This window comes from Nitrospirota bacterium (assembly GCA_016180645.1).
Lineage (GTDB): Bacteria > JACPQY01 > JACPQY01 > JACPQY01 > JACPQY01 > JACPAV01.
On sequence record JACPAV010000005.1, the window covers coordinates 57672 to 115342 of the forward strand.

49 protein-coding genes (2 of these 49 cut by a window edge) are annotated in these 57671 nt (G+C 61.7%); 12 read left to right on the top strand and 37 right to left on the bottom strand.

Features of this window, described 5'->3' with window-relative positions; genetic code table 11:
- From HYT87_04405 to HYT87_04465, 13 genes are all read right to left on the bottom strand, one after another.
- Nucleotides 1-607, bottom strand: partial view of a 30S ribosomal protein S1 gene (locus HYT87_04405; GenBank protein MBI2058992.1) — the 5' portion only. 1064 nt of this gene lie to the left of the window's left edge; 607 of the gene's 1671 nt are visible here — the first part of the coding sequence; it begins with the start codon at nt 605-607; its stop codon lies beyond the left edge, outside the window.
- A complete protein-coding gene (locus tag HYT87_04410; GenBank protein ID MBI2058993.1) occupies nt 604-1332 on the bottom strand; it encodes a (d)CMP kinase in 729 nt (242 codons plus the stop codon). Before HYT87_04410 ends, HYT87_04405 begins: the two co-directional genes overlap by 4 nt.
- A complete protein-coding gene (aroA, locus tag HYT87_04415) occupies nt 1329-2633 on the bottom strand; it encodes a 3-phosphoshikimate 1-carboxyvinyltransferase (protein MBI2058994.1) in 1305 nt (434 codons plus the stop codon). The genes HYT87_04410 and aroA overlap by 4 nt, the downstream gene beginning before the upstream one ends.
- A complete protein-coding gene (locus tag HYT87_04420; protein MBI2058995.1) occupies nt 2620-3483 on the bottom strand; it encodes a prephenate dehydrogenase/arogenate dehydrogenase family protein in 864 nt (287 codons plus the stop codon). The genes aroA and HYT87_04420 overlap by 14 nt, the downstream gene beginning before the upstream one ends.
- 51 nt (nt 3484-3534) lie before the next feature.
- Nucleotides 3535-4914: a histidinol-phosphate transaminase gene (gene hisC / locus HYT87_04425; GenBank protein MBI2058996.1), complete on the bottom strand. Its 1380-nt coding sequence runs from the start codon at nt 4912-4914 to the stop codon at nt 3535-3537.
- An 11-nt stretch (nt 4915-4925) separates the two neighbouring features.
- Entirely contained in the window at nt 4926-6035 is a 1110-nt protein-coding gene (locus HYT87_04430; GenBank protein ID MBI2058997.1) for a chemotaxis response regulator protein-glutamate methylesterase, read from the bottom strand.
- Between the two features lie 80 nt (nt 6036-6115).
- Nucleotides 6116-6967, bottom strand: a complete 852-nt coding sequence (locus HYT87_04435) for a protein-glutamate O-methyltransferase CheR (protein MBI2058998.1) — start codon at nt 6965-6967, stop codon at nt 6116-6118.
- Nucleotides 6964-8964: a HEAT repeat domain-containing protein gene (locus HYT87_04440; protein MBI2058999.1), complete on the bottom strand. Its 2001-nt coding sequence runs from the start codon at nt 8962-8964 to the stop codon at nt 6964-6966. Before HYT87_04440 ends, HYT87_04435 begins: the two co-directional genes overlap by 4 nt.
- Before the next feature lie 31 nt (nt 8965-8995).
- Entirely contained in the window at nt 8996-10108 is a 1113-nt protein-coding gene (locus tag HYT87_04445; protein MBI2059000.1) for an adenylyltransferase/cytidyltransferase family protein, read from the bottom strand.
- Nucleotides 10109-10253: 145 nt separating this feature from the next.
- On the bottom strand, nt 10254-11339 hold the full coding sequence (locus HYT87_04450) for a deoxyhypusine synthase family protein (GenBank protein ID MBI2059001.1): 1086 nt from the start codon (nt 11337-11339) through the stop codon (nt 10254-10256).
- Nucleotides 11339-11893, bottom strand: coding sequence for an arginine decarboxylase, pyruvoyl-dependent (locus HYT87_04455; GenBank protein MBI2059002.1), 555 nt, complete (start codon nt 11891-11893; stop codon nt 11339-11341). Before HYT87_04455 ends, HYT87_04450 begins: the two co-directional genes overlap by 1 nt.
- A gap of 13 nt (nt 11894-11906) precedes the next feature.
- The gene (locus HYT87_04460; protein MBI2059003.1) at nt 11907-12953 is read right to left on the bottom strand and encodes a succinylglutamate desuccinylase/aspartoacylase family protein; all 1047 of its coding nucleotides are present in this window, start codon (nt 12951-12953) and stop codon (nt 11907-11909) included.
- Complete coding sequence (locus tag HYT87_04465; GenBank protein ID MBI2059004.1) at nt 12916-13818, bottom strand: RimK family alpha-L-glutamate ligase; 903 nt, start codon at nt 13816-13818, stop codon at nt 12916-12918. Before HYT87_04465 ends, HYT87_04460 begins: the two co-directional genes overlap by 38 nt.
- Before the next feature lie 189 nt (nt 13819-14007).
- Between HYT87_04465 and selD the strand changes: the two genes are divergently transcribed.
- From selD to HYT87_04480, 3 genes are all read left to right on the top strand, one after another.
- Nucleotides 14008-15039, top strand: coding sequence for a selenide, water dikinase SelD (gene selD / locus HYT87_04470; protein ID MBI2059005.1), 1032 nt, complete (start codon nt 14008-14010; stop codon nt 15037-15039).
- A gap of 1 nt (nt 15040) precedes the next feature.
- Nucleotides 15041-15754 carry a hypothetical protein gene (locus HYT87_04475; GenBank protein ID MBI2059006.1) on the top strand — a complete coding sequence of 238 codons (714 nt, stop codon included), beginning with the start codon at nt 15041-15043 and terminating at the stop codon, nt 15752-15754.
- A 254-nt stretch (nt 15755-16008) separates the two neighbouring features.
- The gene (locus HYT87_04480) at nt 16009-16230 is read left to right on the top strand and encodes a glutaredoxin family protein (protein ID MBI2059007.1); all 222 of its coding nucleotides are present in this window, start codon (nt 16009-16011) and stop codon (nt 16228-16230) included.
- Nucleotides 16231-16533: 303 nt separating this feature from the next.
- Here HYT87_04480 and HYT87_04485 read toward each other — a convergent pair whose 3' ends face one another.
- From HYT87_04485 to rdgB, 10 genes are all read right to left on the bottom strand, one after another.
- The gene (locus HYT87_04485) at nt 16534-17079 is read right to left on the bottom strand and encodes a CDP-alcohol phosphatidyltransferase family protein (protein MBI2059008.1); all 546 of its coding nucleotides are present in this window, start codon (nt 17077-17079) and stop codon (nt 16534-16536) included.
- Entirely contained in the window at nt 17072-18358 is a 1287-nt protein-coding gene (gene hflX / locus HYT87_04490) for a GTPase HflX (GenBank protein ID MBI2059009.1), read from the bottom strand. The genes HYT87_04485 and hflX overlap by 8 nt, the downstream gene beginning before the upstream one ends.
- Entirely contained in the window at nt 18333-21935 is a 3603-nt protein-coding gene (locus HYT87_04495; GenBank protein MBI2059010.1) for a DNA polymerase III subunit alpha, read from the bottom strand. The genes hflX and HYT87_04495 overlap by 26 nt, the downstream gene beginning before the upstream one ends.
- Before the next feature lie 82 nt (nt 21936-22017).
- On the bottom strand, nt 22018-23256 hold the full coding sequence (locus HYT87_04500) for an aspartate kinase (GenBank protein MBI2059011.1): 1239 nt from the start codon (nt 23254-23256) through the stop codon (nt 22018-22020).
- Between the two features lie 51 nt (nt 23257-23307).
- Nucleotides 23308-23775 carry a tRNA (adenosine(37)-N6)-threonylcarbamoyltransferase complex ATPase subunit type 1 TsaE gene (gene tsaE, locus HYT87_04505; GenBank protein MBI2059012.1) on the bottom strand — a complete coding sequence of 156 codons (468 nt, stop codon included), beginning with the start codon at nt 23773-23775 and terminating at the stop codon, nt 23308-23310.
- Nucleotides 23762-25339: an NAD(P)H-hydrate dehydratase gene (locus tag HYT87_04510; protein ID MBI2059013.1), complete on the bottom strand. Its 1578-nt coding sequence runs from the start codon at nt 25337-25339 to the stop codon at nt 23762-23764. The genes tsaE and HYT87_04510 overlap by 14 nt, the downstream gene beginning before the upstream one ends.
- A gap of 52 nt (nt 25340-25391) precedes the next feature.
- Nucleotides 25392-25775, bottom strand: a complete 384-nt coding sequence (gene acpS, locus HYT87_04515; protein ID MBI2059014.1) for a holo-ACP synthase — start codon at nt 25773-25775, stop codon at nt 25392-25394.
- 112 nt (nt 25776-25887) lie between these two features.
- A complete protein-coding gene (locus tag HYT87_04520; GenBank protein MBI2059015.1) occupies nt 25888-26613 on the bottom strand; it encodes a pyridoxine 5'-phosphate synthase in 726 nt (241 codons plus the stop codon).
- An 18-nt stretch (nt 26614-26631) separates the two neighbouring features.
- A complete protein-coding gene (locus HYT87_04525; GenBank protein MBI2059016.1) occupies nt 26632-27993 on the bottom strand; it encodes a phosphoglucosamine mutase in 1362 nt (453 codons plus the stop codon).
- A gap of 2 nt (nt 27994-27995) precedes the next feature.
- Complete coding sequence (gene rdgB / locus HYT87_04530) at nt 27996-28604, bottom strand: RdgB/HAM1 family non-canonical purine NTP pyrophosphatase (GenBank protein ID MBI2059017.1); 609 nt, start codon at nt 28602-28604, stop codon at nt 27996-27998.
- Nucleotides 28605-28707: 103 nt separating this feature from the next.
- Between rdgB and HYT87_04535 the strand changes: the two genes are divergently transcribed.
- Nucleotides 28708-29550: a site-2 protease family protein gene (locus tag HYT87_04535; GenBank protein ID MBI2059018.1), complete on the top strand. Its 843-nt coding sequence runs from the start codon at nt 28708-28710 to the stop codon at nt 29548-29550.
- A 172-nt stretch (nt 29551-29722) separates the two neighbouring features.
- Here the strand turns inward: HYT87_04535 and HYT87_04540 are convergent, their stop codons facing one another.
- The 5 genes from HYT87_04540 to HYT87_04560 form a co-directional block, all read right to left on the bottom strand.
- Nucleotides 29723-30544 carry a glutamate racemase gene (locus tag HYT87_04540; protein ID MBI2059019.1) on the bottom strand — a complete coding sequence of 274 codons (822 nt, stop codon included), beginning with the start codon at nt 30542-30544 and terminating at the stop codon, nt 29723-29725.
- Between the two features lie 19 nt (nt 30545-30563).
- Nucleotides 30564-31355 (bottom strand): tRNA pseudouridine(38-40) synthase TruA, encoded by a 792-nt coding sequence (gene truA / locus HYT87_04545; GenBank protein ID MBI2059020.1) that lies wholly within the window; start codon nt 31353-31355, stop codon nt 30564-30566.
- Nucleotides 31352-32356, bottom strand: a complete 1005-nt coding sequence (hemB, locus tag HYT87_04550; protein ID MBI2059021.1) for a porphobilinogen synthase — start codon at nt 32354-32356, stop codon at nt 31352-31354. Before hemB ends, truA begins: the two co-directional genes overlap by 4 nt.
- 89 nt (nt 32357-32445) lie before the next feature.
- Entirely contained in the window at nt 32446-33594 is a 1149-nt protein-coding gene (locus tag HYT87_04555; GenBank protein ID MBI2059022.1) for an acyl-CoA dehydrogenase family protein, read from the bottom strand.
- A 44-nt stretch (nt 33595-33638) separates the two neighbouring features.
- Nucleotides 33639-33983, bottom strand: coding sequence for a hypothetical protein (locus HYT87_04560; GenBank protein ID MBI2059023.1), 345 nt, complete (start codon nt 33981-33983; stop codon nt 33639-33641).
- Nucleotides 33984-34067: 84 nt separating this feature from the next.
- Here HYT87_04560 and HYT87_04565 point away from each other — a divergent pair, with 84 nt between their 5' ends.
- On the top strand, nt 34068-34529 hold the full coding sequence (locus tag HYT87_04565) for a MaoC family dehydratase N-terminal domain-containing protein (protein MBI2059024.1): 462 nt from the start codon (nt 34068-34070) through the stop codon (nt 34527-34529).
- A gap of 3 nt (nt 34530-34532) precedes the next feature.
- Nucleotides 34533-34916 carry a MaoC family dehydratase gene (locus HYT87_04570; GenBank protein ID MBI2059025.1) on the top strand — a complete coding sequence of 128 codons (384 nt, stop codon included), beginning with the start codon at nt 34533-34535 and terminating at the stop codon, nt 34914-34916.
- A 175-nt stretch (nt 34917-35091) separates the two neighbouring features.
- Here HYT87_04570 and HYT87_04575 read toward each other — a convergent pair whose 3' ends face one another.
- The 4 genes from HYT87_04575 to HYT87_04590 form a co-directional block, all read right to left on the bottom strand.
- On the bottom strand, nt 35092-35880 hold the full coding sequence (locus HYT87_04575) for a DUF4159 domain-containing protein (GenBank protein ID MBI2059026.1): 789 nt from the start codon (nt 35878-35880) through the stop codon (nt 35092-35094).
- A 20-nt stretch (nt 35881-35900) separates the two neighbouring features.
- Nucleotides 35901-37985: a BatA domain-containing protein gene (locus tag HYT87_04580; GenBank protein ID MBI2059027.1), complete on the bottom strand. Its 2085-nt coding sequence runs from the start codon at nt 37983-37985 to the stop codon at nt 35901-35903.
- Between the two features lie 12 nt (nt 37986-37997).
- On the bottom strand, nt 37998-38903 hold the full coding sequence (locus HYT87_04585) for a DUF58 domain-containing protein (GenBank protein ID MBI2059028.1): 906 nt from the start codon (nt 38901-38903) through the stop codon (nt 37998-38000).
- Nucleotides 38904-39059: 156 nt separating this feature from the next.
- Nucleotides 39060-40517: a short-chain fatty acid transporter gene (locus HYT87_04590; protein MBI2059029.1), complete on the bottom strand. Its 1458-nt coding sequence runs from the start codon at nt 40515-40517 to the stop codon at nt 39060-39062.
- A gap of 86 nt (nt 40518-40603) precedes the next feature.
- On the opposite strand from HYT87_04590, the gene HYT87_04595 reads away from it, so the two are divergent.
- Both HYT87_04595 and HYT87_04600 read left to right on the top strand, forming a co-directional pair.
- A complete protein-coding gene (locus HYT87_04595; protein ID MBI2059030.1) occupies nt 40604-41743 on the top strand; it encodes an acyl-CoA dehydrogenase family protein in 1140 nt (379 codons plus the stop codon).
- Between the two features lie 7 nt (nt 41744-41750).
- Entirely contained in the window at nt 41751-42893 is a 1143-nt protein-coding gene (locus tag HYT87_04600) for an AAA family ATPase (GenBank protein ID MBI2059031.1), read from the top strand.
- 151 nt (nt 42894-43044) lie between these two features.
- Here HYT87_04600 and gcvPB read toward each other — a convergent pair whose 3' ends face one another.
- The 4 genes from gcvPB to HYT87_04620 form a co-directional block, all read right to left on the bottom strand.
- Nucleotides 43045-44610, bottom strand: coding sequence for an aminomethyl-transferring glycine dehydrogenase subunit GcvPB (gene gcvPB / locus HYT87_04605; protein MBI2059032.1), 1566 nt, complete (start codon nt 44608-44610; stop codon nt 43045-43047).
- Complete coding sequence (gene gcvPA, locus HYT87_04610) at nt 44607-45938, bottom strand: aminomethyl-transferring glycine dehydrogenase subunit GcvPA (GenBank protein ID MBI2059033.1); 1332 nt, start codon at nt 45936-45938, stop codon at nt 44607-44609. The genes gcvPB and gcvPA overlap by 4 nt, the downstream gene beginning before the upstream one ends.
- 124 nt (nt 45939-46062) lie before the next feature.
- On the bottom strand, nt 46063-46500 hold the full coding sequence (gene gcvH / locus HYT87_04615; protein ID MBI2059034.1) for a glycine cleavage system protein GcvH: 438 nt from the start codon (nt 46498-46500) through the stop codon (nt 46063-46065).
- A gap of 15 nt (nt 46501-46515) precedes the next feature.
- The gene (locus HYT87_04620) at nt 46516-47898 is read right to left on the bottom strand and encodes a glycine cleavage system protein T (GenBank protein ID MBI2059035.1); all 1383 of its coding nucleotides are present in this window, start codon (nt 47896-47898) and stop codon (nt 46516-46518) included.
- Between the two features lie 161 nt (nt 47899-48059).
- Here HYT87_04620 and HYT87_04625 point away from each other — a divergent pair, with 161 nt between their 5' ends.
- Entirely contained in the window at nt 48060-48533 is a 474-nt protein-coding gene (locus tag HYT87_04625) for a transposase (protein MBI2059036.1), read from the top strand.
- A gap of 72 nt (nt 48534-48605) precedes the next feature.
- Here HYT87_04625 and HYT87_04630 read toward each other — a convergent pair whose 3' ends face one another.
- Nucleotides 48606-53975 (bottom strand): hypothetical protein, encoded by a 5370-nt coding sequence (locus tag HYT87_04630; protein MBI2059037.1) that lies wholly within the window; start codon nt 53973-53975, stop codon nt 48606-48608.
- A 277-nt stretch (nt 53976-54252) separates the two neighbouring features.
- Between HYT87_04630 and HYT87_04635 the strand changes: the two genes are divergently transcribed.
- The 3 genes from HYT87_04635 to dctP form a co-directional block, all read left to right on the top strand.
- A complete protein-coding gene (locus HYT87_04635; GenBank protein MBI2059038.1) occupies nt 54253-55983 on the top strand; it encodes an OmpA family protein in 1731 nt (576 codons plus the stop codon).
- A 290-nt stretch (nt 55984-56273) separates the two neighbouring features.
- A complete protein-coding gene (locus tag HYT87_04640) occupies nt 56274-57170 on the top strand; it encodes a hypothetical protein (GenBank protein MBI2059039.1) in 897 nt (298 codons plus the stop codon).
- Nucleotides 57157-57671, top strand: the beginning of a protein-coding gene (gene dctP / locus HYT87_04645) for a TRAP transporter substrate-binding protein DctP (GenBank protein MBI2059040.1). Its footprint extends 535 nt past the window's final position; the window shows 515 of its 1050 coding nt (coding positions 1-515); the start codon lies at nt 57157-57159; its stop codon lies off the right edge, out of view. The genes HYT87_04640 and dctP overlap by 14 nt, the downstream gene beginning before the upstream one ends.

Below are 57671 nucleotides of genomic sequence, written 5' to 3' on the forward strand. Positions count from 1 at the left end.
TCTTCACCTTCCCGGTCAGTTTCTTCCCCGGATGGATCTTGACGATGATCTCCTGCTTCATCTTCTCTTTTTCTTTTTGCAATTGGGCCTTGCGCGAGAGGATGATGTTCCGCTTGTCCGGATTGAAGGCGAGGATCTTGAATTTGAACGATTTACCGACGTACGCGTCGTAATCTTTGACGGGATAAATATCCACCTGGGAGCCCGGGAGGAAGGCCGGCCCTCCGATGTCCACGAAGAAGCCGCCCTTTACGCGCTGGGTGATGACCCCCTCGACATCTCCATCCCGTTCGTACGCCTCTTGCAGATCGGCGATCATCCGGGCTCGCTCGGCTTTGACGTGCGAAAGTTCGATGCCCCCCTCGTCCTGCAAATTCTCCACGAGCACGTCCACTTCATCGCCCAGCTTCACTTTCAGGACCTTATTCATGTCCATGCACTCGGAGATGGGGACGAAGCCTTCGGACTTGTATCCGACGTCGACCAGCACGCGGTCGTGCCCGATCTGGACGACTTTTCCCTTGACGATCTGGCCGGGGCGGATCGACGGCACGCTCTTCTCGAGGAGTGCCTCGTACTGCGGATCGACTTCGAAATGTACGCTCATGGTGTCTTCGAGGGGGCGTATGGTAGCAGAAAATCCGCCGCATTCAACCCCAAACGTTGGCGAACGCGCCGTTCAAGCCGATCGATGACTTCCTGCTTGCTGAGGCGGGTCGTCCGGATGAAGAGGCTCCCAGGGGTTTTTCGGAGCGGGGCCAGCGCGCGGGATCGATCCCGGCGGTCGCGCGAGCGAATGTCCGATTCGATCACGCGCAACAAAACCCTTCGGCCGCCCGCGCGCAGTTCCTTCGCCCGCCTGCGCGCGCGCTCGGTGACGCCCGCCGTCAGATAGATTTTCACCTCGGCATCGGGGAAAACCACGCTGGCAATGTCTCTTCCTTCCATTACGACGCCGGGATGATAGGCCATGCCCTTCTGCAATGCAACAAGGGTTCTCCGCACCTCCGGAAAGGATGACACCCGAGAGGCCAGGCTCCCCGCGGCCGAGGATCCCAGCGACGCGGTCACATCCCTGCCGTTCAGGACCACCTTCCCCGCCCCTCCCCCCACGCCTGGAACGAGCCGAATGCGACAACCCCTCAGCGCGGTCGTAAGCGCGGACCCATCGTTGAGCAGAGCGAGTCGATCCCTGAAATACAATCCGACAGCCCGATACATCACGCCCGTGTTCACGTATTTCAGGCCGAGCCTTCCCGCCAAGGCCCTGGCCACGGAGCTTTTTCCCGAGCCGGCCGGGCCGTCGATGGCGATGACGATTCCGCGCCTCATCGCGACACCAGACCGTTCAAGACCCGGGGAAATGAAGGAAAGGACTTCTCGATGCCGGGATGTCGTATGAGCGTGTCACCCACCGCGCGAAGGCCCACCACCGCCAGCGCCATGGCCGTGCGATGATCGCCGCATCCATCCAATTCCGCGCCCCGGAGGGTTCGGCCCCCGATCACGCTCCACCCGTCGCTCCGCTCCTTCGCCTCCGCTCCCATCGCCGACAGCCCGCCAACCAGGGAACGGATACGATCCGTTTCTTTTACTCTGAGCTCGGCCGCGCCTTTCAGGATCGAGCGGCCCGGTGCAAAGGCCTGCACGGCGCCCACAAGAGGCAACTCATCGATGAGCGGAGCCACGTCCTCGGGTCTGATCTGGACCGGCCTCATCACTCCACTGCGAACCCCGATCGTTCCCCAAGGTTCCCCACACGATTCGCCCTCCGGAACGATCTCCGTCGCCGCCCCGGCCCTTTCCAGAAATCTGACAAAGGCGAGTCTTCCGGGATTCAGCAGGCAGCGGCGTATTCGTACGGCCGAGCCCGGCACCAATGCGGCGGCGGCCAGGATAAAGGACGCTGAAGAGAGATCGCCTGGAATCTCCATTTCGCCCCCCTGGATGTTGGTACCCCCGGACAAGGTGATGGCCTTCCCCTTCCGGCCAATCCGCACACCCTTGCCGACCAGCATCCGCTCGGTGTGATCACGAGTCGGTTGCGGCTCCACAACCGTGGTCCTTCCTTTGGCTCTGAGACCGGCCAGCAGCACGGCCGACTTCACCTGGGCCGAAGCCACGGGCATGCGATATCGAATGCCGCGAAGAGGGCCACCGGAGATGACCACCGGGGGGTAATGTCCCCCCTGGTTGGCCCATACCTTCGCTCCCATCTTGCGGAGTGGAATCGCAACGCGGTCCACGGGTCGTTTCCGAAGTCCTTCGCCGGTCTCGATAATGGCCGGAAACGGACAGGCCGCGAGAATTCCCATCAGGAGCCGGAGCGTGGTCCCCGAATTCCCCGCCTCCAGCGGAACCGAAGGCGGCTTCAAACCTTCCCAACCTTCTCCATACACGCGCACTTCGTTTCCTTCGCCCTCCACACGGACTCCAAGGGCACGGAGCGCGCTCTTCGTTCGGGCCACATCATCTCCCGGCGGGAGGTTGCGAATAACGCTGGGACCGCGTCCGATGGCGGCTAGGAGCAACGCACGATGAGCAATCGACTTGTCCCCTTCAAGCTCGACATCCCCGCGGAGGGGCCCCGATCGGCTCACACGAAGGGAGCCGTCCGGTTCAATCCCAATCATTCCGTGATCTCGCGGCTCGCTTGAGGAATTTCTCGATCTCCTCCACGGGTCGGTCCAATAGCTCGGCCAATTGCCCCAGATTTCTAATCACACTCTCGATCCGCGGGCGCAGAGCCCCGGCGTTCATCTTGAGGAGCGAGGCCCACATGGCCGGAGGGCCGGCCGACACCCGCGTCATGTCCTTGAAACTCCCGCCGGCCAGTTTCCGAATGGCATCCTGCCTCAACTCGCCGGCCGCGACCTCGGAGAACGAGAAGGAGAGCGCATGCGGTAGGTGGCTGATGAGAGCGACCAGATCGTCATGCTCGGTCGGAGACATTTGGATCACCCTCGAACCGACCTCCTCCCACATCCCGACCACGGCCTTGAGCGCATCGGGGCTTGTGGAATCGACCGGGGTGACGACGCATGCGGCTCCATCAAACAGGCCGCCCTCGGCCTGTTCAACCCCTGACCGCTCCTTGCCGGCCATCGGGTGTGCCCCCACAAATCGGCGTCCCTCCGCGTGGGTGGCGAACCGCTGTACGATGCTTCCCTTCACGCCTGCCACATCTGTAACCACGGCAGCTGGGGGAAGGACCGACGGCTCCAGAAGCAAAGCCGCCGTTTCGAGAATCCGGTCGGGTGGAGTACAGAGAATGACGGCGGATGCATCCCGGCACGCCCTCCGAAGGTCGGTGTCCATCGCGTCGATCATCTTGTGGTCCACGGCCCACTGAAGCCGGTCGCGATGGCGCCCGACGCCCACGATCGTTCCGGCCAGACCCCGAGCGCGGAGGGCCAGCCCGAGCGATCCCCCGACCAGCCCCACGCCATGGATCACGACCCGCTCGAACAACCTTGATTCCATAATAGGTGACAGTATACTGTTATTGCATCAAATAGAGTATACTGTCACCTATTATTCAAGAATTGAGGCCAGGGCATTCACCAGCCGCTTGCTTTCAGCCCTCTTTCCCACCGTCACACGAAAGCCGCCTGAAATTCCGAACGACGCGGTATCTCTCACCCAAATGTTTTGCTGCGCCAGGCGTTCCACCAGCCGCGATGCGCGCCGCGGTGGAATCACCAGAAGAAAGTTTGCCTGGGAAGGAACCACCCGCAGCCCCAAGCGCCGGAGCTCCGATTCCAGAAACAGTTTTTCCGATTGATTGCGCTTCCACATCGTGGCCTGCCAACGCCGGTCTCTGATCGCCGCCGCCGCTGCCGCCTGCGCCACCCGATTGACGTTGAACGGTTGGCGAAGTTTATTCAGGACCCCCGCCATCGCCTTCTCGCACACCGCGAACGCGCAACGCAAACCGGCCATCCCGTGACTCTTGGAAAACGTCCGCATCACGATCAGGTTGGGATGTCGCCTCCGCAGTTGCATTCCATCCGGGAAGTCGCCGGCCTCCGGATACCCCCAGTAGGCCTCATCGAGCAGTACGATAACGTGGGTGGGAAGCGACTTGAGCAGATCTGAAAGCTCACGCCGGGGGATGTAGGTACCGGTCGGATTGTTCGGATTCGCCAGCACCACAAGGGCGGTTCGCTCACAGACCTTGGCCCGGACGCGGGATATATCGTATTGATAGTCCACCAGGGGGAAGAACACCGCTCTCGCTCCACAGGCTCGGGCGGCGATCTCGTAGTACGTGAAGCTGGGGTGCGGCAGAAGCGCTTCTTTGCCGGCGCGCAAGTACATCCGAAAAATGAGGTCCATCAATTCATCCGATCCGTTTCCCAGCACGACCTCCTCGGCTTGGACTCGGAGCACTCGGGCGATGGCTCGCCGTGGGTCGGTCGCCCACTTGTCGGGGTAAAGATGGAGCGATCGTAAGGCGCCGGCCGCCGCCCTGTGCACGGCCGGTGACGCCCCGTAGTTGTTCTCGTTACCCGAGAGCCGCACGAGGTCCCCTCGCGGTTTGCCGCGCCGCTGGCCCGGCTGGTACTCCGGCAGCCCCCGTATCGCGTCGGCGACCCCGGACAGCCCACCGTTGTTTTCCATCGTCCTGCCGGTGCCCACGCTCCGCTTCTGAAGATTCAGACAGGCCGTGATAATTTCGTGAAACACGTTTTGAAGACCCTCCGCCGGAAAACTTCCATCGCCCGCGGAAAGCAGCCGCCGGAAGATTTCCTCCTCTCTCGATCCGGAATAGAGAGGACGCCCCTTGTGTTTCTTGACCTTGGCGACGGCCGCCGCCCAACGCGCCCGCTCCTCCAGGAGGCGCAGGATTCGAAGGTCCACCTCGTCGATCCTGGATCGGAGGGCCTTCAGCGATCGGACCGTTCCGGGCATGACAGCCCCGCTCACGAGCCGGAAGCCCGCCGTTCGGCGCCAGGCACCGTCGACGACTCCCCCGCTCGTCTGCAACGAACGACGATCTCCCCTGCCAGGCGCTCGACCGGAGCCTGCGCGTCGATGGCTCCGCTCTGGATCGCCTCCCTGGGCATTCCGAAGATGACGGCCGTTTCCTCGGACTCCGCAAGCGTCTGCCCGCCCAGCCGTCGAATTTCCATCACCCCATGTCGACCGTCATCCCCCATCCCCGTGAGAACCACCCCCACGGCTTCGGCTCCAAAGACCTCGGCCGCGGATTGGAAGAGGCGATCCACGGAGGGCACGTAGCGGTCCCCCGGCCCCGTCCGCTCCAGTTTCACGAAGGGCCGCTCTCTCGTTCCCGATACCCGCGCGTGGAAACCGCCGGGCGTGATCAGCACCTGCCCCGCGCGGGGCAATACCAAATTCTCGGTCTCTCTCACTTCCAAGGTGCAGACCTTGTTCACGCGCTCCGCGAACGCCTTCGTGAACCCGGCCGGCATGTGCTGCGCCACGAGGACGGGTGCCGGAAGATCCCCCGGCAATCGGGACAGCACCGTTTGGAGGGCGGTGGGTCCGCCCGTGGAGGCGCCTACCACCACGATTCGCCCTTCGCGGCGCGCGCCGGTGGACAACGGCGCGACCGCCTCGGCCGACCGCGGAACTTCCCTCCGAGTCAGTCGGCACACCTTGTCCATCGAGACCATCCTCGCACCGAGAATTTTCTTCACCAATTCGCTGTGTATGCCGTACAGATCGGGCGAAATCTGGTTCTGCGGCTTGGCTACGAAATCGATCGCGCCGAGTTCCATCGCCAGGAAGGTCGTCTGGCTGTCCGCCTTTCCGCTGACGACGATGACCGGCGTCGGTCGTCGATTCATGAGAATCCGCAGGAAGGTGAATCCATCCATCTTCGGCATCTCCAGATCCAGCGTTACCACGTCCGGCGATAAGTCGAGGGCCTTCTTGAGCCCCTCCTCCCCATCCCGCGCCGACTCCACGACTTCGATCGACGGCTCGGATTCCAGCATTCTTCGCAGCACCCGGCGGTTGTAGGCGGAATCATCGATGATCAGGACTTTGACGCGAGCGCCGTCCATCAACCCAGTGCCCGTGGTCGGCCCGGAGGGTCGCCGGTCCAGCGGATCCTCCGATGGGTGTGGGGCCTCGGGGGACGGCATCACAGCGGCTTCCGGTAGACCAGATCGTTCGTCAGCTGCACGAATTCGAATCCCGTGGACAGGTTCATCAAGGACTCCGCATGGCCCAACAAGAGGTAGCCTCCGGGAACGAGCTTGTCGAAGAACGTGTTGACGACTTTGCGCCGGGGCTCCAGATGAAAATACATGATCACATTCCGGCAGAAGATGACGTCCATTTGAGGAAGGAGCGAGATGCGGTCGCAATCCAGAAGATTCACGTGGGCAAACTGTACGGATCCCCGCGCGCGGTCGATCAGCCGGTACCGCGCTTCCTTTCGCTCAAAGTATTTTTCTTTCAGGCTCGGCGCGATGGCGCGCATGGAGGACTCTCCGTACAATCCCGCGCGGCACACTTGGAGGGCGCGCTTGCTGATGTCGTTCGCCGTGATTTCCTTCTTCCACGTCTCAAGGCGGGTGTCCTCGCACAACAGGATCGCCACCGAATACGGCTCCTCCCCCGTGGCGCAGCCCGCGCTCCAGATGCGCATGGCGCGCTCGCGCCCCCTCTTCCGCTGGATGAGGTCCGGCACGATTTCCTCGGAAAACGCGCGGAGCTGGCTGGGTTCGCGGAAGAAATAGGTTTCCTTCGTCGTCACCGTTTCCACCAATTCCTGGAGCTCCTGTTCGCGCCGCTCGTCGTATTTCAGGAGGTAGTAGTAGTCGAGGAAGCTCTTGACTTTGAGGTGCTCCGCATTCCGGCTGAGGCGCATCTCGACGATGGTCTTCGCGCCGTTCTCGAAGAAAATACCGCAATAGTCCCGGATGAAATCCCGGATGAGACCGAACTCCTGGTCGGTCATCCGGAGGGTGGGCAGCCCCGGGAAACTCATGCCGATGCGCCGCGCCCGATCTGGGCGGCCACCCGCTGGATTTCGTAGCTCTTCTCATGGCGGGCCATTTCCTTCAGGAAATCCTTCCGCAAGACCCGGCCCGACCGGCCCACCCATCTCAACCAATCCAGTTTGGCTTCGTCCCGCAGTCCGCCCACACGACTTCGAACATCCACGCACGTCGGATCGATCCCGTATCGCTCCAGGATGCGAACCGCTTCCAACTGAACGCGGGGTTCCGAGTGGGCCAGGACCGGGCCCAGGCAGCGCAGGGCGTTCTTTCGATTCTGCCTCGCGAGTACTTCAAAGGCGAAAATGACCACGGGCCCCATCGGATCGAGCAGGGCTTTCTCCATGAGGGCCGATCCCGGAGCCTTTACCGCAGCCCCCACCGTGACCAAGCCGCGCAATGCTTCCAGCCGGACCCAGCCGCTCTTGTCGTTCAGCATCCTGACCAGGGCCTCGGTGGCTCCCCGTCCGCCGGTTTCCGACAGGATCCTGCAAGCGAGCGAGCGATTTTCGACGTCATCATCGTTGAGGAAGGCCATCGCCTGTTCCCTGGCCTTCGGAGGAGAGAGGCGGGCCAGCGCCGCCAAGGCCTCCCGGCGAATGCCAGGCGACTCGTCCTTCAGCAGCATGACCAGCTTCGCCAGGTGCTTGCGAGTTCCGCAGTGGCCGAGGAGGCGCACCACATAGACGAGCGACGCCCGATCATCCCCGGAGAATCCCTTTTCCACGCCCTCCAGGACCTCTGCCTTGTGCGAACCGCAGAGCCGGACCAGGCCGTCCAAGATGCTTTCTTTGACCGACTCCTCCGATTCCGAGCACAGTTTCTCAAACAATCGCGCCACATCGTCTCGCCCAGCCAGGGCCCCGAGGGCCCTCGCTGATGCCGAACGGATCAAGGGATCCGGATCGTCCAGCCCCTTTTCCGCCAGCGGCCGGCTCTCCGCGACGCCGAAGGCGGCGAACAGGCGCAAACAGAAGGCCTGTTTCTCCGGCGAGACGGCGTGAAACGCCAGAACGAGGCTCCGGACGGCATCCGGGCCAAGCCCCCGGTAAACTTCCTCCGCGACAACAGACCCCTGCTCGCTGGATACCAGTTGGAGGATGTGTTTTGCGAATTCCTTGAGCCCGAGCACGGCGGCCAGCCGGGCCGCACCGAATTGAAGTGGGGGTTCTTCGGATTCCAGCCATCGAGAAAGCGCGAGAAATGCCGCGCCGGGGAGAGACGCTTTGGCGGCCTTTCCCAGACTCGGCCGCGTTCGGAGCATGCGATCCAGGGCCAGCAGCGCGGTTTGGCGAAGGGTTTCGTTCGGCGCGTCGAGGAGGCGGCATACTTTCCGCATGGCGGCTTCGCTCGTGTGAAGCCCAAGCAGACGAACGGCGGGCTTGGCCAGAAGCGGATCCGCCAGGAAACCATCGAGCCTGTTCAGGGGAAGATTCGATTCCTGATCCGCAAGCGCTTCGAGGACGGCCAATCGCACGAGCGGCCGCAAGTCCGCCTTTCGGACTTCCTGCTTGAGGATCGCCTGGGCACTGCGGCTCCTGATCTTCCCCAAGGCCTCGGCGGAGGCAAAACTGACGTTCTCGTCCGCATCCTTGAGAAGGTTCGCCAGGCCTTTCTCCGCTTCCCCACCCCCGATGTCTCCCAGGATATCCGCTGCAAATTTCCTCACGTCTTCATCGCTCTTGGCCGACGCCTTTACCAAGGCGCGCACGCTCGGCCTCCCGACGCGAACCAAGGCCTCCACGCAGGCGTTTCGGCATCCCGCGTTTTCCTGGGCATGCAGACCCTCGATCAGCCCTTCAACGTAGACCTCGGGGTGAATCGCATTCGTGATTTTTTCGACGGCCGCCTTCCGGACGCGCCAACTGGGGTCGCCCAAGGCGGCCAGAAACATCGACTTGTGCTTCTCCTCCGGGGGGAGAGACGTTACGGCCTGCCAGCGCTCTTCTTCGCCCCGATCCGCGGGGAATACGGTTTCACGTTCCATCGACAACGCCCTCGAACTTCAACACTTTATATCATCCGAGCCTGTACTTGACCAACACGACCCCCGCGAGGAGGAGGGTCCCCAGCCACGACCGGTATTCGCGGTTCTCGCCCAGCGCCCGTTTCATCGAGAAACGTTCGTGACACGCCGGAGCGCGCCGCAGCGGCAGGAATCCGTACACGGCCTTCCGGTAATGCCGATACGCCTGGCCGAATGCGGAAGCCATCTGTCTTTCTTCCTCCGCCGCCGCAAGCCCGTATAGCATCGCGAACATTACCGAGAAACACGGAATCACCCAAGTTCTCCCCGAGGCGATCGAGAGCCCCAGCCCCAGGAGGAAACTCCCGACATACAGCGGGTGCCGCACCCAGCGGTAGGGGCCCGACGTGGTGAGCGCCGTCCGTTTGCGCAAGTATCCTCCGGCCCAGATCCGAATGGCGTGGCCCAAAAGCACCAAGACAACTGCCGCCGTCAAGTGCACTTTCTCGGGTTTCGCCGTGACGGCCACAAGCATGAGGAAAACATTTCCGATAGCCACCCGTTTCCGCACAAGAAACGAACTGAAGGACGCACCCGTAAAGGGTGCGGCTACCTTCCCAAGCGCGGACGACGCCAGCGGGTAGGCGCAGGCTTCAGCCTGCGTCCGAGGCGCGGCACCCATCTTCTCCTCCCCGGAGCCGAGGGTTTTCAGCAACGCGCTGCTGGAGTGATCTTTTGGATCGCCCACGATCGCCACGCGCGCGCCGATGGCCCGATCCGTTTCCCTCTCGGGCACGTTCTCCGCCGTGTAGTCCGTTCCCTTGGCATGCACCTGGGGTCTCAAACGCCGGAGAACCCCCTCCACGTTCGCGCCTGAAAACGGCACGACGTGGTCCACGCACGCCAAAGCGGCTATCACTTCCATCCGCTCCGCCAACGGTTGCGCCGGTCTCCCCTCGCCTTTCATCGCGCGCACGGATGGATCGTCGTTGATCGCCACAACCAGGAGATCCCCTTCGCGCTTCGCGCCCTCGAGGTACCGGACGTGTCCGACGTGGATCAGATCGAAGACGCCGTTCGCAAGAACGACGGTCTTGCCCTCTTGCCGAGTTTGCTCGCCCACACCTCCCAAATCCTCGATCCGAAGGATCTTCTCCGAGGTCATCACTGCTGGTAGGCGCGGGCTTTATGCCCGCGTTCGAAGAGCGCACCCGTAAAGGGTGCGGCTACCCACGCGGAATATGCCATCTCCGACAGCCCATGGGCCGACCGCCCGCCGACGCGTCCACGCCGTCGACGAACGATCGTTCTCAGGCGTTCAGCGCCAGCTCGGGGCCGGACAAGTCGAATCGCGGGTGGCGCCTGCGACGGACTTTGGAGTCCACCAAACCGCTGATGAGGATCGGAAGGGCGATGGTTGAATCACAATACACCTGGATCTTGCGCGCTCCGCGGGTGATTTTTCCCCACGACTGCGCCTCTTCAAACGTCGCGCCCGACAGTCCTCCCCATACCGGCGAATCCTGCGTGATCTGCACGGCGTATTCGTGCGCCGTGTCGCCAAAGCCGATCCACTGCGAGGTCACTTGGGCCTGCTGGACGAAATTCTTCGCCACGCCCCCGCCCAGGATGAATATGCCCGTCCCGTGACTCTTGCCGCAGATGACGGCGGTCTCCACCACATCCGCTATGGTATCCACGCACAGTTTCAGGCCCAGTTTGGCCTGTCCGAAGCCCAGCGCGATTCCCAGCGACGAATCGGCGATCGCCGGACAGAAGACGGGCACCTTGGCGCGATAAGCCGTCGACAAGATGCTCGGGCGTTTCTCCAACTTGGCCAGTCGCTCCCCCAGCAGGTAGAGGAACCGACGCGTCGAATAGCGCTGCGTGGGATCCAGCGATGACGCGAAATCGGCCACGATCTCATCCACGAAATGATACTCCCGCTCGTTCCCGAAGGTGTCATACACGCGGTCGACAAAATGGTCGCGCAGCACCATGTCGTCCACCTTGTCCGTTCCCTTCCAGTGCGTGCCGCCGAGGCTGTTGACGATATCGTGAAACAGGTTGGCCCCGGTGGAAACCAGACAGTCGATGTACCGGTTGCGGATCATGTGCATGATGATCTCGCCCATGCCCGCGGGCGTCATCGCGCCGGAAAGGGCCATCATGATCGTCACACGGTCCTGCACCATTTCCCGAAGGATGGCGAACGCGCGGGCCAGATTGCGCGCTTGGAACGAGACGTCCTCCATCCGCTCCAACACGTCGGCCACACCATCCGCCTTCGGCTCGAACGGGACGATGGGAGATCTGAACCACCGCTTGGGCCGTTTCGCCTTGTGGGAAAGGTCGTTATAAACCGTGTGGATCTCTTTGGCTTTTTTGACCGGCATCAATCCTCCCAATCGGCAAACACGGCGGCCGACAGAACCGTGGTCCACTGACCTTCCCGGCTTCCCACCGCCGATTGCGTGATGTTGTGTGTCCGGTAGACCTTGCCGCTGATCCGCCAGATTTCCTTGTTCTCATCCCAGCTTTTTTCCGGGTCGAAGCTCGCCCCGACGATCGTCGCCAGCATTCCCGCCGCCAGGTCTTCCGCGTAGTCTCCGGCCTTTTTCTCCGTCTCGCCGTAACTGTGATGCTCCGACAGGTATCCGTATTGGCGACGGTCCTTCGGCAGCGCGAGCCCGATCGAGGCCGCGATGAGCCGGTTCGGCTCGTTGCTGTAGGATTCCGCCAGCACCACGTGGACGATCTCCCCGGGTTCGAGCAACTTGACGCCCTCGTGCCGAGGAATCAGTTTGCATCCCGGCGGGTAGATGCTCGTCACGCGGACGAGATTGTACCGGGCAATATCCGCATCGCGGAGCGCCATCTCGAAGCTGGTCAATTTTTCCTTGTGACGACCAACGCCTTTGGTCAAAAACATTCGTGTGGGTATTGGCATTCCATTCTCCCTTTTAGATTAGAGCGGGCACGCGTTCTTCGTGCGCCACCAGATGTTTTCTTCGCACCGCCCGTTCCACGAGCGGCAGGGTCCTGTCGAGCTTCGCCACGTGACACACCGGCGCGCCGGGATTCACCAGCGGAAGCGTCGTCGCTCCGATGACCAGACCGGTCAGCGGGCTCCGGATCGTGCCGAATTCTCGGCCGAAAGGATTTGTGTTCAGCGCCATCTCTTCCCCTTCATATACCAGATCGCCCGGTTTCTTGTAGAGAATCAGTATCCCGCCCTTTTCCGCCCGGATCCATTCCGACTTCTTCACAATGATCCGAAAAGCCGGCGTCACCTTGGTGCCCGTGATCATGCCGAGTTCGATCATGACGTTTCGGATGCCCTCCACCCCCTGGCGTATGAGTCCGTCTTGAAATTTCTGGCTCTCCCCGGCCTCGTAGAGGAGGGTGGGAACACCCGCCGCCACCGCCGCCCGACGGATGGATCCTTCCGAGCCGCCCGCGTCGATGATGATTTCCTCTCCGAACGCCTTGGCCAGACGCCGCACCCACGGGGCGTGCAGGTCGCCGCGCACATGCGGCAGGTTCGTACGGTCCGTGGCCGCCGTGTGCAGATCGATCCCGCAATCGCAGTGACGGATGATGTCGTTAAAGATTCGGTGCGCGATCCGGTCCGCCATGTGACCCGACGGATTCCCCGGGAAGTATCGGTTCAAATCCCGACGGTCCGGCAGATATCGCGTTTGATTGAGAAATCCGAAGCGGTTCACCACCGGAATCAACACCAGGGTTCCCCGCAGGTCCGCGGGACGGGTCCGGCAAATCATCTGCCGCACCATTTCCACGCCGTTCAGTTCGTCCCCGTGGACCGCCGCCGTGACAAACAGTGTGGGGCCGGACGACTCTCCCGCGATCACCGTGACCGGGATCGTCGCCGCCGTCGCCGTGTAGAATTCACTGACCTTGAGATTGATCTCGTAGGTTTCTCCCGGCTGAATCGTCGTGCCGGCGATCCTAAGCGGCTTTTTTTCTTTCCTTAGCCTTCTCAGCATATTGCACCGTGTACTCGATGATTTTTCTGGCGACGTCCTGCCCCGTGGCCCGCTCCAGCCCCTCGAAGCCCGGTGACGAATTCACCTCCATCACCTTGGGCCCCGACTTCGATTCAATGATATCGACGCCGGCAATGTTCAACGCCAGCGCCCGGGCCGCGGCCACGGCCAGATCCCGATAGCTTTGCGGAACATCCACCGCCTTCGCCTCACCGCCCTTGTGAATATTCGAGCGGAATTCGCCCGCCCGCGCAATCCGCCGGATGACTCCGATGACTTCTCCGCCCACGACCAGCACGCGAAGATCCTCGCCCTTCGATTCCGGCACGTATTCCTGGATCAAAACCTCCCGACCCAGGTTCCATACGGTGTCCAGGAGGCCTTCGAGCGAGCCCCTTGAATCGGCCATCATCACGCCCACACCCTGGGCGCCCTGGATCAATTTCACGATCACCGGCGTCCCGCCCACGAGTCCGAGGATCTGATCCAGGTTCCGCGCGTCCCGGCACATGATCGTGCGAGGCACGGCCACACCGTTCATGGCCAGGATCTGGAGGCAGCGCAGTTTGTCACGCGACGCGATGATCGATTGCGAGGAGTTCACCACCGGCAGGCCGATCAGTTCCAGTTGTGAAACCGTCGCCAATCCGTAATCCGTGATGGACGCGCCGATGCGCGGCAAAACCACGTCCGGCGTTTCCAGAGGCTTGTCCTTCACGTAGATCGCGCCCGCGTCCTTCGCCACGACCACCACGCACCGCAACGGATCCAGCACCATGACATGGTGTCCCAGTTGAAGCGAGGCCTTGGTGAAGCGGCGCGTCGAGTACAGCGTTCCGCGGCGCGACAGGATCAGGATCTTCATCGGTCGGATGCCCGGGCCTCCCGAACAACCTTCCGATGCGATGGGGCTTCAACAAAACGACGGGTAGAGCAGTCGAGGTATTTCACGATTCCGACAAGCGCAAGAGAATTCACATCGATTGAATATCGTCTGCCCATCTCTTTGTCAAGACTCAGTGAAATAAAACACGTTTTTTCATACAATGCGCGCATGAAGAGATTGACGGCACTCGCCCGCTGCGCAGGCTGAGCGGGCAAGATCGGTCCAGGGGACCTGGACACACTGTTATCTTCGCTCCGTTTCTATCGGGCGCCGGGAGTTTTGTTCGGCGTCGAGACACGGGGGGACGCGGGAATCGTCCGTCTCCGACCCGACCTCGCGCTGCTCTTCACCGCCGATTTCTTCGCGCCGGTTGTGGACGACCCCCGGGCCTATGGCCGCATTTCGGCGGCCAATTCCCTCTCGGACATCTGGGCGATGGGCGGAACGCCGATCGCCGCGCTGAATCTCGTGGGGTTTCCCGATTCGCTTCCGAAGACCGTCCTGCGCGATATCCTGAGGGGCGCTTCCGAAATCTGCGCCGAGGCCGGCGTTTCCATCGTGGGCGGCCACTCCGTGCGCGACGAGGAGCCCAAGTTTGGACTCGCTGCGGTGGGAACGGTTCACCCGAAGCGCGTGATCCTCAATTCCACGGCCCGGCCGGGCGACTCGCTGATTCTGACCAAAGCCATCGGCACGGGAGTGGTGACCACTGGCATCAAGCGAGGTCTTGCGCCCGCCTCTGCGATCCGTGCGGCGGTGGCTTCGATGGAATCACTCAACCAGACCGCCGCCGATGTCATGAGCCGGTTTCGTGTGCATGCCTGCACGGACGTGACGGGATTCGGTCTTCTGGGCCATCTCCACCGCATGGCGCATGCAAGCCGGTGCGGCGCACGAATTCATTTCTCAACGATGCCCATCCTCTCCGGGGTGATGGAGCTTCTCCAACGCAAGTGCTATCCGGGAGGAACGCTGGCCAATCTGGGTTTCCTTGAAGGAAAGGTGTCATGGGATCTCGATGGGCCGGTCTATCGCCGGCTCCTCGCGGATCCCCAGACCTCGGGTGGACTCCTCATGGCTGTTCATCCGCGGGATGCCTCGAAACTCCTGGCCGGCTTGAGAAGGAAGGGAATCGTGCAATCACGCATCATCGGTGAGGTAACGTCCGATCCTCGCCACCGCATACAAGTTCTTGCCTGAGATGAGGGTCGCCTTCATAACCAATCCCGACGGGTGGGAGGTTCCTGTCTACGCTGAGGCGCTAAGAAAGGCCCACCACTCCATGGTCGGCGTGCTCGCCCCCCTCTCGCCAAGGCCGCTTTTCGCTCGAATCAGACGGAACCGTGCCGCGGGACGCCGTCTCCTCCGACGCTCCGAGAGGGCGATCTTGTGGGCCGCCTGGTCGGCCCGATCCAGGCGCTTCCTTCGCGACCATTCCGCGCTACGAGCCTACTGCAAGAAGCACAAGTTCCCCCTGATCCTCGTGTGGTCTCTGTCTTCCGCGCGCGCTGCGAAGTTCCTTCGCAGACTGAAACCGGACCTCCTTTTCTCCGCCTCGCTCAGCCATCTCGTTCCACAGTCGCTCCTCTCCGTCCCACGGATCGCCGCCGTCAACATTCATGGTGGACTGCTTCCGGAATACGGTGGGCTGGACTCCGCCTACTGGGCACTTCAAGATCGGCAGAGCAACGCCGGGGTGACCTTCCACACCTTGACCGAGCGATTTGATTCGGGCCGGATTATCCTTCGCCGTTCGCTCACAGTCCGTGGCACTCCCACGCCCGATGCCCTCGCCGAAAAGTTGATCCGACTCGCCGCCAAATCCCTTCCTGAATGCGTCGATCGGATCAAGTCCGGCCGCTTTGAAACTCAGACGCCCGTTCGATCCCGCCTTCGACCCAGGCCGGCCCGCTAGGCGACCGCTCTTCCTCTAAAGACCCTCCCCCACAAATACACCAACACTCCTCGTAGGGGAGCGCCTTCAGGTGCTCCCAGTTCGGGAGGGTCTAAAGACCCTCCCCTACCCGTAGGGGAGCGCCTTCGGGTGCTCCCAGTTCGGGAGGGTCTAAAGACCCTCCCCTACCCGTAGGGGAGCATCTTTAGATGCTCCCTCTTGGATGCTCCCTCTTTCGGGAGGATCAAAACGGAATTTCTGCTATCATGACCCTGATGGCCGACAAGAAAACAATCACGATTTACGGCAAGGCCGGCTGACCTTACACCGCGTCGGCCCGTGAGGATTACGGGCGCAAGGGGTACTCGGTAATCTATTTGGACGTGAAGCAGGACAAGGCCGCCTTCTCGACATTTCTTGAACTCTCCAAAGGTCGCCGCGACGTCCCGCTGATTCTTGAAAACGATCAGGTCACCATCGGCTACGGAGGCACCTGAGGGGTTTGATTCCCCGCGGCGCGGGGATTTAATAGCTCTTCCAATCGCCGTCCTTGGAGCGCAGCGGAAAGGGCGGTGCGGGGACCACGCGGGCTGAAGCCCCATGCCACGGAGGGTATGGGACCATGATATGTCGCCGCACCACGGATGGTGCGGCATGGAACATGGCCCGCGCCTACCAAGGAGCCATTCCTCCGGTAGCCGCACCCCCATGCCAAGGACGGCATGGGGCCATGAAATGTCGCCGCGCCACGGATGGCACGGCATGTAACATGGCCTTTAGGGTGCGTCTTCGGACTGCGACTAGGCCGGCATTTTCAGGATCGCCCAGCCCTTTCGCCAGTACTGGACGCACGAGACGATCGTACACGCGGCCACGGCCCAAGCCGAGACCCGGACAGCCCACACGAATTCCCGGAAGGGCCATATCTGGGCGAGCAGGATGAAGCCGATCAGGCAGATTTGGAGAAACGTGTTCGTCTTGCCCACGAACGTTGGCACGATTTCGAACACTTTGTGCCGGATGTACTTCAGGAAGGCCGCGCCTCCAATGAGCAGCAGATCCCGCCCGAACACGAGAATCACCAGAGACCACCAGAGAAATCCCTTCCAGGCAAAGGTGAAGAACAGCGCATTGACCATGAGTTTGTCCGCCAGCGGATCGAGCAGGCTCCCGAGCCGCGTCCGCCGCTTGAAGTTCCGGGCGATGTATCCGTCCAGGTAGTCCGTCACTCCGCCCAGGACCATGAGGAGAAGCGCATTGTCATAGCGGTCGCGTTCAATAAACACGATCACCACCGGGATCAGAAGGATCCGGAAGAGCGTGAGGAGGTTGGGGATGTTAAACAAGGAACTCGACGGCCCGGTTATGCCGAAGGATCTCCACGTGTTTGCGGTGCAGGCGGGCCTCCACCTCGACTCCGCCTGCCGAGTAGCGGGTGTTCAGGACGTGCCCGGATCCGTACAACATGGAAAGCAGATTCTTCCCCTCGCCGCGGACTCTTATGGTCACATGCACTGTTTCTCGATCCAACCACGCCTCAAGGGCGAGCACCAGGTCGTCCAGCCCTTCCCCGGTGGAGGCGGATACGCCGATTTCCGCACCCCGCTCCGACGGCCGGTTTTCGCCCAGCAGATCGATCTTGTTCAGGGCCATGATCGAAGGTTTGTCGGCCGACCCAATTTCTTCGAGTACTGAACGGACCGCCTCCCCGTGTTCATCCCGCATCGGGCTGGAAGCATCGACGACGTGAAGCAGGAGGTCCGCCGCGCCGAGCTCTTCGAACGTCGCCCGGAACGCCTCGACGAGCTGATGCGGCAGCTTGCGGATGAATCCCACCGTGTCCGAAAGAAGCACGACCCGCCCCGAGGGCAGCTTGATCGCGCGGGTCATGGGGTCCAACGTCGCGAAAAGCTGGTCCGCCACGAATGCCTTGCCCACCGTCCCGTGTCCATGTTTCTTGATGAGCGCGTTGAACAGGGACGATTTCCCCGCGTTCGTGTATCCGATCAGCGTGATCCCCGGCAGCGGGACGTCTTTGCGGTGTCCGCGTTGGATTTGCCGGCGGTCCCGGACACTCTCCAGCTCCCGCTTCAGCCAGGCGATCCGGTCGCGGATGACTCGGCGCCTCATCTCCAATTTTCGTTCGCCGGGACCGCGCGTGCCGATGCCGCCGCCCAATCGTGAAAGTGCGCGATCGCGTCCCACCAGACGAGGAAGCAGATAGGTGAGTTGGGCCAATTCCACTTGAAGTTTGCCCTCCTGCGTGCGGGCCCGCTGCGCAAAGATATCAAGGATCAGCCCCGTCCGGTCCACCACCTTCGCCTCCCACGCGTCCTCCAGGTTTCGCTGCTGCATGGGAGTGAGATCCTGATCCACAATCACCAGGTCCGCCTGACGCATTTCCACTTCGCCCCGGATGGCGTCCACTTTTCCCGAACGAATGAAGCTGCCGGCGGCGACCGTCGATACTCTCTCGATTTCCTTCCAGATGACTTCAGCGCCGGCACTCGCCGCCAGATCCTCCAATTCGGACATGGAATCCTCCGCGCGGAAGACCGTTTCGCGTCCCCGGCGGACTCCGAGCAGGATCGCCCTCTCCCTAATGGCTGGTGGCGGATGCGTCAGGAAGGCTCACGCTGGCGTCCAGGGCGTAGGTTCGAAGTATTTTCTCCAAGTCGGCATCCGGATCGATGGCAAAGAATTCCGGGAGCGCCACGGCGCGTTCCTTCCCACCGAGGGTCAGAAGCACCCGAACGCGGCACGACCCCGGATGGGATCGAAACAGCGTGGCCAAACGTTTCATACGCTCACCGTCCATCGTGCCAAGATCGATGCGGATTGTAAACTCGCCCCGACGCGATTGTCCCTTCTGCCTTAACTTGAGCATCATCTTGTCCAGCGTGTCGACGTCCCTCGCCACCAGGCGGACGCGCTCGCTTCTCCCCCCCGCCGGCTCATCCGCATCGGGCCGACCCGCCCCGTTGGACTCCTTCCCTCGCCGGCCGCCCGCCTCTTCAAATTCAAGCGTTCCCACCACCACCACGGGTTCGTTCTTCTGGAACAGCAGGGCGGACGCCTGGAGATACACCTTCGGCCAGACGATCACTTCCATCGCCCCGGTCATGTCTTCCAGAGTCACAAAGGCGTAGAGATCGCCGCCCTTGGTCGGCCGTTCCTTGATTTCGGATACCATCCCTGCGATCCACACTTCCCGTCCTTCGGTCATCGTCTCCAAGGAGCCGATGACGGTTACGTTCAATGCACGCAACTTTTCCAGGTACTTTTCCAACGGATGGCGCGTCAGGTAGAAACCGAGCATCTCTTTTTCGAAGTTCAAAAACTCCTCTTCGGGCCACTCCGCCGCGGCAGCCGACGCGCCATGGGCTTTGCCGTTCCCTCCGAAACCGGCCGCCCCGCCGACCACGGGCTCCGTCGTCGCGAACAGGGCCACCTGCGCTTTGGACGATTTCGCGCGCCGATGAATGTCCTCGAGCAGAACGTCCAGCGATGAGTGGAGGGGGCGCCGACCCTGTCCCATCGAATCGAATGCGCCCGACTTGATCAAGCTCTCTACCGCCTTCTTGTTCACTTTCGACAGATTCACCCTCTCCAGGAAGTCCTGAAAGGTTTTGAACGGGCCGCTCTCGCTCCGCGATTGCAGGATCGATTCGATCACGGCGGAACCGACGTTCTTGATGGCCGTGAGACCAAAGCGGATGCCCCCTACTTTCCCCCGCGGCACGTCTTTCGGCGCGACGACCGTGAAATCCGCCTCGCTATGGTTCACATCCGGCGCGAGGATGACGATTTCCATCCGCCGGCACTCCTCGAAGTGACGGAGGATCTTGTCCTTCTTCCCGATCTCGGCGCTCAAAAGTGCCGCCATGTATTCCGTCGGGAAATGCGCTTTGAAGTAGGCGGTTTGATAGGCCACGGCGGCGTAGGCCGCGGCATGCGACTTGTTGAACGCGTAGCCCGCGAACCGCTCGATGTTATCGAAGAGCCGTTCCGCGTCCGCGGCTGCAAGTCCACTTTTCCCCGAGCCGTCGATGAAAGGCTTCTTGAGCGCTTCCATCACGGCGCTATCCTTTTTCGCCACGGCCTTTCTCATTTTGTCGACTTGAAGCGATGTGAATCCCGCCAGCTCCTTGGCGATGCGCATCACCTGCTCCTGGTACACCATGATGCCGTAGGTGCTCTTGAGGATCGGCTCCAGTTTCTTGTGGTCGTACGTCACCCTCACGCGACCATTCTTGCGGTCGATGAAGTCCGGGATGAGTCCCATCGGACCCGGCCGATAGAGCGCGACGATGGCGATGATATCGTCGATCTTCTCCGGCTTGAGACGGCGGATCACGTCACGCATCCCCTCGGATTCGAGTTGGAACACCCCGAAGGTCCGACCCTCGGCAAGCAATTTGTACGTCTCGGGGTCGTCCGGTGGAATGGCGTCGATCCTCACCTTGATCCCCCGATTCTGCTCGATCATCCGGCACGCCGTGGAGATGACGTTGAGCGTGGTCAGCCCGAGAAGGTCCATCTTGAGCAGTCCGATCTTCTCGATCGGCTTCATCGAATACTGCGTCGAAATCTCTTCCGCGTTCGATTTGTAGAGCGGCACCTGATCCGTCAGCGGCGGACCCGAAATCACGATCCCGGCGGCATGGACGGATGCGTGCCGGAAGAGCCCCGTCAGGTTCCGCGAAATCTCGCACACTTCCTGGAACTCTCGCCGGCCTTTGACTTCGTCTTGGAGCACCGGGTTGGCCTTGAGCGCATCGTCCACCGTCTTGATGTCGGGGGCGCGAGGGAAAAGCTTCGCGAATCGGTCCACCTCGCCATAGGCCAGGCCCATCACGCGACCCACATCGCGGACGACCTGCCGGACGCCCAGCGAGCCGAACGTGATGATCCGGGCGACATGGTCGTCACCATATTTCTGAATGACATAGCGGATGACCTCGTCGCGCCGGTCGTCCTGAAAATCGATGTCCATATCCGGCATGCTGATGCGCTCGGGATTCAGGAATCGCTCGAAAAGAAGTTCGAACCGCATGGGATCGATGTCGGTGATCCGGATGCAGTAGGCCACGAGCGATCCGGCCGCCGAGCCGCGTCCCGGTCCGACCATGATCCCCCGTTCCCGAGCGAACCGGATGATGTCCCACACAATGAGATAGTAGTCGCTGAACTGCATCTTCTTGATGACGCCCAGTTCCATTTCGAGGCGGTCCTTCAATTCCGGGGTACGCTTCTCGTACCGTTCGTCCAACCCTTTTTCCGCGAGTTTCCGGAGGTAGTCGTCGGCCGTCAGCCCTTCCGGAACGTCGAAATTGGGAATCTGGATGCGGCCCAGTTCCAGCTTGAGATTGCACCGCTCCGCCACGGCCATTGTGTTGGTGAGGAACGCGGTGTCCTGCGAGAAGACCTTCTCCATTTCGAGAGGATGCTTCATGTAGAACTGGTCCGACTGGAACTTCCAGTGGTTCGGATCGCGGATGGTCTTGCCCGTCTGGATGCAGAGGAGCACTTCGTGCGCGAGGGAGTCCGGCGCATTCAGGTAGTGCACGTCATTGGTTCCCACCAGTTTGGCGTTCAATCGCCGCGCGATGGAGATCAGGCCGTTGTTCACCTTCCGCTGCTCCGGCAGTCCGTGGTCCTGGATTTCGATGAAGAAGTTTTCGGCGCCGTACAGGTCGCGGTACCACGCCGCCGCCACGTAGGCCTCCTCCTCCTTCCCCTCCTGAAGGAAGCGGCAGACTTCGCTGTTCAGGCATCCGGAGAGACATACCAACCCTTTCGCATGCCTTTGGATGAGTTCCTTGTCCACGCGCGGCTTATGGTAGAAACCTTCGGTAAAGCTGCGGGTCGATAGCTCCATGAGATTCCGGTAGCCCTCGTCGTTGCCCACCAGGAGCGTCAAGTGGTTCGCCCCTTCGTAGTGGCGCGTTTCCTCGGGCAGCCGCTCCGTGCGCGAGCGCGGGGCCACGTAGACCTCGCAGCCGATGAGGGGCTTGACGCCCTGGTCCAGGGCGCGGGCATAGAAATCGACCGCGCCGAAGAGATTTCCGTGATCGGTGATGGCGAGGTGCTTCATCCCCTGCGCCTTGACGGTCTTGAGGAGACCGTCCACAGAGCACGCGCCGTCGAGCAAACTGTACTGGGTATGGACGTGGAGGTGGACGAATTCTTTCTGACTCATGAAAACCTGCGTCCCTGCATCGGCAACCCGCTTGCAGTCGTATCAGAACCCCGCCCGCCGGGTCAAGCGGGATCGCGGCTGCCTACTCCTCTTTCGGTTTCTCGTGCAGGTTGAAGGCGCGGTGGAGGGTACGGACGGCCGGCTGGCCGAACTTCTCGTCCACCACGACGGAGATCTTGATTTCGGAGGTGCTGATCATCAGGATGTTGATGCTCTCCTTGGCGAGGGCGTCGAACATGCGCGAGGCCACGCCCGAATGGCTCCGCATTCCGAGGCCGACCATGGATACTTTGGCGATCGAGGTGTTTCCCTCCACTTCACCCGCGCCCACGTCCTTGGCCACCTTCTTCACCACGTCCATCGCCTGCTTATACTCGTTCTTCATGACCGTGAACGTCAGGTCCGTGTAGCCGTCGGCGCTCACGTTCTGCACGATCATGTCCACCACCACGTTCGCCTCGGCGACGGGCCCGAAGATTCTGGCCGCGATGCCCGGACGGTCCGGCACCCTCCGGATGGCGATTTTCGCCTCGTTCTTGTTGTAGGTAATGCCGGTGACGGCCTGTTTCTCCATGCGGCTATCCTCCTTCACGATGAGCGTGCCCGGCTCATCGGAGAAACTCGTTCGAATGTGCAACGGGACCATGAATCGCTTGGCGTACTCCATGCTCACGGTCTGCATGACCTTCGCGCCCAGACTGGCCATCTCGAGCATCTCGTCGTACGACACACGGTCGAGCTTCCTCGCCTCGGGGCAGAGGTTCGGATCGGTGGTATACACACCGTCCACATCGGTATAGATCTCGCAGACCTTGGCCTTCAGGGCGGCTGCCACGGCCACGGCGGTGGTGTCCGATCCTCCGCGCCCCAGCGTGGTGATTTCCTCCCCGCTCTCCGTGACGCCCTGGAAACCGGCGATCACGGGGACGGCGCCCTTTCGGAGATCCGCCACGAGTTTGCGCGGGTCCACTTTCACAATCCGCGCTTTGGAATGGATGGTGTCCGTGACGATCGGCACCTGGTGACCCAGGTAGGAGCGGGCTTTCAGGCCCGCTTGGTGAAGCGCCAGCGCGAGGAGGCTGATCGAGACTTGTTCCCCCGTGGAGACGATCTGGTCATATTCGCGGGGGTCCGGGCTCTCGGTAATCTGGCCGACGAGCTTGACGAGTTTGTCCGTTTCGCCGGACATGGCGGAGGCGACGACGACGACGCGGTTGCCGCTTTTCGCCGTCCGGGCGACGCGGTCCGCCACGGCCTTAATCCGCTCGATGCTTCCGACGGATGTGCCGCCGAATTTTTGGACGATGATGTTTTTTCCCATGGGCTGCGAGGCGGATGCTATTCTAGGCACGCGGGAATTCCCTGACAAGTGTCAAATTATTGACGGATGTGGATTCTCGATGCGGATTCGTCGACCTTCGGCGGCGTAGTCGATCCGGACGCGCATGCAGTCCGCGGGAAGATGGGCCTCGGCCCGCTCCGCCCATTCGACGACCACGATCGCACCCGCGTTCAGGATTTCATCCAGACCGATCGACGCCAGTTCGCGTGGGGTTTCCGCGCGGAACAGATCCACGTGAATCAGTGGTCCCCGCTCCCCGGTTTCATGCCGGTGGACGAATGTGAAAGTGGGGCTCGTAATCGTGGCTGGATCCAGTCCGAACGCGCGGGAGATCCCCTTCACGAAGACCGTTTTCCCTGCCCCGAGCGGGCCAGTCAGCGCCACGACCTGCCCCGGCCGGAGGGCACGACCCACCTCCTCGCCGAGAGCCATGGTTTCCTCGTCGGTCTGGCACGACCGGTCAGCGCCGGGCGGCGCAAGAGCTTCATGGCCTTTCATTTCGCCGTCCTCGGAGCGGAGCGTAGGGGGCACGGCTTGTTTCGATTTCCTTGAACACCGTGGGGAGAAATTCCACAAGATCCATCGCCACGAGTGCGATCTGCCCTTTCGATTCCGCGGCTACGTCGCCGGCCCATCCGTGGAGATAGGCCCCCGCGCGAGCCGAATCAAGAGCCGAGAATCCCTGAGCTAGAAGTGAACCGATCACGCCGGTCAAGACATCACCCGTTCCGCCCGTCGCCATACCCGGATTCCCCGTTGGGTTGATGTGGGCCACTCCTTCGGGCGTCGCCACAACCGTGCGGGCGCCCTTCAGCAGTACGACCACGCTGTGTTTCCTCGCGAACCCTACCGCACTTTCGATCCGGTTGGCCTGCACCTCCTGCGTGGTCGAATGCGAAAGCCTCGCCATTTCACCGGGGTGCGGCGTGAGCACCGTCGACGCCTTCCGCCGCTCGAGAATATCGGGCCGGTCCGAGAGCGCGTTCAGTCCATCTGCATCGACCACGAGCGGAGACTGCAGCGAGGCGACAAATTCGCGGCTGAACGCGGTGGTCTCCTCGCTCCACCCCAATCCGGGTCCCAAAGCCACCGCATCTTTCCCTCTCGAAGCCTCCAAGGCGGCAACGGCGGACTCACGGCAAAGCTCCCCGCCCATCTCCGGAAGGGCCACGGACATCGCTTCGAGCACCAGCGTGTGAAACCCCAGTTCGGCGCTCTCCGGAACACCGGCCGTGACGAGGCCGACGCCCGACCGGATCGCGGCGCGCGCCGCCATGGCGATCGCCCCCACCTTTGATCGCGAACCTCCAACGAGGAGGAGATGCCCGTAGTCCCCCTTGTGGCTCCCCTCAGGCCGTTTCTTAAAGAGTTTGCGCATCTCCGCTCCGGTGGTCATTTCGATCGACGACGGTTCGGAGGCCAAGGCTTCCGCCGGAAGACCGATGTCGACCACCTCCACGCTTCCTGTCTGCTCGGCCCCCGGGAAAAGAACGTGTCCGCATTTCGGCAGGCCCAAGGCCACGGTCAGATCGGCGCGGACGGCACATCCCATGATCTCGCCGGTGGTGCCGTTGACGCCGGAAGGGATGTCGATGCTGACCACCGGCCGGTCCGAAACGTTGATCGCGTCCACAGCGGACGCGAATCGATCCGCCAAGGGTTGTGAGAGGCCGGTTCCGAAAATCGCGTCCACGATGAAATCAGCGTCAGCGAGGTCCGCGTCCGTCAAGGGGGCCCGTTCCACCGCTCCTCCGGCTTTTTTCCAACGCTTCAAATTGACGAGCGCGTCTCCGCGGATCTCCGGGGCATCCGCCAGGAGCCGCACACGCACCCGCGCTCCACGGGATTTCGCCAGCCGGGCCACCACGAAACCATCTCCGCCATTGTTTCCCTTGCCGCAGATGACGACGATTTTCCTCCCCCTGACCGTTCCCCACCTACGCTCAACAGCCGAGATCACCCCGGCTCCGGCGTTCTCCATCAGCTTCAAGCCCGGAATCCCGAGTTTCCGGATCGCCATATCATCGATCCGGCGCATTTGTTCGGAGGTGACGACTTTCATGGGGTGAGAGGCGAGAGGTGAGAGGCGGGAGACGTCGGGAGAATGAGGAGCGTCATGACACTTCCAAAATGATCTCGGCGAAGGCCATTTTGTCCGTGTGTGACAGGGAGAGATGCGCCCCGCTGACTCCCGCCGCGGCGGCCTTCTCTTTTGCGCGACCGTGCAGGACCAGGCAAGGCCGACCGCCCTTCTCACGTCCGACCTCGATTTCATTCCACGCAATCCCACCCCGGAATCCGGTCCCCAGTGCTTTCACGAACGCTTCCTTGGCCGCGACCCGGGCGGCCAGGTGCTGCCCCACGTGCGCCTTCCGCTGGCAATATTGCTGCTCCCCTGGCGTGAACAAGCGGTCAAGAAATCGCTTCTTGAATTTCTTCAGCAGGCGGTCGACGCGCTCCACTTCCACCGCGTCGATGCCCACTCCGAAGATGGCCATTATGGCACTACAACATTTCTTCTGGGCCGCGGTAAGGGAGCAGCTTTAGCTGCTCCCAAGCAGGGAGGACCTGAAGGTCCTCCCCTACGGCATGCAGTTTTCGCACGCATTCCTAGCCTCCCTGTAGGATGTTTACCATTTCACGAACGGCCCGTTCGAAACCGACGAGCACCGCCCTCGCCACGATGCTGAAACCGATGTTGAATTCGCGAATTTCCGGGATCTCCAGTACCCGCTGGGTATTCTGATAGTCCAGTCCGTGGCCGGCGGCAACCACGAGTCCGGAATCCGCGGCCAACCGCGCCGCATCGCGCAGCCTCGCCCATTCCTTCGCCCGCTTTGCCTCCCCCCCAGCGTTGCAGTATTCGCCCGTGTGCAGCTCCACCATGACGGCGCCGGCCGCCTTGGAGGCTTCCACTTGCGATTTTTCCGGATCGATGAAGAGGCTCACTTTTCGTCCACCCTTGTTCAGCTTACGAACGGCACCTGAAATCGTTTTGTGGCGACCGACCACGTCCAGTCCGCCCTCCGTAGTCAGCTCTTCCCGCCGCTCGGGCACCAGCACGCAGAACTCCGGTTTGGCCGCCAACGCAATGCGGACCATTTCATTCACAGCGGCCATTTCCATGTGGAGCTCCGTCTGCACGGTCTGGCGGAGCAAAGTAAGATCCCGGTCTTGGATATGCCGCCGGTCTTCTCGGAGATGTACGATGATGCCATCCGCCCCGGCCAGTTCGGCCAGCGTGGCGGCGGCAACGGGGTCGGGGTATTTCGCCCGCCGCGCCTGGCGGACGGTGGCGACATGGTCGACGTTGACGAAAAGTTTTCTGCGCGTCACGTTTTCCCCCTACGGGGATCACGACGAACGGACACCTATTTCCCGCTCAAGCTCGATCGCGATTTGGTGGGCGAAGGCGCGAGTGAGTCGCTCGTCCTCCCCTTCCACCAGAACGCGCGCGAGCGGTTCGGTCCCGGAGTAGCGGACGTACACTCGCCCCTTTCCGTTCAACTTCGACTCCACGTCCTTAATGGCACGACCCACGGTTGTCATCGAATCGAGAGGACGCTTCTCGCGGACCTCCACGTTTACAAGAGTCTGCGCAAACTTCCGCATGAACTCCTTGAGACGCCCCAGGCTTTTCCCCGAACGGATGGAGATGGCCAGGACTTCCAGGGCCGTTAGAATGCCGTCGCCCGTGGTGTGCCGATCCAGAAAGACAATGTGGCCCGATTGTTCCCCACCGAGGATGATCCCGTCTTTCCGCATCTCCTCGATGACGTATCGGTCGCCCACCGGCGCCGGCACCACCCGGATGCCCTGCGCCCGCATCGCCGCTTCGAGGCCGAAGTTGCTCATGACCGTCGCGACAAACGCATTTCCATGAAGCCGGCCGCTTTGTTTGTAATCCATGGCGCAGATACCGAGCATCTCATCGCCGTTGACCACTTCGCCCTGTTCGTCCACCAGGATCACGCGGTCTCCATCCCCGTCGAGGGCGATCCCGAGGGCCGCGCCGGATTCGCGCACTTTCGCCGAGAGGGCAGCCGGATCGGTGGCGCCGCAGTGGTCGTTGATGTTCATGCCGTTGGGGGAGGCATGGATGGCCGTGACGTCCGCGCCGAGTTCGCTGAAGACCTGCGGGGCCACGCGATACGCCGCGCCGTTGGCGCAATCGATGACGATCTTAACGCCGTTCAGCGAAAGATCCTTTGGAAAGTAATTCTTCAGAAATACGATGTAACGGCCGTTGGCGTCGACAATTCTCCGTGCCTTGCCAATTTGGGAAGGCCGAACGCGATGTTTCTCCAGCTCGTTGCTCAGAACGAGGCTCTCGATCTCGTTCTCAATCTGGTCCCTCAGCTTGAATCCGTCCGGCCCCACAAATTTGATCCCGTTGTCGTGGTACGGATTGTGGGAGGCCGAGATGATGACTCCGGCATCCACGCGCATGCTGGCCGTGAGGTAGGCCACGGCGGGCGTCGGCATTGGCCCGCACAGGAGGACGTCGGCCCCCATGGCGCAGATTCCGGAAGCCAGCGCGTTTTCGAACATATAGCAGGAGAGCCGGGTATCTTTGCCGATCAGGATTTTCGGGTGGCGGCTGTCCCGCCCGAAGTAGTAGGAGGCAGCCATGCCGAGCTTGAGCGCCATTTCCGGCGTCATCGGGTGCTCGTTGGCCACACCCCGAATGCCGTCCGTCCCGAAAAGTTCTCCCACGATCAAACCAGCTTCTTGAGATACTTCCGGATGCCTTCGATCGCGCGGGCGCGGTGGCTGAGCCGGTTTTTCTCGGCCAGGCTCATTTGCGCGAACGTCTTCTTGAATTCCGGAAGAAAGAATAGCGGATCGTAGCCGAACCCGCTCCTGCCCCTGGCACGCGACAGGATCACGCCCTTCACGGTCCCGCTGGACGAGAAGACGCGGCCATCCGGCATGGCCAGTCCGACGGCGCACACAAAATGGGCAACCCGCTTTTCCAACAAGACTTTCTTCTTGGTGAGTTCTCTTAACAATTTGCGATTGTTATCTTTTTCTGACGCGTCGTCGCCTGCATATCTGGCCGAATGAAGCCCCGGCATTTTCCCAAGCGCCTCCACTTCCAATCCCGAGTCCTCACCGAGACAAACCATCTGAAACTTTTGACTCCCAGCCTTGGCCTTCATGACGGCGTTCGCTTCGTACGAAGAACCGTTTTCCTGCATGTCCAGGGTGCCTTCCAGCCCATTCAAACTGACGAAATTTAACGGCAAATCAGACAGTAACGCATTGATTTCACTGAATTTTCCCTCGTTACGGGTGGCAATGAGGATCGTGACGTCGTTGGACATACGGACACCATTATTCAAATTTCGGGTCAAAAATCAATCGGCCAATTATCACGGCGTCAGCGCTGCGTTTCCTTGCTCGCATAATGTCGGATATGATGGCGACGTGCGAAAAAGAGAAATCGTTGTTGCATCGACTCTTCTTGTGCTCACCGTTCTTTCAACTCTGTACGCGGAAGCGCGGCGGACAGGGGATACCGAGTGGTCACACCTCCTCAACCACTGGCCCTTTTCCGCCACGCTGCTCCTGATTCTCCTGACCCACGAACTGGGCCACTTCTTCACCGCCCGATATCACCACGTGGATGCCTCGCTCCCTTATTTCATTCCGATTCCCAACATCATCGGCACGTTCGGCGCATTCATCCGGATGAGATCGCCCATCTTCAGTAAGCGCGCGCTGGTCCACATCGGCGCGTCCGGACCGATTGCCGGCATGGTCGTGGCCGTGCCCGTGCTCATCTGGGGGCTCCAACTCTCGGAAATACGTCCGCTCCCCCAGGAAACAGGGCAATACGCCATTTTCCTCGGCGACAATCTCCTTTTCGGGTGGCTTTCCGGCATGCTCGTAGGTCCCATCCCCGAAGGTTACGACCTCTACCTGCATCCCGTGGCGTACGCGGGCTGGATCGGGCTGTTCGTCACTTCGCTCAATCTGATTCCCGTCGGGCAGCTCGACGGAGGCCACATCGCCTACTCCCTCCTGGGACGACGCTTTCGCCTCGTGGGTCTGGTCACGGTCGCCATCCTCTTCGCACTGACGTTCAAGTGGTTCGGATGGTTTGTGTGGGCTTCCATGCTTCTGCTCGTGATTGGTCTTCGTCACCCCCCGCCGCTCGACTCCATCTCGCCATTGGACGGGAAGACGAAGGCGATGGGCCTGCTGAGCTTTATCCTTTTCATCCTGACGTTTACCCCGAATCCAATTCAGCTCGTGAGGGTGGAGTAGCGCCGGAGGGCCGGCTTCTGGCGCAGGCTAAAGCCTGTGGCCACCCGGTCGATCTGCGTGGGTTCTTGGTAGGCGCACCCTTTATGGGTGCGTCTTCGGACGCGGGCTAAAGCCCGCGGCTACCAGTATAGGAGAGCCGGCCACCCGCCGTAAGCGCACCCTTCAGGGTGCGTCAGATCCTTGCGCGTTTGACCTCGCGGAGCGGTCGGCCGAGGAATTTCTCGGCGACGCGCCGGAAAGCTCCCCCCACATCCGTCGCAAAAATCTCCAAAGAGCCCTTCCCCGAGCCCTCCGCCAGGAGCTGCTTGTCTCCCAGAACGCTTTCCACTTCTTCCGCTACCGCCTCCGCCGAATCCACCAGCAAGACTCCGGGACCCATCACTTTCCTGATGGTCGATTTCAAGAGCGGGTAGTGCGTGCAACCGAGAACCAGCGTATCGAGTCGGCGCTTCCGAAGTGGGAGCAGATAGCGACGGGCCGTCTCCTCTGCAATCCTGCCGGTGCTCCATCCCTCCTCGGCCAGGGCCACGAACAGCGGACAGGCCTGCGCCGTGACGCGGGCGTCCGGTCGCCTTGCGCGCAACTCCCGCTGGTACGCTCCGCTGGCCACGGTTCCGGCGGTTCCGATGACTCCGATCCTGTTCCTCACGGTCTTCAGCAGGGCCTGCTTGACTCCCGGCTCGATGACCCCAATCACGGGGAGATTGAACGTCTTCTTCATCCGATCCAGCGCGTACGCCGTTGAGGTGTTGCAGGCGATGACCAGAGCCTTGATATTCCGGGAGGTCAGGAAAATGGTGCTTTCGACGGCGTAGCGGATGACCGTTTCGCGGGATTTCGTGCCGTAGGGAACGCGCGCCGTGTCCCCCAAATAGATTAGGCGCTCCTTCGGCAGGCGTTCGTGAATGGCCCGGAGTACGGTGAGGCCGCCCACGCCGGAATCGAACACCCCGATGGGCCGCGAATCACCGGAGATTGGGGACGTTCTTGACATTAGACTTTACCTCGGCCGTTCACGTTCGGGGGTACTCCACTTCTACGAGCGCGAGCCCCCGCGCCGGAGCTGTTCGGCCCGCTTTCGACCTCTGTTTCTTCTGCACAATTTCCCGGATCCGCTCAGGCTCCATTCGCCCAAGGCCGACCTCCATCAGCGTGCCTACGATCACGCGCATCATCTGCTTCAGGAACCCGTTCGCGGTCGCTCGGACTCGAACGACGCTCCCTTCCCGATCAATCTCAATACGGCTCAGGTCCCGCACCGTCGTCTTGACCGAGCTCCCCACGTTTCGGAACGCGGCGAAATCTTTTCGACCCACGAGCGCGGAGGCGGCCCGCCGCATGGCCTCCACGTCCAACGGCATGGGCACGTGCCAAACGTAGCGTCGATCCCTCAGCGGACGCTTCGGAGCATTCCAGATCGCGTATTCGTAGGTCTTGGCCACGGCCGACTTGCGCGAGTGAAAATCGGGACTGGCCTCCGCCACATCGTGAACGACGATATCATCCGGGAGTACCGCGTTCAGTGCCCGCCGAAGGTCATCGGGTTTCATCCTCGAATGCGCATCGAAGTGACTGACGTGGCAGTTGGCGTGGGCGCCGGCGTCGATTCGGCCGCACCCGGAAACCCGCACGGGCTCGCCCAGCAGCTTTTGCAGGCTTTCTTCAAGCACGCCTTGCACGGTACGTCTCGCTTTCTGGATCTGCCACCCGGAAAATTCGGTTCCGTCGAAGGCCAACGTCACCCGGATCCTGCGCTCCGCTTCTCTTATCCGAGAAGCCTCGCCGTCCCCTTCGCTCCGCTTCACGGACGGCGAGACGAGCCGGCGTGAAGACTTTTCGCCGCTTCCGGGGCGAAATACGTCAGGATCATGTCCGCCCCCGCACGACGAATCGCCGTCAACATCTCCAACATCACGCGTTCCTTCTCGATCCATCCCTTCGCCGCAGCGGCTTCCAGCATGGCGTACTCTCCGCTCACGCTGAAGGCAGCCAGAGGCAGGTCGAATTTCTCCCGAGCCCTCCGGATAATGTCCAAATAGGCCAGAGCTGGTTTGACCATCAGAATATCCGCGCCCTCCTCAACGTCCAACTCCATTTCCCGCATCGCCTCGCGGGCATTGGCCGGGTCCATCTGGTACGCCCGCCGGTCTCCGAATTGGGGAGTCGATTCCGCCGCCTGGCGAAACGGGCCGTAGAAGGCCGACGAAAACTTTGCGGCGTAGCTCATGATGGCCACTCGTTCAAAGCCGCATCCGTCCAGCGCCTTTCGTATGGCTCCGACGCGTCCGTCCATCATGTCCGACGGGGCCACGATGTCCGCCCCGGCCTCCGCGTGCGAAACGGCGACGCGGGCTAGGATCTCCAGCGAGGGATCGTTGAGAATCTGAAATTCCCTGCCCTTCCTCGCCACAATGCCACAGTGCCCGTGGGAGGTGTACTGGCAGAGGCAGACGTCCGTGATAACGCAGAGCCCCGGAGCCTTCGACTTAATGTCCGCCACCGCCCTCTGGACCGATCCGCTTTTCGCGTAGGCTTCGGTCGCCCGTTCGTCCTTCCGGCTGGGAACACCGAACAAGAGCACGCCGGGAATGCCGAGCTTTTCGGCTTCCTTCGCCACGCTTCCGATCTTGTCCACCGAGTAGCGAAACTGGCCGGGCATGCTGGGAATGGGCCGCTTGATGCTTCGACCCGGCTCAACGAAAAGGGGGTAGATCAGATCCGAGGGTGAAAGGCGCGTCTCGCGGACGAGCGTCCGGATGGACTCGCTCGACCGGAGCCGTCTCAGACGGGTGGTGGGGAAGGCCATTTTCAGCTATCAGCCTTCAGCCATCAGCTCTCAGCCTTTCAAGCACTTCTTTTCTTGCTGACGGCTGATCGCTGACTGCTGACCGCTTGCTAATTGATCTCCTGAATCAAGCTCCGCGCGATGACCATTCGTTGGACCTGCGACGTGCCCTCGTAGATCTGCGTCACCTTCGCATCCCGCATGAGCTTCTCGACGGGGTATTCCTTTGAGTAGCCCAAACCGCCGTAGATCTGAACCGCATCGATAGCCGCCTTCATGGCCACGTCGGACGCGAAGGCCTTGGCCATCGAGGCCAGCTTCGAATTCCGTTGGTCATGGTCGATCAGCCAGGCCGCCTTCAGCGTCATCAGGCGGGCGCCTTCGATCTGCATCCCCATGTCCGCCAACATGAACTGGATGGCCTGAAACTCGGCGATCGGCTGTCCGAACGCCTTGCGCTCTTTGGCATAGCGCGTGGAATACTCCAGCGCCGCGCGCGCGATGCCCACCGCGCCGGCGGCCACGCCGGGACGCGTCCGATCAAATGCCTTCATCGCGATCTTGAACGCCTCGCCCTCGGCACCCAGGCGGTTTTCCGCTGGAACCTGGACATCCTCGAAACTGATCTCCCGTGTGTCGGATGCTCTTTGGCCCATCATGTTTTCCTTCTTGCCGACCGTGATCCCCTTCAGCTCCTTCGGAACGATGAACGCCGTCATCCCCTTGTGCTTCTGGGATTTGTCCGTGTACGCGAACACGACGTAGTAGCTCGCGAGACTCGCCCCCGTGATGAATCGTTTAGTCCCGTTCAACACGTACACGTTTCCTTTCTTGACCGCTGTGCTCTGGATACCCGCCACATCCGAGCCGGCCGCCGGCTCGGTAACGCAGTAGGCGGCCAGCATAAGTTTTTCGGTCAGCGGCCTGAGCCATTGTTTCTTCTGCTCATCCGTTCCCGCCACAAGGATCGGCTCCATGGCCAGGTTGGTGATGTTGAGCGTCGCATGAATGCCCATGCAGGCGGCGCAAATTTCTTCGGCCACGATGCAGTCCTCGATGGAACCGAGTCCCAGCCCTCCGTATTCTTTCGGAATGCGATAGCTGACCAAGCCCAGTTCCCAGGCCTTCTTTGCAACGTCCATGGGGAACACGCCTGTTTCATCGGCCTGGGGAGCGCGCGGGAGAACTTCCTTCTGCGCAAATTCGCGCGCCAGGCCCCTCAATGCTTCTTGTTCCGGGGTAAATTCAAAGTCGATCATAGGGGCGGAGTTTATCCGCTCACCTCATTCTGTCAAGGGCGATCCTACCATGTGAAACGAAACGTCATGGGGGGAACCTTGATTTGTTTCGCCAGAAAGGGAGTGCCGGCGAAGACGAGCAGGGCCTTGTCCGCGGAGCTGTAGCTTTCGAACGGCCCTGCTTCGGTCACATTCGGCATATGCCCGGCGCCGACATTCCCCAAATAGAATTGGCCTCCCCCCGGCAAGAGGGACCACAGCACGGCCGGCGTCACGCGATTCCGACTTGCGTCCAGATCGTCCCACTCCACGTGCAAGCCGGGATCATCCTGCGCCTCCCCGTCATCCGCCCTCTGCGCCGGCGGTACGAATTGCAGCGTAGCCCACAAAACGATCCATGCAGCCCCCATGCCTCCTTCCTACCGTGACCCCATCATCAGGTCAATCCCGGAATGAATTGACGGTTGCGACCGGACGCAGTACGCTCGATTCACATGGTCGACAAAAGCCTCATCGGGATCGAGGGGACGCCCGTGGATTTTGAGGTCGAAAAAGGCGCCATCCGGCGGTTTGCAGAGGCCCTCGGAGACTTGAATCCAATCTACCTCGATGAGGCGGCGGCACGGAAGGCCGGATTCGCAAGCGTGGTGGCTCCCCCCACGTTTGCAACCACGATGAACGAGGCGGCCAAGCCACTCCGCGAAAAACTCCCCCTCGATTTCAGAAGAATCCTCCACGGAGGAATGGAGTTCGAATACTTCGCCCCGCTGACGGCCGGCATGACCGTCTCCTGCACTGCGCGCTTGGCCGACGTGTACGAGAAATCCGGCGGAAGCGGAAAAATGGAATTCTACGTGATCGAAATCATCGGCAAGGATTCCGCGACGGAGAAGCCGGTATTTGCCTCACGTTCCACCGTCATCATGAAGGAAGCCCCGAAAGACGAGGCTGCCTAGCACATGCAAGCCGGTGACGTCATCCCCGCCGTCAAAAAGCCGCCGATCGAGCGGATCCAACTCGTTCGATACGCCGGCGCCTCGGGGGATTTCAATCCGATCCACGTCGACGAGACCTTTGCCAAGGCCGCCGGCTATCCCTCAGTGTTCGCCCATGGGATGCTCACCATGGGGACGCTCGGCCAATTCCTCAACCAATGGCTGGGCGATCCGCGCCGCCTCCGCAAGTTCAGCGTACGTTTCTCCACCATCGTCTGGCCCGGAGACGTGATCACTTGTCAAGGCACCGTGCGGAAAGTCGACGGCGGAGTCGCCACCTGCGACTTCCAGGCGGTGAATCAGAAGGGCGAAGCGGTCGTCAAAGGCTCCGCGGAAGTCACGATCTGATGATCGAAGCTCTACCGAAGCTAAGAGCGTCTAACAGAATGCGTAGGGGAGGGTCTTCAGACCCTCCCGACAAGAGGGTCTTCAGACCCTCCCGACAAGAGGGAGCATCTGAAGATGCTCCCCTACGAATCGGCATTCTGTCAGAGGCTCCAGACCTCGGTAGCCGACTCCGGGGCTACTTCTGCCTTCTCAGAATGTACGGCTGGTGGATGAGGTCCTTCTTGTAATCCAGTGTCAGAGCGTAAAGCACCACGTTGATCCCCATCCGAAACCCCATCTCCCGCTGATAGTCACCTCCGGGAAAGCATGGGTAGATAAAGTTTCCCAAGTCGTCCCGCGCCCATGACCCCGCCAGATCGTTGAAACTGTAAAGGATCAGACTCCGCCCCTCGCCCTGCACGCCGTACAGGTTCGTTTTCACAAGTCGCCGCCCCCCTTCCACGCGCCTGAGCAGATGGAAGGCCACGTAGACCGCGTGATCCTCATCCATCAGTTCGAGCTTGCGCCCCGGATAGAGCTGCTGCACGAGCCGGGTGAAGGAGGCATGGAAACCGTCGTTCTCCACACCGAAGCCGTCATCGACGAACAGAATCCCACCGGCGTCGAGATACTGGCGAAGCGCCCGCACTTCGGCGTCACCGAACGGAGGGAAACTCTGGTCCCCCATCATGAAGAGAAGGGGGTAGCGGAAGAGCGCCGGATCTCGAAGTGAGATCTCCGCCCGTTCGAGCGAGGCGTCCACGCTGGTCCGGCTGACCAAAGCCGTCATGAGGCTCGTGAGCGCGGAGGGATAGGGATCCCAGTTCCCTCCCGGATAGATAAGCTGGGCCGCAATGAACTTGCCGGAGGGGCCGATGGCCGCCGCGGGCCGCGGCGTGAAGAGTGAACAGTGAAGAGTGATCAGCAGAGAGCTGAGGCGCAAGAGGCAACCTGCCTGCTGGCAGCGGGTTTTCACATCACGCATCACTCATCACCCTTCACGTCTCATCCCCGCGGGTTCCCCAGGAACAGCTCTCCCGCGACGAGCAGGACGAGGAACGCGAGTGCCAGGTTCGTCGCATCCCATCGGTCCTCCAGCACCGAGACCACCGTCCCCTTGTGCGGGGCCGATTGAATCTGCACATTCCCCTTCACGATTCCGGCCATCTCATCCGGCGTGATCCGGGCCAGATCCGTCTCTGCCATCGCGGTGTTTGCCGCCACGGTCACTCTGAGGCCCCCCGGTTCATCGGGATCCTCAATCGTGTATAGGCCGGGGGGGCCGGGAGTCATGAATTCGATTTCCTCCTGCCCTTGTGAGGCCGAGACCTGAAGCGTCCATTCGCGACCGTCGGGCGCGCCGGCGCGAAGGGACCGCGTGGGCGATCCGGGCCAGTTCAGCCGCACCGATTTTCCTGCCTCCGCAATCATCGTGCCGGCCGACTCGGCCCGCGCAGCCACGAAGGAGCAGGCTTGTTGAACAATAGGCACGAATACGGGGTGGACGGGAAAGTCGTTCCAATCCCGGTCTGCCGTGGAAGTGAAGAACACCACCCGCCCCGCTCCAGCCCGGCCCACCACAACATACGGATCACCGTTTTCAAGGCTCGCCACCACCGTTCCCGCGCCGGGCGCAAGCCTGAATCGGGTGTACTGTCGAACACGAATGGTATCCGGGTCCCCCTGCGCCCCGCCCGCGAACGGCTGCATGATCGGGTGATCCCACTCCACAGAACCGATCCGCAAGTCATCGCGGCCGGGAACCGGGTCCACCGAGCGCACGTCCGCCACGTGCCCCGGGAGGATATCCCCCATGAGCTCGTTGTAGTCCTTTTCGATCACGTTTTTTCCGGAGAAGATAATCAACCCCGCGCCCTTCTTCACGCTTCGCACCAATCCGTGGACCCATTCCGAGGGCAAATCCGAGGCCTTCACGTTGACGAGCAGGGTGACATCCGGATCCGTGGAGGGGGCGTCCCGAAGGAGGCCCGGACGGAGAACCAGCGCCTCCATCGGTTCCACTCCGGAGGGAAACTTCAAGAAGGCTTTCGACAGGTAAAACGTTTCATTTTCCAGAGGGACACTCCCGAATTCGCCTTCGATGACCGTCACGCGCAGCGGCCGGCTCACAGGAAAAACAAAGTACCGTGCGTCATCCGCGGGAAATGCGTCGGCTTCCAGTCGGGCTTCACCGGTCAGAAACCGGGCGCCCGCCGCGGGCGCCACCGGAACCGGCACCGTTATCATGCCCCCTCCGGCCGCCTCCAATCGTACTCGTCGCGCATCTCCCGACGATTCCTTCAAGGTCACTTCGTGCTCGTTCCCATCGGCCGCCACCTCCGCGGTCACAGCCAGCTCCCACTCCCCCGGACCCGATCGGGCCTGACGCGCCACTCCCCTCACCCCGCTGTTGGCCACCTCCCTGCCGACGCTCAGATCCCTCACCTCCACTCGAATGCCCGGCGGAAGTTCGATGGGCCGGGGTCGCTCCGCATCCCACGACGAGCGGCGCAAATCCGACAACACGACAATCGTTCCCCCTTCCGGAAGCGCGGCCATGGCCCTCTGAATGCCCTCGACGGCATTCACCGCGCCGTAGAAGGGCCGCAACCGGTCCACAAATCGTTCCAGTTCCATCCCGTCCACGGTACGAACGCCCAGCCCCCCTCCCGCGTCGCCCAGCACCCCCACGTACGCCACTTTCGACCCTGATCGCACCAGGCTCTTCACCCATTTCCGCGCGCTGTCGAGGAGTGAAGCCCGATTGATTTCCATGAGCATGCTCGCCGAATTGTCGATGATGACCGCTACCGGCCGGTCGGTCGGATTCGCCCCCCCCCCGGCACTCGCCCGCTTCAGGTAAGGACCCGCGAGCGTGCCCACCAAGCCCGCGATCACAAGGCAACGTACGGCCAACAGGAGCGCCTCTTTCAGGCGCTGGATGCGTGCCGTGCTCTTCTGGAGCCGGAGGACAAGGGCAATCGGTGGGAAGGGCTGTCGCCGGGCACGGAGGCGCGTCAGCAGGTGAATGATCGGCGGCACCGCCATCAATCCCAGAAAGGGGAGGAGGCCCGGTTGGAGAAGATCCATCGCGACGGGGTGCTAAACCGCGGCGGCCGCCGGCCGCCGTGCCCGCTGCTCGAGGAATCCCAGAAGAAAGCTCTCCACCCGGTCCGAGGTCCGCAGCCGCGTGTACTCCACACCATTGGAGTAACAGATCTTCCGGAGATGCTCGCAGAACTCCAGAAACGCCGCCTGATACTGCCGCCGGATGGCCTGGGGGTAGCTGAGCACCCTCAAGGGTCCCTCCAAGCCGACGAATTCCGTCCGTTCGTGGAAAGGGAAGGATTCCTCGCTCGGGTCCAGCACGTGAAACAGGACCACATCTCCCCTGACCTGCCGAACCAGGGCCACGGCCTTTTCAAGATCCGCCGGCTCCATGTCCAGAAAATCCGAAATGAGAATCATCAGACTGTGCCGTCGCGCAACAGGCAGGAGGTCATTCAGAGTCTCAATCAAAGTCGTTTTGCCCTCAGGCATGGCCTCATCCAGCAGCGTGTACAGTATCTTGAGGTGCCCCGACCGCGCCTTGGGCGGCACAAACGACTTCCCCTCCGAATTGAACACGTGCACGCCCACGGCATCCCCCTGGCTGAGCAGGAGAAACGCCAGCGATGACGCGAGCGTGGCGGCGTGCTGGAACTTCGTTCGGCCCGTGGTGCCATAGTCCATCGAGCCGCTGGCATCCACAAGAAGGTACGCTTGGAGATTGGTCTCCTTTTCAAAACGCTTCACATAGTACTTGTCCGTCCTGCCGAAAATCTTCCAATCGAGATATTTCAGATCATCCCCCGGCGTGTATTCCTTGTGCTCCCGGAACTCGACAGAGGCGCCGAAATGCGGACTCTGGTGCACGCCCGCCAGGGTGCCGATGACCCTCGTGCGGCTGCGCAAAACGACCGCGCGCAATCTTTCCAACTTCGCCGGCTCGATCAGGACGTTCGGCATCAATGGTCCCCCATGCTCTTGGGACGCAGGCTGGTAGGCGCGGGCTTCAGCCCGCGTCTTGGACGCAGGCTAAAGCCTGCGGCTACCGGGAGAGGAAGGGATCTCCTGGTAGGCGCACCCTTTAGGGTGCGTCCTTTGCCCAATCGATTCATGCCCTTACCCCCAGAAGTAGAAGGCCGTCATGACGAGCGGCGCGTAGACGAAGAAATAGATCAGGCAGTAGCCCATGATCTCGCGGAACTCGATCCGCGAAAAGCCGAGGAGCGGGATTGCCCAGAACGGCTGGATGATGTCCGTCAGCGTGTCCCCCCAGGCATAGGCCAGAACGGTCCTGGGATACTCCACCCCAAGCTTGTGGGCCGCATCCATGATGTACGGCGCCTCGATGGCGAATTTGGCGCCTCCGGACGGTACTATATAATTTAGTACTCCGGAGTAGACCAAGGTGAAGAACGGAAACCGCTCGGGCGAGGAGAATGCCGTGAACGCGTGGGCCAACACCTCCTGCAAGCCGGACGCCTTGATCACGCCGAAGATGCCTGAATAGAGCGGGAACTGGATCAGCACCCCCCAGATGGCTTTCGATCCCTCTTCCGCTTCCGCCAGGAAGCTCCGCGTATCGCGGTGCAGGGCGAGGGACACGGTGAGAAGCGCCATGATCACCGTGTTGAGGTCGATGGCATTCAGTCCCCTCGCATGGAAGAGGACTCCCAGATAGACGACGCCGAGCGCGGCCAACGTGCGAATGACGAGGCCCGAACGATCCAGCCTCTCCGCCGGCGTGCGGGGAGCCGTTTCAGATTTGAGATGTGAGATTTGAGATCCGTCGGGGACGACGCCATCGGCGGGGGCGGCGCCAGGAGGGTTTGGCCGTCCCGCGACCGGCTGGATGCCAGCCATGGATGGTGCGGTACCCCGCCCTACGGGCCGACCAGGATGGGAGGCCGCTGAAGGCGAGGTGCCACCAAGCGGGGCGGGCACGGGTGATTTCGGATGGACCAGAACACCCACGATGGGAAGGACACCCACGACGGCCACAGCCAGAAGAATGTTGAACGGGCTCAGCGTCGTTTGCGTAATGGGAATCACTCCGATTTGTTTGACGAGAAAGTGGTCCGCCGTGGCTACAAGAAGCGGCGCCGAGCCCGACAAGCCGGCGTGCCACACCGCCCCCAAACCCAGGTACGCCGAGGCCACCATCAGGCGGTAGTCCGTGTCTTTCCTGTGCTTGGATACCTCGCGCACCAGCAGGGCGCTGCCGATCAAACTGAGACCCCAGTTGGCCAGCGCCAGCAGCATGGAGGTCAGGCTGATCAAGAGAATGGCCGATTTCGGGCCTCGCGGCATCGCGGCGAGTGTTTTTAGAGCCCGATTGAAGAGAGGCGTGGACGCCAGGAGATGCCCGCTGATCATGATGAGGCACATTTGGGTGGAGAACGAGAGGAGCGCCCACAGGCCATCTCCCCACCCTCGAACAAGATCGAGCCACGGTGTTGGCGTTAGACCCTTCGCCAGGCCAAAGACCACGAGCGTCAAGGCGAACACAATGACAAAAGAATCCGGCACCCAGCGGGTGCTCCAGCGGGTCAGCGCATCAGCGAGCTTGGGAAGCATCGTGGCGCGATTCTAGCCTCAACCCCCGCCGTTTTCCACGCACGGGCCCCGCTTGACCTCGGGAGGGCGGACGATACAATGGATTCGTGGATTGGAACCTATCGCCGGAGCAACAAGCGCTCGTCGAAACCGCCCGCCGTTTCTCCCGACAGGAGATCGCCCCCAAGGCCGCCGCGTTCGACCGCAACTCCGAGTTCCCGCGGGATCTGATCAAGAAGGCTTGGGAACTGGGTCTCATGAATGAACTGATCCCCCAAGAGTGCGGCGGCACCGGATTCGGCATGTTCGACTCCTGCCTCATCACCGAGGAGCTGAGTTGGGGATGTTCCGGCGTCACGACCTCTATCATGGTCAACAACCTCGGCCTCCTGCCCATCATGGTGGCGGGCACACCCGAGCAGAAGAAGAAGTGGCTCGAACCCTTCACCCGCGAATTCCGCATCTCCGCTTTTTGCCTGACCGAGCCCAACTCCGGCTCCGACGTCGGCGGCATGCAGCTGCAAGTGCGGCGCTCGAACGGCGACTACGTTTTGAACGGCACCAAGCGTTTCATCACCAACGGCGGCGTGGCGGATCTGTACACCACCTTCGGCACGCTGGACAAAAGCCAACATCACCGCGGCATCGCCGCCTTCGTGGTGGACGCACACTCCCCCGGCATTCGCGTTGGGAAGAAAGAAGACAAAATGGGCCAGCGGGCCTCGAACACCACCGAGGTGATCTTTGAGGATTGCGTGGTGCCCGCCTCCCAGCGGCTCGGGGCCGAGGGCGAAGGATTCAAGGTGGCCATGCGGACCTTGGACCGCAGCCGGCCCTGCATCGCCGCGCTCGCCGTCGGTCTCGCCCAACGCGCACTGGATGAATCCCTGGCTTACGCCAAGGAACGCAAACAATTCAACACCGCTATCGCCGAGTTTCAGGGCATCCAATTCATGCTTGCGGACATGGCGAAGGACCTCCATGCCGGGCGACTCCTCACCTGGCAGGCGGCCATGCTCATCGATCAGGGGCAGGACGCGGCCCTGTACTCCGCCTACGCCAAGTGCTTCGCCACCGACATGGCGATGAAGACCACCACGGACGCCGTCCAGATTTTCGGCGGCTACGGTTACATGAAGGACTACCCCGTGGAGAAGCTCATGCGGGATGCCAAGCTCATGCAAATTTACGAGGGAACCAACCAAGTCCAGCGGATGGTCATCGCGAGGCAGCTCCTCCGACAATAGAGCGCCGATGGCCAATCGAAGGCTCGACGCGTACTATCAGAAAGACGACTTCACCGACTTCATCGAGCGCATCCCCCTCTACTCTCCGGCCGAGATGTTCGATCTCCTCGGTAAGAAAGGGTACAAAGGGCAGGACGGCGCGCGCAAGACCGTTACTCTCTTCGCCTATCGCCACATCCGCCGGATCAAGCAACTCTACATCGAAGGCCTGAAGCGCAACCAGCTCCCACCCAAGTCCAACACGCTCCTCGTTGGGCCGACGGGATGCGGAAAAACCTATCTCATTGAACTTCTTTTTCGGGAGATCCTGAAAATCCCCACCGTGATTATCGACATCACGGGATTCTCGGAGACCGGTTACGTCGGCCGCGACCCGATCACGGTGCTCACCTCGCTCATCTACTCTTCCGGCGGCGATCAGAAAAAGGCGGCCATCGGGATTGTTGCCCTCGATGAATTCGACAAGCTCGCCACGACGCAAAATTCCGCCATGTTCGACGGACAGGGGACGACGAAGGATGTTGCCGGCTACGGCGTCCAGAAGGAACTCCTGAAACTGCTCAGCCCCACGATCGTGGACGTGCCGCTCGAATACAACAATACGACCTACAGCCCACACATCCGGATGTCCACCCAGGACATCGCGTTTATCGCGTGCGGGGCATTCTCGGGACTCAAGGGCATCGCATCGCGAAACGGGCTCCGCTCCAAAATGGGATTCGGCGGTCTACCGGAGAAGAAGGACGGATCGAGAAAGATCTCCTACCGGATGAATGAGAGCGAGGTCAACGAGATCCAGAATTTTCTGAACTACGGGTTCCTGCCGGAGCTCGTGGCCCGATTTTCACGGATCGTCACTCTTGACCCCTTGGAGGAAGAGGTCCTTCGCGAGATTCTTTGCGACAACGTGATCCGGCGTTTCGCCACGGAGTTCAAGGCGGAGGGAATTTCACTTCGGGTGCAGGAAGACGTCCTCGATCTGATTGTCGAGCGCGCCGTCAAGCGTGAAACAGGCGCCCGCGGACTGGAGGCGGAGTTCACGCGCATCATCGAGGATGTAGCGTTCGAACACTTCGGAAACTCCCACGGGGAAGTGGTGGTGCAAACGAAGGGCGGTGAAGTCGTGGCGAATCTGAAGCCATCCGCCTAATTCGGTAGCAGTAGAGTTTATTAGTTGGTGCGTCTGACAGAATGCGTAGGGGAGGGTCTTCAGACCCTCCCGACAAGAGGGAGCATCTGAAGATGCTCCCCTACGGATCAGCATTCTGTTAGAGGCTCTTGATCCGGGATACGGTCACCGATTATAGATCCCAGCTCAGAACCGGGTAGCGATTCGCAAGAACCTCGTTCACCCGGCCGCACGGCGTCGTGTGAGGCGCCGCCCGAACCCGGTCGGGGTCTTCCTGGATTTCATTCGCAATCAGGTTCATCGAGTGCGCGAACCGGTCGAGCGTGGCTTTGCTCTCGCTCTCCGTCGGCTCGATCATCATCGCGCCGGGAACGACGAGTGGGAAATAGATCGTGGGCGGATGGAACCCGAAGTCGATGATCCGTTTGGCGATATCCAGCGTCGAAACCTGCGCCTGTTTCTGAAACCGGTCCGAGGCGATGAACTCGTGCATGCAGGTATCCTCGTAGGGCACGTGGTACCGATCCTTCATCCTTTGCTTTAGATAGTTTGCATTAAGGACGGCTCTTTCCGATATTTCCTTCAGACCCTCAGACCCATTGCTGAGGATATAAACGTAGGCCCGGACGAGGATCATGAAATTGCCGTAGAACGACCGGACCCGTCCCACCGAATCGGGCAGGCCGAAATTGAGCGAGTACCGCCCCTCTTTGAGCTGGATCCTGGGGACGGGCAGGTACGGGGAGAGCTTGTTTTTCACTCCCACCGGTCCCGCGCCCGGTCCACCCCCGCCGTGGGGCGTGGAGAAAGTCTTGTGGAGGTTGAACTGAATGACGTCGAAGCCGAGATCGCCTGGCCGCGCTTTCCCCAGAATCGCGTTCAGGTTCGCGCCGTCACCGTACACGAACCCGCCCTTCTCATGCACGATTTCGGCCACTTTCAGGATCTCCTTCTCGAACAGGCCCAGGGTGTTCGGGTTGGTGATCATGATCGCAGCCACTTTGTCGTCCACCACCTTGCGCAGGACCTTGGGATCGATCATTCCCCCGTTGGATTTGAACTCCTGGGCCTCGAATCCGGACATGCTCGCGCTCGCCGGGTTCGTGCCGTGGGCCGTGTCCGGCAGCAGGACTTTCGTCCGCTTCTCCCCCTTCTTTTCAAAATATCGCGCAATCAGTTTCAGGCCCAGAAACTCTCCATGCGCGCCGGCGCTGGGCTGGAGCGTCACCTGATCCATCCCGCTCACTTCCTGAAGATACTTTTCCAAGTCGAACATCAATCGGAGTGCGCCCTGCACGCGCGATTCGGGCCAGTAGGGATGCAGTCCGGCCAACCCGCGGCGGGACGCGATGGATTCGCAGATTTTCGGGTTGTACTTCATTGTGCACGAGCCGAGCGGGTACATGCCCGTGTCCACCGAGAAGTTCAGCTTGGAGAGGCGGGTAAAATGGCGCACGACCTCCGACTCCGCCAATTCCGGAAGACACGCCGGCTCTTTGCGCAGAAGATCGTCCGGAATCGGATCGACTTTTCCGGAAACGGCGGTCTTCGGAAGAAGCGTGCCGCGGTGACCTGCACGGGACATCTCGAACAGCGTCGGCTCGATGCCCGGCTGGGACAGCGAATCATTCTTTCGCGGCTCTTCCGCTCCCGGCTTCGGCGTAAGGACGCTCACCCCACCACCTGTCTGAGATTTGAGATCTGAGATTTGAGATTTCAGAGGCGGTGGCGGGGTCATCGCGCTCCCCCCAGGAGATTCGCCGCCGCTTCGATTCCCTCCGCCGATGATTTTTCAGTGGCGCACATCAGCAGGGCATCCTGCAATTCGGGATAGTATTTCCCCAGTGGGAGGCCGGGGACGATCCCGGCCGCTTCCGCATCCTCCATCACATCGCGAACAGGTCGACGCGGTTTCACCACAAACTCATTGAAGTACGGCCCGTTGAACACGGCCGCCGCCCCGCCTTTCCGGGTCACTGCAGCTCGAAGAGCCGAGGCCATGCGGTGGTTCAGCTCCGCCAGCTCACGGAGCCCATGGGGTCCCAGCAGCGCGAGATGGACCGTCGCCGCGATGGCGCACAGCGTTTGGTTCGTGCAGATGTTGGACGTGGCACGCGCCCGGCGGATGTGCTGTTCCCTCGTGGCCAGCGTGATCACAAAAGCTCTCTTCCCTGTCTTGTCGATCGACGCGCCGATGAGGCGGCCGGGCATGTCGCGCACAAACTCCTTGCGTGTTCCGAGGAAACCCACGTAGGGGCCTCCGAAAGAGAGGGGAAGCCCCAGCCCCGCGGCCTCTCCGGCCACCGCGTCCGCTCCGCATTCGCCCGGGGACCGGAGCATGCCCAGACTGACCGGCTCGTTCACCACGGTAACGAGCAGTGCCTTCCGGTTTCCGATCAAGGCCTTGATCTTTTCGAGACGTTCGACAACTCCGAAGAAATTGGGGGATTGGACGACCACGCAGGCCGTGTCGTCCGACAAGGCCTTGGTGATCGCCTCGAGATCCACGGAGCCGCTTTCTGTCCACCCCACCTCCGTCAAGCCGCCGCCGAGATAGGTCCGTATGACCTCGCGGTATTCAGGATGCACGGACCTCGCCACGATCACTTTTTCCTTTCTCGAGGCCCGCCGCGCCAGGAGTACCGCCTCCGCCGCCGCAGAGGCACCCTCATATAATGAAGCATTCGCGAGGTCGGTCCCCAGAAGCCTTCTCATCATCGTTTGAAACTCGAAAAGCGCCTCCAACGTGCCTTGGCTCACCTCGGGCTGATACGGGGTGTAGGCGGTGTAGAACTCGGATCGCCCAATGATGGCATTCACAACGGAGGGAATGAAATGATCGTAGGCGCCGGCGCCGAGGAAATGATGCGCGGGTGGCCGATTCTGCGCCTCGATCGCGTCGAAATGGGCCTCCATCTCTTGTTCGGACAGCGGGCCGGGCACGAGCAGGGGCTTGGACAGCCGCGCCTCCTTCGGGATGACCGTAAAGAGTTCGTCAATGGACTTGACGCCGATGGCGGCCAGCATCTCCTCCGTCTCGGAGGGACTGGAAGGGATGAATCTCATTCGAACATGACGCACCCTAAAGGGTGCGCCTACCAGGAATTCCTTTGTTCCCGGGTAGCCGCAGGCTTCAGCCTGCGTGCCCCGCATTGGCCACGGATGACTGACCCCCGACCCCTTCCGCGGATCACTCCTCCTCCCCTTCGCCTTTCTCGATCTCCTCCTCAACAAATGCGGCGTACTCCACCGAATTCATCAGCTCATCCAGTTCCGCGGCATCGCCCAGCGAAATCTTGATGAGCCAGCCGTCGCCATACGGGTCCTGATTGAGCAGGTCGGGCGTCTCTTTCACATCCAGATTGACTTCCACCACCTTGCCGCTCACGGGAGCGTAGAGATCGGACACCGACTTCACCGATTCCACGAACCCAAACGACTCGCCCTTCAGGACTTCCTCGCCCTCTTCCGGAAGCTCCACGTAAACGATATCGCCCAGGGCATCCTGCGCGTAGTCGCTGATCCCGACGGTCACGATGCCGTCGTCCTCCTTGCGGCCCCATTCGTGCTCCCTCGTGTACTTCAAGTCCTCGGGGAATTCGAAGCCGGTTCCTTTTTTCTTCTTCATCGGGGCCTCCTTAACCTACGCTTTCTTCGTTCCGGGCGTCACGAAGGGTACTTTCGCGATTTCGGCTTCGACCTCTTTGGCCCGGATGCGGATGCGAATGTGTGCGCCCTCCCAACCGGATCGGGTAGCCGCAGGCTTCATGCCTGCGTCCTGCCCCATCCCGGGAGCCGCGGGCTTTACGCCCGCGTCCGAAGACGCACCCGTAAAGGGTGCGCCTACCGGCGAGCTCGTCAGGAGGGCCAGTCCGATCGATCGCTTGAGGACCGGCGAGAAGCATCCGCTGGTGATCAGGCCGATCGCCGTCGAGGGCGATCCCGTCGCTACCTCATAGTGATCGCGAATCATACCGTCCTTTTTGAGGGCGACACCGCACAGCTTCGCCGGCGGCTTCTCCGCCCTCTTTTGAATGGCCTGCTTACCCACAAACGATTCCTTTTTCAAGTCAACAAATCGAAGCAGTCCCGCCTCGACCGGACCGATCTCCTTTGAAATCTCATGACCGTAGAGCGGATAGCCCATTTCGATGCGGAGGCTGTCGCGCGCGCCGAGACCGATGGGCGCGAGTCCCTGCGGCTTGCCGGCCTTGAGTAGCGCATCCCACAGCGGCTCCGCCACTCCATCCGGCAGATAGAGTTCGTAGCCATCCTCGCCGGTGTAGCCGGTCCGGGTGACCAGAATGCTCTCGCCTTTCCAATCCACTGTGGCGCAACCGAAATACTTCAGGCCGGTGGCGATCGGGCCCAGCACGCTGCCGACAATCGCAGCCGCATGGGGCCCCTGCACGGCGAGCTGAGCCGTCACATCGCTGAGATCTTTCAGCGCCACAGCTCCATTCAGGCTCCCGGTAGCCGCAGGCTTAATGCCTGCGTCCGGTTCAATCCCGGTAGCCGCAGGCTTTAGCCTGCGCTCAAGACGCGGGCTGAAGCCCGCGCCTACCAGCCCTGCGTCCGAAGACGCACCCATCAACCCGCCGTGGCGGGTAAAGGGTGCGCCTACCGGCCCGCGTCCATAGCTGGCCGCGTGTTCCTTGAGCCATTTCCAGTCCGCCTCGCGGTTCACGGCGTTCACGCAGATGTAGTATTCCGCGTCTCCCAACTGGTAAATGATCAGGTCGTCAATCACCCCGCCCTTTTCATCGCAGAAAAGGCCGTAGAGGGCGCGGCCGGGCGTCAGCTTCTCAAGATTATTGGTGAAGAGGGATTGGAGAAGAGTGTGAGCGCCGGGGCCTTTCGCCTCGAAGCGGCCCATATGGCTGATATCGAACAGGCCCGCCTTCTGACGAACGGCGAGGTGTTCTTCGAGGATGCCCGAGTAATACACGGGCATGTCCCAGCCTGCGAAGTCGATCATTCGCGCCCCGGCCTTCCTGTGCCACGCATACAGCGGCGTTTTTCGCATGGGTCCCCATTAGTATCCCGCCCCCGCCCGATGTCAAGCGTTCCGCAGAAGACGCGCCCGTTCTGCCCAAATCCGGTAGCCGCAGGCTTTAGCCTGCGTCCGAAGACACACCCATAAAGGGTGCGCCTACCAAAAAAACGCGCGAATGTTACAATCGCCCGGTGCGGAGGATACGGGAGCGGAAACATCGCCTACCTCCGGATTCCTACCGCGGACAGGCGGCAGCCAGCTTCACCCTCTGTATCCAAGATCGCCGATCTATTTTCAACAATCCATTCCCCGTTCCGCGATTCGTGGACATCCTCATGAATTCGCTGCAGAGGCATCTGTGCGATTCACCAGTGTACCTTTTCATGCCGGACCACATGCATCTGGTGCTCCAGGGAACCTCCGCGCAGTCTGACCTCCGGCAGTGCGTGGTCAGTTTCAAACAAGCAAGCGGATTCTGGTTCAGACGAGAGATGGCTGGGATCCGGTGGCAAAAAGACTTCTACGACCACATCCTTCGAAAAGATGAAGATTTGGTGAAACACCTGCGTTATGTCCTCGACAATCCAGTGCGCAAGGGGCTCGTGACGGATTGGAGGGCCTATCCGTTCAAGGGTTCAACGGTTTTCGATCTTGACTCTTGGTAGTCGCAGGCTTTATGCCTGCGTCCAAGACGCGGGCTGAAGCCCGCGCCTACCAAGAACGTGCCAAGAACAGAATCAGGGTAAATTTATGACGGGGACGGGGGTGGATTTGTTCGCGGTGGTTCCGTCCCCAAGCTGACCGAAGACATTGTACCCCCAGCATTTGACGGTGCCGTCCGACTCGAGGGCGCAGGTGTGGGAGTTGCCGTTGGTCACGGCCACGGCCCCCGTGAGGGTGGATACCGATACCGGCGTCAGCCTGTTTGCCGTCGCACCATCACCAATTGCGCCGGACCCGCCGCTCCCCCAACACTTGACCGTGCCGTCCGACAGCAGCGCACAGGTGTGGTAGCCGCGTCCTGTGATGGAGACCGCATTCGTGAGACTGGTTACCGCGACGGGTACCGACGAGTCTGTTCCGGTCCCATCGCCCAGCTTGCCGCCGGAATTCGCACCCCAGCAACGAGCTGTGCCGTCGTTGAGGAGGGCGCAACTGTGCATGCCGCCGCCGGAGATCGAGACGGCGCCCGTCAGCGTGGAAACGGCCACGGGTGTGCTCTTGTTTGTGCTCGTTCCATCCCCCAGAACGCCATATCCGCCCCACCCCCAGCACCAAGCCGAGCCATCGGAGAGGACTGCGCAGGTGTGGCTGTCGCCGAGGGCGGTGGCGATGACGCCGGTCAGCGTGGAAACGGCCACGGGCGCGCCGCGATTTGTTGTGGTTCCATCTCCCACCTGCCCCTGGCCATTTTCGCCCCAGCAGGCGACGGTGCCGTCGGTCACCATGGCGCAGGTGTGCGTGTGGAGGGCGGCCACGGTCACGGCGTTAGAAAGGACGGAAACGGTTGTAGGAGTCGGTCTGGGCGTGAACGATCCATCGCCGAGTTGGCCGTAGGAGTTGCTCCCCCAACATTTGATCGTCCCATTCGAGAGAAGGGCACACGTATGGTACGTCCCTTCGGCGAGGGCGGTGGCGTTCGTCAGGCCGGAGACGGGTACCGGAGCGGTCCGATCCGTCGTGGTGCCGTCGCCGAGTTGGGAGGAATCGTTCTTGCCCCAGCACTTCGCGGTCCCATCCGAGAGCAGCGCACAGACGTGATCGCGCCCAGCGGAGAGGCCTTCGCGGAAGGGGCGGGCGGGGGCGCCGGAGGCGGTGGATTCGTGGAGGCGGGGGAGTTTCACGCCCATCGGACCGGCGGGCATGGAGACGGCCACGGGCGTCGTCTTATCCACCGTCGTCCCGTCCCCAAGCTGACCGTAGTTAGAGCGCCCCCAGCATTTCACCGTGCCGTCGGAGAGGAGGGAACAGGTGTGAGCCCAGCCCCCCGACACGGCCACACCATACGAGAGGCCGCTTACGGTCACAGGGGTCGATTTGTCCGCCGTCGTCCCGTCCCCAAGCTGACCGTAGCCATTGTACCCCCAGCATTTGACCGTGCCGTCGGAGAGGAGGGAACAAGTGTGAGAGGCGCCCCCCGTGACGGCGACGGCGCCCGTGAGGGTGGAGATGGCCACGGGGGTCGATTTGTCCGCCGTCGTCCCGTCCCCAAGCTGACCGTTGCTATTGGACCCCCAGCATTTCATCGTGCCGTCGGAAAGAAGGGAACAGGTGTGACCGTCGCCCCCCGCCACGGCTACAGCCGTGCTCAGCACGGACACAGCGACCGGTATCGATTTGTTCGCCGTCGTACCATCCCCAAGCTGACCGACGTTATTCCACCCCCAGCATTTCACCGTGCCGTCGGAAAGAAGGGAACAGGTGTGAGAGGTGCCCCCCGCTACAGCCACACCCCCTGAAAGTGAAGACACGGGGATGGGCGTCAGGCGATTGGCGGTCGTCCCGTCCCCAAGCTGACCGTAAAGATTGTTCCCCCAGCATTTTACCGTGCCGTCCGAAAGCAGGGAACAGGTGTGAGAGAAGCCCCCCGCGATCCCGCTGGCGCCGGAAAGGGACGCCACCGGGACAGGCGTCCACTTATCGGCGGTCGTCCCGTCCCCAAGCTGACCGTAGAGATTGTACCCCCAGCATTTCACCATCCCGTCAGAACGAAGGGAACAGATGTGAATGCCGCCCCCCGCCACGGCGACAGCACCGCTGAGCGTCGAGACGGTCACGGGAGTCGATTTATTGGCCGTCGTACCATCCCCAAGCTGACCGTTGCCGTTGTTCCCCCAGCATTTGACCGTGCCGTCGGAAATAAGCGAACAGGTGTGGTTGCCGAGGTGGGTCGTGATCGCCTGGGCGACGCCTATGGTGGACCACGTGAGGGCGGATTTTTCGACGGTGTTGGATTCGACGTTGAGGGCTTCGTCTCGCGCGCGGACGCGATAGTAGACTTTGCTGCCGGGCGAGAGCGAGCCGTCGTTGTACGTTGTGGCGCCGGGGGAGGTCGTGAACGTCACGCTCCACGTGGTGGTGCAGTAGTTGGGCGTTGTGGCCCGGCAGATTTGGTAGACGATGTTGGCCGGCGCGCTCACGTTGTCCGACGCGGCGCTCCACGCGAGATCCACGTTTGTTGCCGACGTGGAGGTGGCGGAGACAAGGCCGCCGAACGTGGGAGCGGACCAATCGTTCGTCCACGAGACATCCAGATTCCCGCTGACACCCTGCGTGTTGCCGGCGGAATCGGTGCAGTCTATGAAGCGGTTATAGGCCGAACCGTCCGTCGCCGCCCCCGTGATGGTGCAGAGCGAGGTGGACGCGCAGGTATTGGCCATCGAGCCGTACACCACATCGGCCGTATCCCACCTGCAGGCGACCGCATCTCCCGCCGAGATCGAGATGTCCGTGTTCGAATCGTTGACCGTGTCGTAGAAAGGACTTCCGGAGTCGCCCTCGATGTTGGCCACCGTAAGCAGAGGAGGCGTGCTGTCCTCGGTGAACGTCACGCTGCTCGCCGAACAAGGAGAGGCGTTGCCCGCGGCATCCGTCGCCGTTGCGTAGAAAGTCGTGCTTGAATTGTCGCTGACGGTAGCCGAAAGGCCAGGCGTGTTGAACGCGGACGCCGTGCCGGTGGCGGCCACGGCGGAGGTACAGGAGCCGTTGGTGTAGACTTTCACCGTCGAAGACGCCTCGGCCGTACCCTTGATGGCAGGGCTGTTGTTGTTGGCCGGTGACGGGGGAGTGACGCCCAATCCGGTCGGACCCGATGGGGCGGCGATGTCGTTCGTTTTGCTTGTCGCACCGCTCTGATTGCCCGCGGCGTCGGTAGCGGTGACATAGACCGTCGCGTACAGGTTGCCTCCAATGGACAGGGCCGCGAAACTCCCGTCGGCTCCGGCGGTGCCCGATACGATCAGCGTGGTGAGAAGACCATCGGCCCAGATCTTGACGGTGGACGCAGCCTCACAGGCTGCGGCTACCCCGGAGACGGTGTCGCTTGAACCGGGGGCATTCTGAGTAACCGTCAGCTTCGCAGGGTCCGGCGCGGCGGGGGCGGTGGTATCCGCGGGGGTGCACACGTTCCCCTCGTCGGTCGAGCCATCGCAATCGTTGTCCTTCTTATCGCAGATCTCGGTGGTGGCTGCTCCCGCCACGGCATCGCACAGCGTGCCCGTGCCATCCGTCTTGCAAACGAAAGTTCCGGCCTTGGCGCACTCGCCCACGCCGGCTGAACATGCCTGCCCCTTGTTCGTGAAGTCTTCGTCGGTGTTCCCGTCGCAGTCGTTGTCGGCGCCGTCGCAGGATTCGGCGCCGGACGCATGACGCTGGACGCAAGCAAGAACTCCATTCGAGCAAGCTTGGGTGCCTTCGGCGCACACACCCGGGCTGCCGGTGCTGCAAGAAGCAGAGGGGAGATCCTCGTCCGTCTTCCCGTCGCAGTCGTTGTCCTTTCCGTCGCAGATCTCGGCGCTGGGGGCGGAGGGGACGGCGGAACAGCGTGTGCCCAAGCCATCCGCCTTGCAGATAACCGTTCCGCCGGCCTGGCAGGCGCCGATGCCGACCGTGCAGGGTTGGCCGAGGGAGGCACTGGTAGCCGCGGGCTTTATGCCCGCGTCCGAGGACGCACCCATAAAGGGTGCGCCTACCAAGCCTGCGTCTGAAGACGCACCCGTAAAGGGTGCGGCTACCCAGTCCTCATCCACAAGCGTGTCGCAGTCGTTGTCCTTGCCATCACAGATTTCAGCGGAAGGATTGCACGCGGACAGGACGGTGAAGGTGACGGTGGCGGGCGTCTGGTCCCGATTGCCCATGGCGTCGGAGGCGAACACCTTGAGGGAGTGTTCGCCCGACGCGGGACGCAGGACGTAGGACGCGGGGCAGGAAGTGAATTCGAAAGCATCCAGCGAGCAGCGGAAGGCACAGAAGGACTCGTTGCACGATAGAGCGAATGCGATGTCTTGTCCTGCTTGCGCCTCGCGCCTTGCGCCCAGCGCCTCCGCCGATACGAAAGTTTCCGGCGGCGTAAGATCAATCTCCTTGAGCTCGATCTTCACCGCGGCGGGAGGCGCAACGCCCGCGGCTTTGAAGTCATCAATGACTTTCGTTTCCAGCTTGGCGGCCAGGGATTCGAAAGCCTGTTGCACCTGCTCCTGCGTGGGCTTTTTGTCAGAAGCCGCATCCGAGGCGATGGCGATGGCGTCGGCCAAAGACGCAGGCGTAAAGCCTGCGCCTACCGCCTCGCTCCCAATGATCGCCGCCACCTCGGTGAGGGTGGAGACGCCGTTGCCGTCCAGATCGGGCAGCTCCACCTCGTTGAGGTCGATGGAGGTTTCTTCAATTTCAATTTGGAACAGCGGTAACCCCTCACCCCCACCCTCTCCCTCAAGGGGAGGGGGAGTGGATGGGTCACCCGTCGCAGGCGGGGGCAGCTTCATCTTGATGGTTGTCTTGACTTCGACGAGGGGAACATCCTGATGCCGGCCGGGACGCACGCGCGTGTGGATGTCGTTGGCGCCGTCGCGGGCGGATTTCTTGGGCAAAAGGAACGTTACCTCAAAAGCAAATGCAAGCTCCCCCTCACCCACGCCCTCTCCCCCAATCTGGGGGCGAGGGGAGGATTTGGTAGGCGCGGGCTTCATGCCCGCGTCCGGGGACGCACCCTGAAGGGTGCGCCTACCAGGATCTTGACGCATCGAGACACCGCGCACACCGCCACGCACGCCTGATGCTTCCGCCCCGCGAACGCCACCGCGAACTCCGCCGACCACATCGCCGCGCACCCCGCCCCGAACGCCTCCGCGGACTCCCTCCGCTACGATCTCTCCGTTCACTTCGATGTCCGCCACGAGGTCGTCCGCCGCGGCCACGCCGTTCAGCGCCGCCGCGATTTCGGGGGAGAGAGGAAGGGAGACGTCCAGCGGCACGCCGTCTTCGGCCGCCGCGGGCGCGGTCAGTTTCAACGCATCGCGCTGGCAGGAGGCCAGGAGGCCCGTGAGGAGTGAGGCGTGAAGAGTGAGGTGAGAGACGGAACGGAAACGAGAACCGGAACGCCTCCAAGACATGGGCAGATTGTCAACCTCGCGTCAATCAATGTCAAGGTCAACAACCGCCCGTGCCGTCGCGTTGTGTGATCTAGGTCATAATACAAGACGCGGGCTGAAGCCCGCGCCTACCAAGAGCAGGACGACTGCCTCCCCGGTAGCCGCAGGCTTCAGCCTGCGTCCGAAGCGTGTAGGGGAGCAGCTTGAGCTGCTCCCTCTTATCGGGAGAGTCTGAAAACCCTCCCCTACGCATTCTGTTAGACGCACTAAAGGTCCTCCCCTACGGGAGGATCAAGGAATGAACATTGGTCTCGATACGGAGCGAACGCAATGTTACAATTCCGCGACGATGAACCGGATTCGTTTCGCCCTCATCCTCCTTCCCCTCTTCGCACTGACCAACCCGCCACTCGCAATTTCCCAATCCGTATCTCCCGAGGGCACTCGCGGGGTGTGGCACGTGCAGAGCGCCGACCGCCTCGATCTCGGCCGGTGGGTTCCATCCCTGACGGGCGGCTATTTCTCACAAAAAGACCTCGTTCTCGCCGCGCAGGATCACTCGGCCATCCTCGGCACCGCGGGATTCACGTTCCGTCCCGGCGACGAATCGGCCTTCCGACGCACCGAGGCATCCGTCGTCTGGGAGGGACGCTCCTACCGCGTGAACGACCGTGAAGTAGGCAGCAAGGATTCCGTCGCCGCATTCGGCGATCCTCGCCTGCGACTCAAATGGGAATGGCTTCGCGCCTCACCCTTCCACATGGGCCTCGGCCTCGAAGCTCGCGCATATTCAAAGGAGGAATCGGGTGGCATGGCCTTCTCCACGATCTCACCCGCCGCTTCGATATTGAACACACTCCGATGGTCGCCGTTCGCTTTCCATCTCACGGCAGGATATCGGCTCGATCAGTCTGAAAAGGCATTCCAGAGTCTCTCACCCTATCCCAGCAGGACCAATCGCACCGCGCAAGGCATCCGCGGCGATAACGTTTGGCTCGGGGGCGTGGCGCTGGAACTCACCGCAAGCCGGTGGATCCAACCTTTCGTCGAATGCACCGCCGAAATCGACACGGACGGCAAGGCCTTCGACAGCAACGGCGATCGCGTCAAGGTCACCACCTCCCAGAATCCGATCCGCCTTACGCCCGGCGCGCGCCTGCAAATCGCGAGCGCCCGCGTCGTGCTGGCGGGCGACCTTGGAATCCTCACCGCGCGATTCCCGCGGGAGGAGACGGATGTGCCACAATGGACCGCCGGCTTGAGTTTCCAATACGTCCGCACACCGCGCCATCGAGAGTTCGCCGTCGTGACCGGCCGCGTGCTCGATCAACAATCGCTCGAACCGCTCACCGCCTCCTCCGTGCTCATCGAAGATGAATCCGACGAGCGAATCACCTTGGACGTGGATCCCCGCACGGGCGAGTTCCGGAACGATCAAGTCCCACCGGGTCCGCATCGGATCACCGCCTTCCGGCCCGCGTACAAGTCGAAGAGCTACGACCTCGCCCTCGAGGCCAAACGCCAAGAGCGCGTGGAAATCGTCCTCGAACCGGAGGAAATCGTCATTCCCGAGGAAGCGCCGGCCGCCAAGGAGGAGGAGGCTCCCCCTCCCCCGCTGAAGGTCGTGCTGACCAAGGAGAAAATCGTCATCAACCAGCGGATCCAGTTCTATTTCAATTCCGTCGACATCAAGCCTGTGTCCATGCCGATCGTTCACGAGGTCGCCCGGATCATGTCGGAGCATCCGGAGGTGCGGCTCGAAGTGCAAGGGCACACGGATCCCACGGGCGCGGAGGACATCAACGAACTTGTTTCCTGGGCGCGCGCGGAAGTCGTCTATCATCACATGGTGCTTCTCGGCGTCGATCCCGCAAGGCTCACGTACAAAGGCTACGGCACACAGCGACCGATTGCGCCGAACGAATCTCAGGAGGGACGCAAGCTGAACCGTCGCGTCGAGTTTGTGGTGCCGACGGAGGGGGAGTCGGCCCTCCCGGCCCCTCCGCCCTCCGCACCTCCGACGCCCTAGCCCATTTGTCATTCCCGCGAAAGCGGGAATCCAGCGTGTAGGGGAGCAGCTTTAGCTGCTCCCTTTTCTTGGAGCACTGGTCCCAAGAAGGGAGGACCTCAAGGTCCTCCCCTACGGCTCCCAGGAAGGCTAGGCTGAAGCCCGGGCCTACCAAGCAGTGCTCTTCGATCCCGGAAACCGCATCCCCGCCCGACAACCGCCATCTACTCGGCCCCGATGTCCCGGCAATTGTGACGTGCATCACAATATTCCTTGACAATCCGCCCTCGGCGGATAGAATTGCGCCCAACATGAAACACATCACCTTGCTGCTGCTGTTCCTTTCCGCCGCGATCACGACGAATTGCGGCGGAATCATCGTCAAGAATTTGAGGAAAGCGGGGCTCGTCGCCCAGCGCAATCCGGACCCCATGCTCATCAAGTACGGAGCACCGAGCAACCTCCTCCTGTTCGAAGGGTTGGCGGACACCTTCTCGGACAACGCCGACCTCATGAGCATCATCGCGCAGACGTACTGTAGCTACGCGATGGGATTTGTGCAGGACGACGAGCCGGAGCGCGCGATGGTCCTCTTCATGCGAGGCCGCGATTTCGGTCTCCGCTCCCTGCTGCTGACGAGTCCCTTCAAGAAAGCCGTTCGAGCCGCAGCCGGGAAAAAGCCTGCAAATCAGGCGGAAGCCATCGAACAGGCCGTGGAGCATCTCGAAAAGGGCGTGGACGCCATCAAGGACAAGAAGCTCGTCGAGCGCCTTTTCTGGACGGGGAACTGCTGGGCCGGCTGGCTCAATCTTGCGAAGAAAGATCCGCTCGCACTCTTCGACATTCCAAAAGTGCTCTCCCTCATGAACCGTTCGAAGGATTTGGACGATCAATATTTCTACGGCGGCGTACACGCCTTCTTCGGCGCATACTACGCGGGGCTGCCCTCCATCGCCGGCGGCGGCGTGGAAAAGAGCCAGAAGGAGTTCGACATCGCGTTCGGCCTGAGCAATAAGAAGCTCCTCCTGCCCTACGTCCTCTACGCCGAACAGTTCGCCACGCTCATCAAAGATGAAGCGCTGTTCGACAAGGTTTTGCAGGAGGTTCTGGATACTCCCTCGGACACGGTGCCGGAAATGACCGTAGCCAACGAAATCGCCAAGCTGAAGGCGAAACGCCTCATCTCCAAGAAAAATGAGCTGTTCTGACGCTCGCCGGCTGATCCTTTCCATCGGGGGTCGCGCCGCGGCGGCGATCCTGCTTGCCCTTGCTCTCTCGGTCGGCACCCGTCCCGCCCGCGCGGAGGATCTCCGGATCAAGATGGCCATTCTTCCCCCCGAGGGCACCACGTGGGGTCAATTCGTCAAGGAAACCGCGGACCAGATCGGAAAAGATACGCAGGGCCGAATCAAGATTACTCTCTTCGCCGGCGGCACGATGGGCGACGAACCGGATGTCGTCCGAAAACTTCGCCTCGGCCAAGTGCAGGCGGCGGGCCTCACGGGGATGGGCCTGGGCATGATCGCTTCCGAGATCCGCGTGATCGAGCTTCCTTTGCTTTTGAAGGAGTACAAGGAGGCGGTCTTCCTGTCGGACAAGATGTTCGGAACGTTCCGCGACCTGCTCGCCAAGAAGGGAATGGTCCTCCTGACCCTGGGTCCCTTTGGAGGCATTTACATCTTCACGCAGAAGCCGCTTCACAAGCTCAG

Bases quoted from the DNA above. Each gene is read 5' to 3' on its own strand.
- gcvH (MBI2059034.1), bottom strand. From the start codon at position 46,500: ATGAAGAAGAAAAAAGGAACCGGCTTCGAATTCCCCGAGGACTTGAAG.
- HYT87_04540 (MBI2059019.1), bottom strand. From the start codon at position 30,544: ATGTCAAGAACGTCCCCAATCTCCGGTGATTCGCGGCCCATCGGGGTG.
- HYT87_04600 (MBI2059031.1), top strand. From the start codon at position 41,751: ATGGCCAATCGAAGGCTCGACGCGTACTATCAGAAAGACGACTTCACC.
- aroA (MBI2058994.1), bottom strand. From the start codon at position 2,633: ATGATTGGGATTGAACCGGACGGCTCCCTTCGTGTGAGCCGATCGGGG.
- HYT87_04565 (MBI2059024.1), top strand. From the start codon at position 34,068: ATGGTCGACAAAAGCCTCATCGGGATCGAGGGGACGCCCGTGGATTTT.
- HYT87_04475 (MBI2059006.1), top strand. From the start codon at position 15,041: ATGAGGGTCGCCTTCATAACCAATCCCGACGGGTGGGAGGTTCCTGTC.
- HYT87_04590 (MBI2059029.1), bottom strand. From the start codon at position 40,517: ATGCTTCCCAAGCTCGCTGATGCGCTGACCCGCTGGAGCACCCGCTGG.
- HYT87_04495 (MBI2059010.1), bottom strand. From the start codon at position 21,935: ATGAGTCAGAAAGAATTCGTCCACCTCCACGTCCATACCCAGTACAGT.
- HYT87_04430 (MBI2058997.1), bottom strand. From the start codon at position 6,035: ATGGACGGCGCTCGCGTCAAAGTCCTGATCATCGATGATTCCGCCTAC.
- HYT87_04450 (MBI2059001.1), bottom strand. From the start codon at position 11,339: ATGCCGGTCAAAAAAGCCAAAGAGATCCACACGGTTTATAACGACCTT.
- HYT87_04620 (MBI2059035.1), bottom strand. From the start codon at position 47,898: ATGCGAAAAACGCCGCTGTATGCGTGGCACAGGAAGGCCGGGGCGCGA.
- hemB (MBI2059021.1), bottom strand. From the start codon at position 32,356: ATGGCCTTCCCCACCACCCGTCTGAGACGGCTCCGGTCGAGCGAGTCC.
- HYT87_04500 (MBI2059011.1), bottom strand. From the start codon at position 23,256: ATGGGAAAAAACATCATCGTCCAAAAATTCGGCGGCACATCCGTCGGA.
- HYT87_04510 (MBI2059013.1), bottom strand. From the start codon at position 25,339: ATGAAAGTCGTCACCTCCGAACAAATGCGCCGGATCGATGATATGGCG.
- HYT87_04455 (MBI2059002.1), bottom strand. From the start codon at position 11,893: ATGCCAATACCCACACGAATGTTTTTGACCAAAGGCGTTGGTCGTCAC.
- HYT87_04635 (MBI2059038.1), top strand. From the start codon at position 54,253: ATGAACATTGGTCTCGATACGGAGCGAACGCAATGTTACAATTCCGCG.
- acpS (MBI2059014.1), bottom strand. From the start codon at position 25,775: ATGGCCATCTTCGGAGTGGGCATCGACGCGGTGGAAGTGGAGCGCGTC.
- HYT87_04435 (MBI2058998.1), bottom strand. From the start codon at position 6,967: ATGAGTTTCCCGGGGCTGCCCACCCTCCGGATGACCGACCAGGAGTTC.
- hisC (MBI2058996.1), bottom strand. From the start codon at position 4,914: ATGCCCGGAACGGTCCGATCGCTGAAGGCCCTCCGATCCAGGATCGAC.
- HYT87_04630 (MBI2059037.1), bottom strand. From the start codon at position 53,975: ATGTCTTGGAGGCGTTCCGGTTCTCGTTTCCGTTCCGTCTCTCACCTC.
- tsaE (MBI2059012.1), bottom strand. From the start codon at position 23,775: ATGAAAGGCCATGAAGCTCTTGCGCCGCCCGGCGCTGACCGGTCGTGC.
- HYT87_04580 (MBI2059027.1), bottom strand. From the start codon at position 37,985: ATGGATCTTCTCCAACCGGGCCTCCTCCCCTTTCTGGGATTGATGGCG.
- HYT87_04570 (MBI2059025.1), top strand. From the start codon at position 34,533: ATGCAAGCCGGTGACGTCATCCCCGCCGTCAAAAAGCCGCCGATCGAG.
- HYT87_04410 (MBI2058993.1), bottom strand. From the start codon at position 1,332: ATGAGGCGCGGAATCGTCATCGCCATCGACGGCCCGGCCGGCTCGGGA.
- gcvPB (MBI2059032.1), bottom strand. From the start codon at position 44,610: ATGACCCCGCCACCGCCTCTGAAATCTCAAATCTCAGATCTCAAATCT.
- HYT87_04420 (MBI2058995.1), bottom strand. From the start codon at position 3,483: ATGGAATCAAGGTTGTTCGAGCGGGTCGTGATCCATGGCGTGGGGCTG.
- rdgB (MBI2059017.1), bottom strand. From the start codon at position 28,604: ATGTCCAACGACGTCACGATCCTCATTGCCACCCGTAACGAGGGAAAA.
- HYT87_04445 (MBI2059000.1), bottom strand. From the start codon at position 10,108: ATGACCTCGGAGAAGATCCTTCGGATCGAGGATTTGGGAGGTGTGGGC.
- HYT87_04560 (MBI2059023.1), bottom strand. From the start codon at position 33,983: ATGGGGGCTGCATGGATCGTTTTGTGGGCTACGCTGCAATTCGTACCG.
- HYT87_04555 (MBI2059022.1), bottom strand. From the start codon at position 33,594: ATGATCGACTTTGAATTTACCCCGGAACAAGAAGCATTGAGGGGCCTG.
- HYT87_04465 (MBI2059004.1), bottom strand. From the start codon at position 13,818: ATGAAGATCCTGATCCTGTCGCGCCGCGGAACGCTGTACTCGACGCGC.
- gcvPA (MBI2059033.1), bottom strand. From the start codon at position 45,938: ATGAGATTCATCCCTTCCAGTCCCTCCGAGACGGAGGAGATGCTGGCC.
- HYT87_04585 (MBI2059028.1), bottom strand. From the start codon at position 38,903: ATGCCGAACGTCCTGATCGAGCCGGCGAAGTTGGAAAGATTGCGCGCG.
- HYT87_04640 (MBI2059039.1), top strand. From the start codon at position 56,274: ATGAAACACATCACCTTGCTGCTGCTGTTCCTTTCCGCCGCGATCACG.
- HYT87_04460 (MBI2059003.1), bottom strand. From the start codon at position 12,953: ATGCTGAGAAGGCTAAGGAAAGAAAAAAAGCCGCTTAGGATCGCCGGC.
- HYT87_04575 (MBI2059026.1), bottom strand. From the start codon at position 35,880: ATGCGTGATGTGAAAACCCGCTGCCAGCAGGCAGGTTGCCTCTTGCGC.
- HYT87_04440 (MBI2058999.1), bottom strand. From the start codon at position 8,964: ATGGAACGTGAAACCGTATTCCCCGCGGATCGGGGCGAAGAAGAGCGC.